At 71.6% G+C, this 56730-nt stretch carries 50 protein-coding genes (2 of these 50 running past the window's edge); 22 read left to right on the top strand and 28 right to left on the bottom strand.

Annotation, left to right across the window (positions count from 1 at the left end):
- The 3 genes from QT196_RS24420 to QT196_RS24410 form a co-directional block, all read left to right on the top strand.
- Positions 1-1676: the 3' portion of a hypothetical protein gene (locus QT196_RS24420; RefSeq protein ID WP_290355682.1), read on the top strand. 445 nt of this gene lie to the left of the window's left edge; 1676 of the gene's 2121 nt are visible here — the last part of the coding sequence; the start codon falls outside the window, past its left edge; its stop codon occupies positions 1674-1676.
- Positions 1666-2979 (top strand): hypothetical protein, encoded by a 1314-nt coding sequence (locus tag QT196_RS24415; protein ID WP_290355681.1) that lies wholly within the window; start codon positions 1666-1668, stop codon positions 2977-2979. Before QT196_RS24420 ends, QT196_RS24415 begins: the two co-directional genes overlap by 11 nt.
- Positions 2980-3494: 515 nt before the next feature.
- The gene (locus QT196_RS24410) at positions 3495-4106 is read left to right on the top strand and encodes a hypothetical protein (RefSeq protein ID WP_211117410.1); all 612 of its coding nucleotides are present in this window, start codon (positions 3495-3497) and stop codon (positions 4104-4106) included.
- A 72-nt stretch (positions 4107-4178) separates the two neighbouring features.
- On the opposite strand, the gene QT196_RS24405 is transcribed toward QT196_RS24410, so the two are convergent.
- Positions 4179-5054, bottom strand: a complete 876-nt coding sequence (locus QT196_RS24405; RefSeq protein WP_168480973.1) for an alpha/beta hydrolase — start codon at positions 5052-5054, stop codon at positions 4179-4181.
- Positions 5055-5549: 495 nt separating this feature from the next.
- Positions 5550-6242, bottom strand: a complete 693-nt coding sequence (locus QT196_RS24400; protein ID WP_042147339.1) for a metal-dependent transcriptional regulator — start codon at positions 6240-6242, stop codon at positions 5550-5552.
- A gap of 185 nt (positions 6243-6427) precedes the next feature.
- Here QT196_RS24400 and QT196_RS24395 point away from each other — a divergent pair, with 185 nt between their 5' ends.
- On the top strand, positions 6428-7195 hold the full coding sequence (locus tag QT196_RS24395; RefSeq protein WP_168480972.1) for an SIS domain-containing protein: 768 nt from the start codon (positions 6428-6430) through the stop codon (positions 7193-7195).
- A gap of 13 nt (positions 7196-7208) precedes the next feature.
- On the opposite strand, the gene QT196_RS24390 is transcribed toward QT196_RS24395, so the two are convergent.
- Together QT196_RS24390 and pdxH are read right to left on the bottom strand one after the other, a co-directional pair.
- Positions 7209-8672, bottom strand: coding sequence for a PAS domain-containing protein (locus tag QT196_RS24390; RefSeq protein WP_290356714.1), 1464 nt, complete (start codon positions 8670-8672; stop codon positions 7209-7211).
- 519 nt (positions 8673-9191) lie between these two features.
- A complete protein-coding gene (gene pdxH, locus QT196_RS24385; RefSeq protein WP_168483944.1) occupies positions 9192-9815 on the bottom strand; it encodes a pyridoxamine 5'-phosphate oxidase in 624 nt (207 codons plus the stop codon).
- Between the two features lie 469 nt (positions 9816-10284).
- Between pdxH and QT196_RS24380 the strand changes: the two genes are divergently transcribed.
- Positions 10285-11388: a citrate synthase 2 gene (locus QT196_RS24380; protein ID WP_168480971.1), complete on the top strand. Its 1104-nt coding sequence runs from the start codon at positions 10285-10287 to the stop codon at positions 11386-11388.
- A 494-nt stretch (positions 11389-11882) separates the two neighbouring features.
- Here the strand turns inward: QT196_RS24380 and QT196_RS24375 are convergent, their stop codons facing one another.
- The 6 genes from QT196_RS24375 to QT196_RS24350 form a co-directional block, all read right to left on the bottom strand.
- Positions 11883-12506 carry a TetR/AcrR family transcriptional regulator gene (locus tag QT196_RS24375; RefSeq protein ID WP_168480970.1) on the bottom strand — a complete coding sequence of 208 codons (624 nt, stop codon included), beginning with the start codon at positions 12504-12506 and terminating at the stop codon, positions 11883-11885.
- Positions 12494-13294 (bottom strand): enoyl-CoA hydratase family protein, encoded by an 801-nt coding sequence (locus QT196_RS24370; protein ID WP_266734060.1) that lies wholly within the window; start codon positions 13292-13294, stop codon positions 12494-12496. Before QT196_RS24370 ends, QT196_RS24375 begins: the two co-directional genes overlap by 13 nt.
- Positions 13295-13462: 168 nt before the next feature.
- Positions 13463-14671, bottom strand: coding sequence for a transposase (locus QT196_RS24365; RefSeq protein WP_290355680.1), 1209 nt, complete (start codon positions 14669-14671; stop codon positions 13463-13465).
- 105 nt (positions 14672-14776) lie between these two features.
- Positions 14777-15940: an acyl-CoA dehydrogenase family protein gene (locus QT196_RS24360; protein WP_290355679.1), complete on the bottom strand. Its 1164-nt coding sequence runs from the start codon at positions 15938-15940 to the stop codon at positions 14777-14779.
- Between the two features lie 168 nt (positions 15941-16108).
- The gene (locus tag QT196_RS24355; protein WP_290355678.1) at positions 16109-18028 is read right to left on the bottom strand and encodes a biotin carboxylase N-terminal domain-containing protein; all 1920 of its coding nucleotides are present in this window, start codon (positions 18026-18028) and stop codon (positions 16109-16111) included.
- Between the two features lie 7 nt (positions 18029-18035).
- Positions 18036-19634 (bottom strand): carboxyl transferase domain-containing protein, encoded by a 1599-nt coding sequence (locus QT196_RS24350; RefSeq protein WP_168480966.1) that lies wholly within the window; start codon positions 19632-19634, stop codon positions 18036-18038.
- A 144-nt stretch (positions 19635-19778) separates the two neighbouring features.
- On the opposite strand from QT196_RS24350, the gene QT196_RS24345 reads away from it, so the two are divergent.
- A complete protein-coding gene (locus QT196_RS24345) occupies positions 19779-20984 on the top strand; it encodes a transposase (RefSeq protein WP_266734068.1) in 1206 nt (401 codons plus the stop codon).
- 50 nt (positions 20985-21034) lie between these two features.
- Here the strand turns inward: QT196_RS24345 and QT196_RS24340 are convergent, their stop codons facing one another.
- The 3 genes from QT196_RS24340 to QT196_RS24330 all read right to left on the bottom strand — a co-directional run bounded on the left by QT196_RS24340 (position 21035) and on the right by QT196_RS24330 (position 24725).
- Positions 21035-22765: an acyclic terpene utilization AtuA family protein gene (locus QT196_RS24340; RefSeq protein WP_266734070.1), complete on the bottom strand. Its 1731-nt coding sequence runs from the start codon at positions 22763-22765 to the stop codon at positions 21035-21037.
- Positions 22762-23565 carry a TIGR03084 family metal-binding protein gene (locus QT196_RS24335; protein ID WP_168480963.1) on the bottom strand — a complete coding sequence of 268 codons (804 nt, stop codon included), beginning with the start codon at positions 23563-23565 and terminating at the stop codon, positions 22762-22764. The genes QT196_RS24340 and QT196_RS24335 overlap by 4 nt, the downstream gene beginning before the upstream one ends.
- Positions 23566-23837: 272 nt before the next feature.
- Positions 23838-24725, bottom strand: a complete 888-nt coding sequence (locus QT196_RS24330; RefSeq protein WP_248001645.1) for an EamA family transporter — start codon at positions 24723-24725, stop codon at positions 23838-23840.
- Positions 24726-24911: 186 nt separating this feature from the next.
- Between QT196_RS24330 and QT196_RS24325 the strand changes: the two genes are divergently transcribed.
- Positions 24912-25781 carry a LysR family transcriptional regulator gene (locus QT196_RS24325; protein WP_290355677.1) on the top strand — a complete coding sequence of 290 codons (870 nt, stop codon included), beginning with the start codon at positions 24912-24914 and terminating at the stop codon, positions 25779-25781.
- A gap of 82 nt (positions 25782-25863) precedes the next feature.
- On the opposite strand, the gene QT196_RS24320 is transcribed toward QT196_RS24325, so the two are convergent.
- Complete coding sequence (locus QT196_RS24320) at positions 25864-26499, bottom strand: MerR family transcriptional regulator (RefSeq protein ID WP_168480961.1); 636 nt, start codon at positions 26497-26499, stop codon at positions 25864-25866.
- Between the two features lie 224 nt (positions 26500-26723).
- Here QT196_RS24320 and QT196_RS24315 point away from each other — a divergent pair, with 224 nt between their 5' ends.
- Entirely contained in the window at positions 26724-27206 is a 483-nt protein-coding gene (locus tag QT196_RS24315) for a nuclear transport factor 2 family protein (protein ID WP_168480960.1), read from the top strand.
- A gap of 983 nt (positions 27207-28189) precedes the next feature.
- Here QT196_RS24315 and QT196_RS24310 read toward each other — a convergent pair.
- Together QT196_RS24310 and QT196_RS24305 are read right to left on the bottom strand one after the other, a co-directional pair.
- A complete protein-coding gene (locus QT196_RS24310) occupies positions 28190-31144 on the bottom strand; it encodes an FAD-binding and (Fe-S)-binding domain-containing protein (RefSeq protein WP_266734076.1) in 2955 nt (984 codons plus the stop codon).
- Positions 31145-31216: 72 nt separating this feature from the next.
- Positions 31217-32680 carry an FAD-binding oxidoreductase gene (locus tag QT196_RS24305; protein WP_290355676.1) on the bottom strand — a complete coding sequence of 488 codons (1464 nt, stop codon included), beginning with the start codon at positions 32678-32680 and terminating at the stop codon, positions 31217-31219.
- A 54-nt stretch (positions 32681-32734) separates the two neighbouring features.
- Between QT196_RS24305 and QT196_RS24300 the strand changes: the two genes are divergently transcribed.
- Positions 32735-33793: a YafY family protein gene (locus QT196_RS24300; RefSeq protein ID WP_290355675.1), complete on the top strand. Its 1059-nt coding sequence runs from the start codon at positions 32735-32737 to the stop codon at positions 33791-33793.
- A 106-nt stretch (positions 33794-33899) separates the two neighbouring features.
- Positions 33900-35018, top strand: coding sequence for a phosphoserine transaminase (serC, locus tag QT196_RS24295; RefSeq protein WP_168480956.1), 1119 nt, complete (start codon positions 33900-33902; stop codon positions 35016-35018).
- 106 nt (positions 35019-35124) lie between these two features.
- Here serC and QT196_RS24290 read toward each other — a convergent pair whose 3' ends face one another.
- Positions 35125-35997 (bottom strand): ABC transporter permease, encoded by an 873-nt coding sequence (locus QT196_RS24290; RefSeq protein ID WP_290355674.1) that lies wholly within the window; start codon positions 35995-35997, stop codon positions 35125-35127.
- Positions 35994-36971: an ATP-binding cassette domain-containing protein gene (locus tag QT196_RS24285; RefSeq protein WP_290355673.1), complete on the bottom strand. Its 978-nt coding sequence runs from the start codon at positions 36969-36971 to the stop codon at positions 35994-35996. The genes QT196_RS24290 and QT196_RS24285 overlap by 4 nt, the downstream gene beginning before the upstream one ends.
- Before the next feature lie 158 nt (positions 36972-37129).
- Here QT196_RS24285 and QT196_RS24280 point away from each other — a divergent pair, with 158 nt between their 5' ends.
- Positions 37130-37900 carry a TetR/AcrR family transcriptional regulator gene (locus QT196_RS24280; protein WP_168480954.1) on the top strand — a complete coding sequence of 257 codons (771 nt, stop codon included), beginning with the start codon at positions 37130-37132 and terminating at the stop codon, positions 37898-37900.
- A 37-nt stretch (positions 37901-37937) separates the two neighbouring features.
- Positions 37938-38357 (top strand): PPOX class F420-dependent oxidoreductase, encoded by a 420-nt coding sequence (locus QT196_RS24275; RefSeq protein WP_266734086.1) that lies wholly within the window; start codon positions 37938-37940, stop codon positions 38355-38357.
- Between the two features lie 50 nt (positions 38358-38407).
- On the opposite strand, the gene QT196_RS24270 is transcribed toward QT196_RS24275, so the two are convergent.
- Positions 38408-39403 (bottom strand): hypothetical protein, encoded by a 996-nt coding sequence (locus tag QT196_RS24270; protein ID WP_266734088.1) that lies wholly within the window; start codon positions 39401-39403, stop codon positions 38408-38410.
- A 143-nt stretch (positions 39404-39546) separates the two neighbouring features.
- Here QT196_RS24270 and QT196_RS24265 point away from each other — a divergent pair, with 143 nt between their 5' ends.
- Both QT196_RS24265 and QT196_RS24260 read left to right on the top strand, forming a co-directional pair.
- Positions 39547-40272 carry a GDSL-type esterase/lipase family protein gene (locus QT196_RS24265; protein WP_290356713.1) on the top strand — a complete coding sequence of 242 codons (726 nt, stop codon included), beginning with the start codon at positions 39547-39549 and terminating at the stop codon, positions 40270-40272.
- A 30-nt stretch (positions 40273-40302) separates the two neighbouring features.
- On the top strand, positions 40303-41301 hold the full coding sequence (locus QT196_RS24260; RefSeq protein WP_290355672.1) for an aldo/keto reductase: 999 nt from the start codon (positions 40303-40305) through the stop codon (positions 41299-41301).
- 221 nt (positions 41302-41522) lie between these two features.
- Here the strand turns inward: QT196_RS24260 and thpR are convergent, their stop codons facing one another.
- The 3 genes from thpR to QT196_RS24245 form a co-directional block, all read right to left on the bottom strand.
- Entirely contained in the window at positions 41523-42092 is a 570-nt protein-coding gene (gene thpR / locus QT196_RS24255) for an RNA 2',3'-cyclic phosphodiesterase (RefSeq protein WP_290355671.1), read from the bottom strand.
- Between the two features lie 91 nt (positions 42093-42183).
- On the bottom strand, positions 42184-43614 hold the full coding sequence (locus QT196_RS24250) for an MFS transporter (RefSeq protein WP_266734094.1): 1431 nt from the start codon (positions 43612-43614) through the stop codon (positions 42184-42186).
- A 28-nt stretch (positions 43615-43642) separates the two neighbouring features.
- Positions 43643-44107: a MarR family transcriptional regulator gene (locus tag QT196_RS24245; RefSeq protein WP_018089673.1), complete on the bottom strand. Its 465-nt coding sequence runs from the start codon at positions 44105-44107 to the stop codon at positions 43643-43645.
- A gap of 130 nt (positions 44108-44237) precedes the next feature.
- On the opposite strand from QT196_RS24245, the gene QT196_RS24240 reads away from it, so the two are divergent.
- Positions 44238-44429, top strand: coding sequence for a hypothetical protein (locus QT196_RS24240; RefSeq protein ID WP_168480947.1), 192 nt, complete (start codon positions 44238-44240; stop codon positions 44427-44429).
- A 7-nt stretch (positions 44430-44436) separates the two neighbouring features.
- On the opposite strand, the gene QT196_RS24235 is transcribed toward QT196_RS24240, so the two are convergent.
- Complete coding sequence (locus QT196_RS24235) at positions 44437-45909, bottom strand: NCS2 family permease (RefSeq protein ID WP_290355670.1); 1473 nt, start codon at positions 45907-45909, stop codon at positions 44437-44439.
- A 294-nt stretch (positions 45910-46203) separates the two neighbouring features.
- On the opposite strand from QT196_RS24235, the gene QT196_RS24230 reads away from it, so the two are divergent.
- From QT196_RS24230 to QT196_RS24220, 3 genes are all read left to right on the top strand, one after another.
- Positions 46204-46461 carry a DUF2530 domain-containing protein gene (locus QT196_RS24230; RefSeq protein WP_168480945.1) on the top strand — a complete coding sequence of 86 codons (258 nt, stop codon included), beginning with the start codon at positions 46204-46206 and terminating at the stop codon, positions 46459-46461.
- Between the two features lie 125 nt (positions 46462-46586).
- A complete protein-coding gene (locus QT196_RS24225) occupies positions 46587-49001 on the top strand; it encodes an HAD-IC family P-type ATPase (protein ID WP_290355669.1) in 2415 nt (804 codons plus the stop codon).
- Positions 49002-49094: 93 nt separating this feature from the next.
- Positions 49095-49265, top strand: a complete 171-nt coding sequence (locus QT196_RS24220; RefSeq protein ID WP_167536136.1) for a hypothetical protein — start codon at positions 49095-49097, stop codon at positions 49263-49265.
- A gap of 20 nt (positions 49266-49285) precedes the next feature.
- Here the strand turns inward: QT196_RS24220 and QT196_RS24215 are convergent, their stop codons facing one another.
- Positions 49286-50251, bottom strand: a complete 966-nt coding sequence (locus QT196_RS24215; RefSeq protein ID WP_168480943.1) for a YafY family protein — start codon at positions 50249-50251, stop codon at positions 49286-49288.
- 63 nt (positions 50252-50314) lie between these two features.
- Here QT196_RS24215 and QT196_RS24210 point away from each other — a divergent pair, with 63 nt between their 5' ends.
- Positions 50315-50701 (top strand): VOC family protein, encoded by a 387-nt coding sequence (locus QT196_RS24210; protein WP_030987530.1) that lies wholly within the window; start codon positions 50315-50317, stop codon positions 50699-50701.
- A 272-nt stretch (positions 50702-50973) separates the two neighbouring features.
- Positions 50974-51822 carry a signal peptidase I gene (gene lepB, locus QT196_RS24205; RefSeq protein ID WP_290356712.1) on the top strand — a complete coding sequence of 283 codons (849 nt, stop codon included), beginning with the start codon at positions 50974-50976 and terminating at the stop codon, positions 51820-51822.
- 8 nt (positions 51823-51830) lie between these two features.
- Here lepB and QT196_RS24200 read toward each other — a convergent pair whose 3' ends face one another.
- On the bottom strand, positions 51831-52169 hold the full coding sequence (locus QT196_RS24200) for a hypothetical protein (protein WP_290355668.1): 339 nt from the start codon (positions 52167-52169) through the stop codon (positions 51831-51833).
- Positions 52170-52657: 488 nt separating this feature from the next.
- Here QT196_RS24200 and QT196_RS24195 point away from each other — a divergent pair, with 488 nt between their 5' ends.
- Together QT196_RS24195 and QT196_RS24190 are read left to right on the top strand one after the other, a co-directional pair.
- Positions 52658-53830 carry a helix-turn-helix transcriptional regulator gene (locus QT196_RS24195; RefSeq protein ID WP_290355667.1) on the top strand — a complete coding sequence of 391 codons (1173 nt, stop codon included), beginning with the start codon at positions 52658-52660 and terminating at the stop codon, positions 53828-53830.
- Between the two features lie 37 nt (positions 53831-53867).
- Positions 53868-54083, top strand: a complete 216-nt coding sequence (locus tag QT196_RS24190; protein ID WP_290355666.1) for a DUF397 domain-containing protein — start codon at positions 53868-53870, stop codon at positions 54081-54083.
- A gap of 84 nt (positions 54084-54167) precedes the next feature.
- On the opposite strand, the gene QT196_RS24185 is transcribed toward QT196_RS24190, so the two are convergent.
- From QT196_RS24185 to QT196_RS24175, 3 genes are all read right to left on the bottom strand, one after another.
- On the bottom strand, positions 54168-55274 hold the full coding sequence (locus tag QT196_RS24185; RefSeq protein WP_290355665.1) for a methyltransferase domain-containing protein: 1107 nt from the start codon (positions 55272-55274) through the stop codon (positions 54168-54170).
- 234 nt (positions 55275-55508) lie between these two features.
- Complete coding sequence (locus QT196_RS24180) at positions 55509-56411, bottom strand: cupin domain-containing protein (protein WP_266734113.1); 903 nt, start codon at positions 56409-56411, stop codon at positions 55509-55511.
- Between the two features lie 12 nt (positions 56412-56423).
- Positions 56424-56730 carry the 3' portion of a hypothetical protein gene (locus tag QT196_RS24175; RefSeq protein ID WP_266734115.1) on the bottom strand. It continues 92 nt past the right edge of the window, so the window shows 307 of its 399 coding nt (coding positions 93-399); its start codon lies off the right edge, out of view; the stop codon is at positions 56424-56426.

Raw genomic sequence — 56730 nt, 5'->3', positions numbered from 1 at the left:
GCGAGGTGTTCCGGCACTTCGTCGAGGTGGTCACCTCCGGGCAGGCACATCAGCGCGCCGAGGAGGCCCGCGCCGCACACGAGGACGAGGGGCTGGACGACGGCCCCGGTCTGCACACCGACACCACCGAGCGCGAGAACCAGAGCTTTGTGACCGGCATCGCCGTTCTCGGCATTCCGCTGTCCGTGCTGCTGGTGACGGTCCATACCCTCCAGCGGCGCCGGGTGCGGCGGGCCGCGGCGGCGGGCGGAGGGGTGCGCGTACCGACGGCGCGCGGCGGTACCCAGGGCGGTGGCAAGAAGGCCGGTGGGGGCAAGAAGGCCGGCAAGGCGGCGGGGAGCGCCCGGCAGCGGCCGGTCGCCGGTCCCGGTCCGTTCCCCCGCGCGCGGCTGCTGCCCCTGATGGCGGGTGCCGCCGTGCTGGGCGGGCTGATCGCCTTCACCGCGTCCCAGGTCTTCGACGACACGACCAGCGGCGACGGCTCCCGTCCCACGGCCGCCGATACGCGGGCCCGGATCGACCGGGTGTCCGCCGGGCTGCGCCGCGACCCGCTCTACCTCGACCCGGAGAGCCGCTCCACGCTGGACGGCGCCGAGCGCGACCGGCTCCGCAAACGGCTGCGGGAGCTCGACGTTCCGGTGCTGATCGCCGCCCTGCCCACCCCGCCGGACGACGAGTCCGGGGGCAGCACGGAGCTGCTGGCCAAGCAGGTGCACGACCGGCTGCACCGCGATGCCCTGATGGTGTTCGCCGACCCGGCGACCGGCGGCATCGAACTCGTCAACTACAGCCCCCGCGTCGATGACAGCTACCTCGTCGACCGCCCGCGCGACCTCACCTACACCGGGCCCGCCGAGGAGCAGCTGGGCCGTCATCTGGACGAGCTGCTCACGTATGTCGGCAAGGCCCCGCGGGCCAAGACGGGCGGCAGTCCCTATGAGCCGCCGCCCGCCGACGACCCGGTCGAGGAGAAGGCGCTGCCCGGTCTGTTCACCGGGGACTTCGAACCCGGCATGGTGATCGGCATGTTCGCCGCGGGTCTGCTCTTCGGGCTGGTGGCGGCGGCCCGTGCCGTCGTCCGCCGGCTGGTCCGGCGCAGGAGACCGACGGCCCCGGGAGCGGGCGGTGCCGCGGCCCCCGCGGCGCCGGACCGGCCCACCCTGGCCTGGCTGCGTCGCACCGCCCGGCAGGATCTCGACGCCCTCACCGCCGTGTTGGAGGCTTCGGCCACGCCGCCCGAGGAGGCCCGGCGCCGGGCCTGGGAGTGCCTGGACGCCGCGGCGCTGCTGATCGACGGCGACAGCGACGGCCGGATCGACGCCGACGCCGGCCCCGTCGGCCTGGCCTGTGCCGTGGTGCTGGCCCGCGCCGGACGGAACGCGCTCGGGGAACCGGCCGCCGCGCGGCAGGTCTGCCACCGCAACCCGCTGCACGGCGCGGCCCGCCGACGCGCGACGGCCCGGCCCGCCGACGGCGGCGCGGCGCGGTCACTGCCGGTGTGCGAGGCATGCCGGGTGACGCCCGGCCCGGTGTTGCGGCTGCGCTCCCCGGGGAGCGGCGGACGCGGCGGATACGTCCCGTACGCCACCCTGCCCGGACCGCTGGCCGCGCTCGGCGACGGCGCCGGAATCGATCAACTCACCCGCGATGTACGGGAGTACTTCGGTGTGCACTGACCTCCTCCACCCTGCAGGCCCGCAGCGGGCCGCCGCCACCGCCCGGCGGCTGCGCAGGGCCCTCGCCGCCGGCGCCGCGTCCGTCGCGCTGCTGTGCTGCACCGCGGCGCCCGCCACGGCCGCCGAGAGCCCGGGGCAGAAGATCGCCGACGCGCTGCGCCGCTCCCCCGTCCATGTCGACCCGTCCCTCACCTCGGCCGTCGACGCGGAACAGCAGCGGGAGCTGGTCGCGCGGATCCGGCGGACCCATCTGCCGATCCGGGTCGCGCTGGTGCCGCTGGTCGAGGGCGACAGCTGGGGCGGCAAACCGGAGCAGCTCGCCGAGGTGGTCCATGACCGGATGGGCGGCGGCCCGGCCATCCTCATCACCCTCGGGGAACAGCCCGGGGACATCTCCGCCCGCGAATGGCCTTCGGACGCGCATCAGTCGTTCCACGCCGCCGCCGCGGTCTACTTCCAGAAGGACATGAAGGGCGCGGGCCCGGCGAAGCGGGTCGCCCGCGCGATCGACATCATCGAGGCCGGCAACGGCGATGCGGTGTACGAGCGGGCCACCGCCGATCTCGGCGCGCCGGCGCCGACGCGGACCACGGCGGACGGCGCGGGCGCGAAGGCCGCGTCCGGGCACGGCTCCTCTCTCGTACGGCTCCTGTCCCTCGCCGTCGGGCCGGTGCTGTTGCTGGCCGCGGTGGGGCTGTTGCTGCGGCGCCGGTCGCGGCTGCGGGACCTCTCGACGCCGTTCGCGCTGCCGCGCTCGGTCTTCGCCGCCGCCCGGCAGGCGGACGAGGCGGGACTGCGGGACCGGGCCGCCGAGGAGGTCGTCCGGCTGGGCGAGGAGGCGCGCACCGCACAGGGCGCCCCGGCAGCGGTCGAGCGGGCACTCGACGCGTATGCCGCGGCCGGGACGGTCCTGGACCGGGCGCGGGGAGTCCCGGATCTGGCAGGGGTGTTCGCGCTGGTCGCCGAGGGCCGGGCGGCCCTCTCCGGGGCCGCGGAGGCGCTCCCGCTGTGCTTCTTCCATCCCCTGCACGGCCCGGCCGTCCGCCGCATACCCTGGCGGCCGCTGGGCCGGCGCGAACAACTGCGGGTGGCCGCCTGCGAGACCTGTCTGCGCGCGATACGCACCCGGCGTGCCCCGGAGGTGCTGACCGACCGGCAAGACGGCCGCCCGGTGCCGTACTTCGAGGTCCCCGCCGAGGACAGCCTCTGGGCGGCCACCGGCTACGGCTCCCTGCTGAGCGGCGTCGACGACTCCCTCGCCGGGCGGGTCCAGCGCGGCGACTTCGCCCGCACCCGGGACTGACCGGGGCACGGCTCCGGGCCTCTCGGTCACCCACGCCGTCGACACGGCGCACAGACAACACCAACCGCCCCGTGCCAACCCGCGCTGACCGCAACCCACCGCCCGCCACCGCCCGTCGGCCCGTGCCCCCACGCCGCACACGGCCCGCAGCCCGCAGCCCGCCAACATCCCGCCGCCGAAAGCCGACAGCCGGAACCGGAATCCCCACCCCCGCACCCCCACACCCCCGCCCACACCCCCGCTTTCGAAGATTTCTCCGGCAATTGATGCCACATATCAATCGCGTTGAATTCGCCGCCAATTGGACAAACGCTCGGCAGAACACCCCAGCCTTTTCGGGAATTTCACGCGAATCACCGGTGACGGTCACGGGCCCCGCGCACGGCAATGCTTCGACAAATCCGAAAGCCCCCTCCTATGCTCCGCTGACACAGCCGTTCGCACACCCATGCGGCCGTTCACACGCCCATGGAACCGAGTGGTGCGACGGGGGAAATGTCTGTCAGGAGAATGCTGTGCTGCACAAGAAGACCGCTTTGCTGCGCGCCGCCGCGCCCGTCGCCGTACTGGCGCTGGCACTGACCGCCTGCGGCGGCAACAAGAAGAGCACCGCCACCGACGACGCACCCAAGACCAAGACGGAAAAGGGATCGTCGGCCCCGGCGGACAGCGGTGAACTGAAGGCCGGTCAGGGCGGTACGGGGAAGTTCAAGGAAGACAGCGGGACCATCACTTACGAGGTCGCCGCGCAGAAGGTGCATGTGAGCACCGAGGCCGAGACCAAGAAGCTGGTCTCGGACCCGAAGCGGGCCAAGGGCCTGGTGACGGCCACCGCGTGGGTGAAGTACACGAACAAGGGCGGCGGCGTCGTCAAGGAATCGCCCGATGTGGCCGACGAGTCCGAGATCTACGCGGACGGCCAGCGCGGCGGTCTGCTGATCGGTGCCGCCGAGGACGGTCCGGGCTGTGAGGACACCCTCGACATCGAGAACTGGAAGGCGGGGCAGAGCCACACCATCTGCCAGACCTACATGATCCCCAAGGGCGCGAAGTCCGTGGAGGTCCACTGGGCGGGTGAGGGCCAGAGCGGCTCGCCGCTGATCTGGAAGTTCGACAACGCCGGCTGAGCCGACGGAGCCGACCACAGGCCGGATGCCGTGCGCCACGCCCTCGGGGCCGTGGCGCACGGCAGAGGGCTGTTACGCCGGCATCGTGGCGGCGTGGAGAAACGGTTCGATGGCGGCGCACCAGGCGTCGGGCTGTTCCCACGGGAGCAGATGTCCGGCGTCGGGGATCTCGGCATAGGCGCCGCGGGGCAGCACCCGGACCATCTCCTGGGCCTCGGCGCGGCCGAGTTCGGCATCGAGGCCGCGGACCACGAGGGCCGGGCAAGGCACCTGGGCGAGCTCCTCCCAGTGGGCGTCATGCACCCAGGTCTCCCGGGCGCTGAGCATCTGCCGGCGGGAGAAGACGGGCCGCCAGCCGTCGGCGCGCTCGGCCATCACCTCGGCGAAGAACTCCCCACGGGCGGGTCTGGGCCGCTCCAGGGTCGGATCGTCCTCGCCGAACCACTTACGGACATCAGCAAGGGTGGCGAACGGCACCGGCCAGGACCGGAACCACTCGGTCCATTCGCGCTGCGAGGCCGCGCCGAGCGCCGATGCCCGCATATCGCAGATGACCAGCGCACTGACCAGATCCGGGCGCCGGGCCGCTAACTGCCAGGCCGTCAGGGCACCCATGGCATGCCCGACCAGGGCGACCGGGGCGAGGCCGAGCTGCTCGATGGCAGCGATGGCGTCATCGACATACGCCTCGCGGTCGAACGGCCCCTCGGCGGGCTTCTCGCTGCGGCCGTGGCCCCGCTGATCCAGCGCGACCGGGCGGTGACGGGCACTCAGGCGGCGTGCGGTGTCCGCCCAGTGCGAGGCGCGCCCCATCAGGCCATGAAGCAGCAGCACGCCCGGCCGCTGCTCGCCCTCCTCCAGCCCGCCGCCGATCTTGGGCGGGTCGGTGAACTCCCAGGCGGCGAGTCGCACGCCGCCGGCCCCTGCTACATCGATGCGCCGCACCATGTGCCCTGGCACCCCCAATCGTCCCTTGAGCAGCTTCACACTATCGAACCCCCATTCGAACGCACCGTTCCGACGCGGAACACCCCTCGTTCGAGTGACCTCGCTCAAGGATTGGCCGCGCCCGCCACGGGGAGACATCTGCCGGGAGGCGGGCCCTACCGGGAAGGGGGCCCGTGGGGACAGACCCTGGGAGCTCGGGGCTCCGGGTCTGGGGTGGGGGACATGGGGAGGCAGGGCCCCGGCTGCTCGCAGCGCCGGGGCCCTGACTGTCTCCCGCACAGGTGGATGCATCCGAGCCCCCTCCCTGGCCAGGACAGGCCGATGCATGGCCATGCGTCAGGGTGGCACGAGACCGGCGGTATCGCACGGATTCGCACAAGTCCGTTCAGCGGGCAGGAACGGGCCGAGCCCGCCGAACGGCGCGTCGGCGCAGCTCAGCGGGCTCGTGGGCGAGATATGGGCGGACGTGCGAAAAGGAAACCAGCCGAAACCGAGTCAGCGCTTGGCGACAAACACATGCGAGGCGATCTCGGAGTCCAGCTCGGCGGCCTCGCCGCTGCTGCCGACCAGCACCCCGGCCGGCGACTCCGTCACGCTCACCACGGCGCCCGGCTGCACACCGGCCCGCCGCAGCGTGTACATCAGCTGGGCGTCCGCCTGGATCGGCTCGCCGATCCGGCGCACCACTGCGGTCTTCCCGTCGGCCCCGGCGTCCAGGTCCATCAGGCTCACCATGCCGGCGTCCAGGAACGGGTCGCCCCCGGTCTTCTCGCCCAGCTCCTCCAGCCCCGGGATGGGGTTGCCGTACGGGGACTCCGTGGGATGGCGCAGGAGTTCCACGACGCGGCGCTCGACCGCCTCGCTCATCACATGCTCCCAGCGGCACGCCTCGGCGTGCACCTGCTCCCATTCGAGCCCGATGACGTCGACGAGCAGGCACTCGGCGAGGCGGTGCTTGCGCATCACCCGCGTCGCCAGCCGGCGGCCCTCCTCCGTCAGCTCCAGATGCCGGTCGCCCGCGACCTGAAGCAGGCCGTCTCGCTCCATGCGCGCCACCGTCTGGCTCACCGTCGGGCCGCTCTGTTCGAGCCGCTCCGCGATGCGGGCGCGCATGGGCACCACACCCTCCTCTTCCAGCTCGAGGATGGTGCGGAGATACATCTCCGTGGTGTCGATCAGTCCGGACATGCGTGCCCCTCGATGTGTGGTGCGGTGGCCCTGGACTCAATTCTGACGCATCCCACTGACAACGGTGCCGCCTCGTCCACGCACCGGGCCTTCACGGCCGTATTGACAGGGCACTGGTCCAGACCGCAACGTGATCCGCGCCACTGATCAAATACGCCGAGATCCGACGAGAGGGGCCCGCGGCAATGGCTGAGAGCGACCGGAGCGACCGGCTGGCCGGGAAGTACTTCGACGCCGCGATCGACCTGCTGCGGCGGGTCCGCGACGAGGAGGGCGACCGGATCACCGCCGCCGGAACGCTGATCGCGGACACCGTCGCGGCGGGCGGCCGGGTCTTCTCCTTCGGTGCCGGGCACTCCTCGCTCCCTGCCCAGGACACCGTCTACCGCGCGGGCGGCCTGGCGATCATGAATCTGCTGTCCGTCCCGGGCGTGGTCGGCGTGGACGTGCGGCCGGCGACCCTCGGCAGCGCGCTGGAACGGGTCGACGGGCTGGCCGGGGCCGTATTGGACACCAGCCCGCTGAAGCCGGGCGATGTGCTGGTGATCATCTCGCTCTCCGGACGCAACGCGCTGCCCGTCGAGATGGCGCGGTACGCCCGCGCCCTCGGCATCAAGGTCATCGGCGTGACGTCGATGGCGTACGCGGAGGCCACCACGTCCCGGCACGCCTCCGGGGACTTCCTCAAGGACCACTGCGATCTCGTACTGGACAGCCGGATCCCGGTCGGTGACGCGGAGCTGACCCTGACGGGCATCGACGCGCCGTTCGCCCCCGCCTCCACGGTCGTCACCAGCGCGATCATGCAGGCCGTGGTGGCGACGGCCGCGGGCACCCTCGCCGAACGGGGCATCGAGCCGCCGCTGCTGCGCTCCGGGAATGTCGACGGCGGGCACGACTGGAACGCCGGGGTGATGAGCGCCTACGCGGACCGGATCTTCTACCGGCAGTGAGCGGCCCGCGCGCTCAGCTGGAGGCCGCACCCGCGAGATCCAGGGCCGCCGCGATCCGGGCCGCGACCTCCTCGGCGTAGTCCGCGTCCGCGCGGTCGAACGGGCGGCGCGCGGGCGCCCGCAGAAAGGTCGCGACGCCGAGCCGGCGGCCGCGGCTGCACAGCACCACGCACAGCCCGTGCACGGTGCCGTCCGGCCAACGACGGGCCGCCGCCCAGCCCTCGGGCGCGGCGGGCCCGGCGCTGGTACGCACCGAACCGCGCCGCTCGTACGCCTGGAGCGCCGGATGGCCCGGCACATACGGCACCGGAAGGCCGGTCGCCGCCGGTGACCCCGACGGGCCGGGCGAACCGGCCGGGGACGCCAGCGCCCGCACCAGCCGGGGCGTGCCCACCGGCGTACGGGGCCCGGCCTCCGCGCCGGTGGCAGCGGTCTCCCCGGCCCCGGCCCCGGCTCCGGCCCTGGACTCCGGCTCGGCACCACCCGCCACACCGGCCACACCCGCCGCGCCCTCCGTCTCGTATGCATCGAGCGCATCGCCCTCGGCGACCGCCCCGAACGGTGCGGGCGCGGGTGTCGAAGCGAGATCGACCAGGCCGTGGTCGGCGAAGCCCGCCAGGGCGAAATCGAGGTGGACCGCGGCGGCGTCGGCCGGGTCCGGGCAGTCCGCGGCCGCCCGGCCGGCGCGGTGGAGCTGCTGGGCGCGGAAGCGCAGCAGGGAGTTCTCCTGCTCGGCGCGCTTGGTGGCCGTGACGTCCTGGAAGAGCCAGGCCACGCCCAGCGGTACCGGCTCCTCCGCCAGCGGGGAGGCCAGCCGGACGAAGCCGCTGCGCCAGCACCGGCGCGGCACCTCGGCCTCCTCGGTACGCAGCGTCACCCACAGCTCGCTGACGGCCGGCGGCGCGCCCTCGGCGAGGACGTGCTGAAGGGCGCACTCCAGCTCCTCGACGCCCTGCGCCAGCAGCTCGCCCAGGGGGCGGCCCAGCAGGGCCGTACGCCCCACGCCCAGGGCACGGGCGGCGTGCGCGTTGACGACCGCGGGCCGCAGATCGGCGTCTATCAGCACCACGCCCCACGACGCGTCCTCGAACAGCGCCTCGCTGAGCGCGATGGACCGCTCCAGATCCAGCTGGGTGTGCACCTCGCTGAAGGCGCAGTACACCCCCGCGACCCGGCCTCCGGGGGCACGGACCGCGGAGGACTGGGTGCGGACGAGCACGCGGTGGCCGTCCTTGGTGAGCAGGGCGAACTCATGGACCTGGCGGCCCGGGGAGCGCATCGCGGCCGCCAGTGCGGCCTCGATCCCGTCGGCGTCCTCCTTGCGGACCGCCCAGCCGGTCAGGCCCGTACGGCCGACGGCCTCGGCGGTGGTCCAGCCCAGAATGCGCTCGGCCTCGTGGTTCCAGTGGGTGACCGTGCCGTCCGCGGCGAACGAGACCAGGGCGGCGTCCATCCCGTCCAGCAGCGCGGCGAGCAGACCCGAGTCCTCGGTCTCGTCGGCGGCGCAGCGCGCCGAGGCCGACGCGGCGGAAGAAGCTGACGAAGCAGTCACTGGCACCCCTCACGAACGCGGCCACACATGCTCCACCTGGGAACATTCAACTGGAACGTGACACAGCACACACGGGATTCGCGGAAATCGTTGCCAAGGGGAAATTCCCTTGTGTGCGGCCGGACGGCTTCCTACTGTGTTGAGCACACGAGAAGGGAGGTGGTTCGGCAGATGATTTCGCACCGGACGCGTGAGGTGGCTGCGGGCTAGCGGCCCGTCGCTTCACCGCAGTGCAGCGCCGGACCAGCGCATCCTTGAGATGCGCAGCCGGCCAATCCCAAGCAGTCACCCGACCCGCGGGCTGCCGGTTCGTCCGACCGGCCCTTCGCGCCACCGAGCGCGGAGGAACGAGCCCGCGGGTCGTCTGCGTCTGTGTCCGTGTCTGTGCCCGCGCGACACGACAGGCGCACGCCCGGCGGGCATCCCGGCGGCGCCCGCCCACCCTCAGGGCGCCAGGCGCTCCACGCTCCAGCCGGCGCCCGCCCGCACGTACCGCAGCCGGTCGTGCAGCCGGTTGAGCCGGCCCTGCCAGAACTCGATCGTCTCGGCGGCGATCCGGTAGCCGCCCCAGTGCGGCGGCGCCGGCACCTGCTCGCCCTCCGGATAGCGGGCCGCCAATTCCTCGTAGGCGCGCTCCAGTTCGTCGCGCGAGGCGACCCGGGCGGACTGGTCACTGGCCCAGGCGCCCAGCTGGGAGCCGTGCGGGCGGGTGCGGAAGTAGGCGGCGGTCTCGTCCCGGCCGATGCGCTCCGCGGTGCCGGTCACCACGACCTGGCGGGCGAGCGGGTGCCAGGGGAAAAGCAGCGAGATGGCCGGATTTTCGGCCAGTTCCCGCCCCTTCCGGCTGTTGTAGTTCGTGAAGAACACGAAGCCGCGGTCGTCGAACGCCTTCAGCAGGACGGTCCGTGAACTCGGCCGGCCCGCCGGGTCCACGGTCGAGACGACCATCGCGTTCGGCTCGTGCAGACCGGCCACCGTCGCGTCCTTGAACCAGCGCGCGAACTGGTCGTACGGGCTGGCGGCGAGGTCGGACTCGACGAGTCCCTCGGCGCGGTAGTGGGCACGCATCGAGGAGGGGTCGGGGGTCTCGGCATGAGGCGCGTCGGCGGGGTGCACGGCCTCATCTTGCAACACCCGGTCCGACACGGTCAGCCGGGAGGGGCGGAAGTCTGCCCCTCGTCGACCGGCCGTAACCCTCCCGACAGCAGATCGACCGGTGCGCGGGTCGCACCCCTCCGCGCAGGTGAGGGACCCGCCACAATCAGGGGCAGGCCCCCTGTGGCCCCCGGGCGCGGAGAGCTATCGTGTCCGTCCGGCCTGACGGGGCGCACCACCGCACCTGCCCGCCCGCGGCCCGACCACTGCGGGCACGACCGTCGCGTGACCCACGCCCTGGCAGGGCATCACCGGGGTGACCGGTACGGACCGCGAGCTGCCGGCGCAGCCGCGGAACCGCACCGGCACCGCACACCAGAGACTCGACCGCACGGCAGCTGGTCACGGACCGTTTGCCGTCCCCATCTTGAGGAGCTGCCTGATGTCCGACTTCGTACCCGGGCTCGAAGGAATCATCGCGTTCGAGACGGAGATCGCCGAGCCGGATAAGGAAGGCGGTTCGCTCCGCTACCGCGGTGTGGACATCGAAGATCTCGTCGGCAAGGTGTCCTTCGGAAACGTCTGGGGGCTGCTGGTCGACGGGGCGTTCAACCCCGGACTGCCGCCCGCGGAGCCCTTCCCCATCCCGGTGCACTCCGGTGACATCCGGGTCGATGTGCAGTCGGCGCTCGCCATGCTCGCCCCCGTATGGGGCCTCAAACCGCTGCTGGACATCGACGAGCGGACGGCCCGGGACGACCTCGCCCGCGCCGCGGTGATGGCGCTGTCGTACGTGGCCCAGTCGGCACGCGGGCCGGGCCTGCCGATGGTGCCGCAGAAGGAGATCGACAAGGCGGAGACCATCGTGGAGCGCTTCATGCGGCGCTGGCGCGGTGAGCCGGACCCGCAGCACGTCAAGGCCGTCGACGCCTACTGGACCTCGGCCGCCGAGCACGGCATGAACCCCTCCACCTTCACCGCCCGCTCCATCGCCTCCACCGGCGCGGATGTCGCGGCCGCGCTGTCCGGTGCCGTCGGCGCGATGTCCGGCCCGCTGCACGGCGGTGCGCCCTCCCGTGTCCTCGGCATGATCGAGGACGTCGAGCGGACCGGCGACGCGTCGGCCTACGTCCGGCAGGCGCTGGACAAGGGCGGCCGGCTGATGGGCTTCGGCCACCGCGTCTACCGCGCCGAGGACCCCCGCGCGCGGGTGCTGCGGCGCACCGCGCAAGAGCTGGGCGCCCCCCGCTTCGAGGTCGCCGAGGCACTGGAGAAGGCCGCCCTCGCGGAGCTCCGCAGCCGCCGCCCCGACCGGGTGCTGGCCACCAACGTCGAGTTCTGGGCCGCCATCGTCCTCGACTTCGCCGAGGTCCCCGCGCACATGTTCACCTCCATGTTCACCTGCGCCCGCACGGCGGGGTGGAGCGCGCACATCCTGGAACAGAAGCGGACGGGCCGACTGGTGCGGCCGTCGGCCCGATACGTGGGGCCCAATGCGCGTAGCCCTCGCGAGATCTCGGGCTACGAGGACATTGCGCCTCGGTAGGTCTTTTGGCTGACCCGCCGCGGGTCGTCCCGCCGTTGCGCCTGCGGCGGGCGGGTGGTTGTCGGGTGCGGTGACGGGCCTCCGGGGCCGGTGTGTGGGACTGCTTCGCTTTACGTCCCACACACCGGCCCCTCCGGCCCGTCCCCTCCCGTTGAGGGAGTGAGTGACGGTGGGTGGGGGCGTGCCACTCGTAGCCAGTTCACTGCGACCGACAAGGCGCACCGGACCACCAACATGCGCCCCCACCGACCGTCTTCCCACCCCTCAACGGGAGGGGACGGGTCGGAGCGGGTGGGGGTTTCCGGACGTAAAGCGAAGCAGTCCGGAAACCCCCACCCGCGCAGACCCGTCACCGCACCCGACAGCCCCGCGCAGCGGACCCCGCCCGCCGCCAGGCGCAACGGCGAGGTCCCACACGGCGGGAAAGCCAAAAACGTCGACCGAGGCAAAGCGCAGCGGAACGGCGGGACAGCCGAAAACGTGGGGAGGCCCCCCTACCGCCCAAGGACATCGTCGATGATCTTCGCCCACTCCTCGACAACCTTGGCCCGACGTGCGGAGTCATCCGTCAGGAGATTGGCGAGGCCCAGGCCCCGGGCCATGTCGAGCAGGCCCTGGACGGTCTCCCGCACGCCGGGGGCCGATTCGTCGGCGTCCAGGAGCGCCACCGCCGTCCGGTGAGCCTCCCGGCCGACCCGAGCCTCCAATGCGGTGACGCGGTCACGCAAAGGCTCTTCGTCGGAGGCGGCCACCCACAGATGCAACGCCGCGCGGAACAGCGGCCCCGTGTAGAGGCCGACGAGCTCCTCGACGACGACCCAGGTACGGGCGACGGACCCCGCCGGAGGCAGCTTGTGCGCGACCGCCGCGACCGCGGACTGCCGCTTCTCGGCGACGTGTTCGACGGCCGCCGTGAAGAGGTCCTCGCGGGTGCGGAAATGGTGCTGGGCGGCGCCGCGGGAGACGCCGGCCCGCTCGGCGACCACCGCGACCGTGCTGCCGCTCCAGCCGCGTTCCGCCAGGCAGGAGACGGCGGCCTCCAGGAGTTTGAGGCGGGTGGCGCGGCTGCGTTCCTGCTGGGGCTGCTTGGGGCCGCGGGCGGGGGTCAGCGCGCCCATGCGGGGGCCCGCCGTTCCAGGAAGGCGGTCATGCCCTCGCGGGCCTCGGCGGAGCCGAAGAGCTGGGCGGACTGTTCGGCGAGCGCGTCGGTGTCGCGGTCGAAGGTTTCCAGCACCTGGGCGGTGACCAGCTTCTTCGATGCGGCCAGGCCCTGTGGGGAGCCCTTGCGCAGGCCGTCCAGCAGGGGGGCGAGGCCGGTGTCGACGTCGTCCGCAGCGAGGGTGACCAGGCCGATCCGGGCCGCCTCGGCCGCGTCGAACTTCTCGCCGGTCAGGTAGTAGCGGCCGGCCGCACGGGGGTCCAGCCGCGGCAGCAGCGGCAGCGAGATCACGGCGGGGGCGAGGCCGAGGCGGGCCTCGGTGAAGGCGAAGGTGGCGTCGGGTCCGGCCACGGAGATGTCGCAGGCGCCGAGCAGGCCGAGGCCGCCGGCCCGGACGTGTCCGGTGACCCGGGCGACGACCGGTTTGGGCAGCGCCACGATCGCGCGCAGCAGCCGGGCCAGGCCCAGCGGGCCGTCCTTCGCGGTGCCCGAGGTGGCCTCGGAGAGGTCCGCGCCGGCGCAGAACGTGCCGCCGGTGTGGGTGAGGACGACGGCGCGGGTGCCGTCGTCGGCCGCGGCGTCCGTGAGCGCCTGGTGCAGTTCGGCGACCAGGCGGGTGGAGAGAGCGTTGCGGTTGTGCGGGGAGTCCAGGGTGAGGGTGGTGATGCCGCGCTCGTGGGAGCGCGGGACCAGGGGTGCCGCGGGGGCGTCGGGCGTCGGGGCGTCCGTCTTCGGCGCGTCGGTCATCGGGGCGTCGGGCTCCTTTCCCTGGCGCGGAGTTCGCGCCGCAGGATCTTTCCGGTGGTGGCGCGCGGCACGCTGGCCAGGAATTCCACGCGGCGCACTTTTTTGTACGGGGCGACTCGTCCGGCAACTTGGCGTCCTCCTCGCCATGGGTGGCGGGGATTCCCCTTCTCAGGGGTTTCGGCCGGTCGCCCGGCTTACAGGTTCCTGCTTCGGGGACCGGCTGGTGCCGAGGTCTCCACAGGCTGGAAACGCGAGCCCCGCGTCCCTTTGATTCTTGGCCGCGTTCACATCAGCGTGGTCCCGGTGTCCGCAGGCGGTGCACTCGAAGGCCGCTTGGCTCTTGCGGCTCTTCGCATCCACATGCCCGCACCGGTTACACGTCTGCGAGGTGTAGGCGGCGTTGACGAGAAGAATCTGGCTGCCCGTGTGGCGAGCGGCGTTGCGTAAGGCTCGTTCGAACTTGTGCCAGCCCTTGTCGAGGATCGCTCGGTTGAGTCCGGCTTTCTGCCGGACGTTACGGCCCGGCTGGTCAAGTGATCCCGACGCGCTAGCGGTCATGTTCCGGGTACGCAGGTCTTCGAGGACCACAAGAGCCTTGCGGGCTGTGATGCGATTCGCGGTGTAGGCGCAAAAGTCAGTGCGCCGATCGGCAGCCCTGCCCGCGATCCGGCCCAACGCCGCAACAGTCTTGCGACGGTTCGTAGAACCCTTCTTCTGCCGCGCCAGCTTCTGCTGCAACCTGCGGTATCGCACCGTCTCGCCAGGAGCGATGAACTGCCGGTCGTGGAAGGTTCCATCGCTGGTGACGGCCGCCACCGTCACGCCCCGATCGATGCCGACAGCGGTGTCCGGCAGCGCATGCTTCTGCGGCGCCTCGCGCCCTTCGTCCACGAGAAAGGACACAAACCACTGTCCGCCCTTCCGGCTGACAGTCGCCGAACGGATCTCACCGCCAAGAGGACGAGACCAGCGGAACCGGACCCAGCCCAGCTTGAGAAGCTTGACACGCCCCCACTTGCGGCCCAGCCGTTCCACCGCAATGCTCTTCCCGGCCGGGAACCGGAAAGACGGAGACCACCGCATCTTCGAACGCCACCGGACACTGAACGTGCCGTGTTCACGGCACGCACGGTCCAAGTCCCGGAGAGTCTGCTGGAGCACTTGTGCAGGCGCGGTCTTCAACCACGGATGGTCGAGCTTGGCCTCAGCGAGTTCAGCAGTCTGCGGTACATAGTCCATCCACACGCCGCGCCGACGGTACTCCCTGCGCTGTTCGAGGCCGGTGTTCCACACGGCGCGACAGATGTCACCGAACTCTTGGCACTGCTTGGACTGTTCAGCCGTCAGTTCAAGCCGGTACCTGCGGCCCGACAGCATGGAAAGACCTCCTCCCACAATGATGCGACCACGCTAGCGCGAACCACTGACAACGCAGCAGGCTCCGCAAACGACTCCGCTTCCTTGACAAGCGCAGTCCCGCCCTCAGTACGACTTGGGCAGCCCCAGGGACTGGTGCGAGACAAAGTTGAGGATCATCTCGCGGCTGACCGGCGCGATCCGCGCCACCCGGGCGGCGGTGATCATCGAGCCGAGGCCGTACTCCTTGGTGAGGCCGTTGCCGCCGAGAGTGTGGACGGCCTGGTCGACGGCGTGCACCGCGGCCTCGGCCGCCGCGTACTTGGCCATGTTGGCGGCCTCGCCCGCGGCCAGATCGTCGCCCGCGTCATAGAGATGGGCCGCCTTCTGCATCATCAGCCGGGCCAGCTCCAGCTCGATATGGGCCTGCGCGAGCGGGTGGGCGACGGCCTGGTGGGCGCCGATGGGCTCCTTCCACACCTGGCGGGTACCGGCGTAGTCGACGGCCCGGCCCAGCGCGTAGCGGCCCATGCCGAGGGCGAAGGCGGCGGTCATGATCCGCTCCGGGTTGAGCCCGGCGAACAGCTGGAGCAGTCCGGCGTCCTCGTCGCCGACCAGCGCGTCCGCGGGCAGCCGCACCTCGTCCAGGGTCAGCTCGAACTGCTTCTCCGGGGCGGACAGTTCCATCGCGATCGGGCTGCGGCCGAAACCGGGGGTGTCGCGCGGCACGATGAACAGGCAGGGCTTGAGGCGGCCGGTCCGGGCGTCCTCGGTGCGGCCGACGATCAGGGTCGCGTCGGCGATGTCGACGCCCGAGATGAAGACCTTGCGGCCGTTGAGGACCCAGTCCTCGCCGTCCTTGCGGGCGGTGGTCGTGATGCGGTGCGAGTTGGAGCCGGCGTCGGGTTCGGTGATGCCGAAGGCCATCTTGCGGGAGCCGTCGGCGAGGCCCGGGAGCCAGGTCCGCTTCTGCTTCTCGGTGCCGAAGCGGGCGATGACCGTGCCGCAGATGGCGGGCGAGACGACCATCATGAGCAGGGGGCAGCCCGCGGCGCCCAACTCCTCCAGGACTATGGAGAGTTCGACGATGCCGCCGCCTCCGCCGCCGTGCTCCTCGGGGAGGTTGACGCCGAGGTAGCCGAGCCGTGCGGCCTCCGACCAGAGGTCGTCGGTGTGCGCGCCCTCCGCCACGACGCGGGCGAAGTACTCCCGGCCGTAGCGGCTGCCGAGGGCGGCGACCGCTTTGCGCAGGGTGCGGTGTTCCTCGGACTCGATCGTGGGGGTGCCCATGGGGTCTCCTCGTGTCGTCGGTTGCGGTGCGTTGTCTTGTGCGGCGCCGTTTCCCGCCTTCGGCGGTGGGGGGGCTTTGGGGTGGGGCCCGGGTGTGTGGGGGCGGGCGGTGTCGTGGCGGGCTCCACCTCGGTGGGGGGAGGGGTGACAAAACCGGGTCCGTTGTGGTCAGTCCGTGACGACGGCCAGGAGGGTGCCCAGCTCTACCTGTTGGCCTGGGGTGATGGGGAGGGTGGTGAGGGTGCCGGGGGCGGGGGCGGTGATTTTGTGTTCCATCTTCATGGCCTCCAGCCACAGCAGGGGCTGGCCGGCCTGCACCCGGTCGCCCTCGGTGAGGCCCTCGGCGATCCGTACGACGGTGCCGGGCATGGGGGCCAGGAGGGAGCCGGGTTCGGTGCGGGCGGTGGGGTCGGGGAAGCGGGGCAGGGCGGTGAAGGTGTGGGAGGTGGGGGCGGTGGGTGCGCCCGGGGCGGGTGGGGCGTCGACATGGATGCGGTCGCCGTAGCGGGAGACCGTGAACTGGCGGCGTAGACCGTCGACTTCGAGGACCACCTCGTCGGGGCCGAGGGTGAGCAGCCGTACGCCGGGGAAGTCCTCGGCCCGCAGGCCGTCGCGGCCGAGGCGGTAGCGGATGGTGTGCTCGGTGCCCGCGCCGGTGTAGGTCTTGGTCTGGGGGCCGGAGGGGACGTTGCGGAAGCCGCCGAAGCGGGAGCGGCCGTGGGAGTCGGCGAGGGCCGCGGCGAGGGCGAAGACCGGGGCGCCGTCGGCGTCGTGCGTGGTGAGTTCGGTGAGGTGGCGGTCGTAGAAGCCGGTGTCCAGGGTGCCGGGGTCGGTGAACTCCGGGTGGCGCAGGGAGCGTACGAGCAGGTCGCGGTTGGTGACGGGGCCGTGGATGCGGGCCCGTTCCAGGGCGCCCGCCAGCTTGCGTACGGCCTCGTCGCGGCTCGGTGCCCAGGCGATGGCCTTGGCCAGCATCGGGTCGTAGTGGACGCCGATGGTGTCGCCGTCGGTCACGCCGGAGTCCAGCCGGACGCCGTCGGGCAGCGCCAGCCGGTGCAGGGTGCCGGTCTGCGGCTGCCAGCCGGCCGACGGGTCCTCCGCGTAGAGCCGCGCTTCCACGGCGTGCCCGTGTGGGTGGGGCGGGGCGGCTTCGAGGGGGCGGCCCTCGGCGATGCTCAGCTGGAGGGCGACCAGGTCGAGGCGGTAGACGGCCTCGGTGACGGGGTGTTCGACCTGGAGGCGGGTGTTCATCTCCAGGAAGTACGCCCGGCCGGTGCGGTCCACCAGGAACTCGACGGTGCCCGCGCCCCGGTACCCGATGGCGCGGGCGGCGCGCTCGGCGGCGTCGTGCAGGGTTGTCCGCAGCTCCTCGGACAGGCCGGGGGCCGGGGCCTCTTCGATGACCTTCTGGTGGCGGCGCTGGAGGGAGCAGTCGCGGGTGCCGAGGGTCCAGACCGTGCCGTGGCCGTCGGCGAGGATCTGCACCTCGACGTGGCGGCCGCCGACGACATAGGGCTCGACGAAGACCTCGCCGTCCCCGAAGGCGGCTGCCGCCTCGGCCGCGGCAGCCTTCAACTCGCCTTCCAGGGCGTCCAGTTCGGTGACGACGCGCATTCCGCGGCCGCCGCCGCCCGCCGCCGCCTTCACCAGCAGCGGCAGCTCGGCCGCGGTGACCTGGCCGGGGTCGACGGGGGCCAGCAGCGGCACCCCGGCGTCGGCCATCAGTTCCTTGGCCCGGGTCTTGGAGGCCATGGCCTCGATGGCGGCGGGGGGCGGCCCGATCCAGGCCAGGCCCGCGTCGGTCACCGCGGTGGCGAAGCCGGCGTTCTCGGAGAGGAAGCCGTAGCCGGGGTGGATGGCGTCGGCGCCCGCGGCCTGTGCGGCCCGCACCAGCAGGTCGGCGCGCAGGTAGGTGTCGGCCGGGGCGTCACCGGGGAGCCGTACGGCGGTGTCCGCCTCCCGGACGTGCGGGGCGCCGGCGTCCGCGTCGGAGTGCACGGCGATGGTGGAGATGCCCAGCTCACGGCAGGTGCGGAAGACCCGCCGGGCTATTTCGCCGCGGTTGGCGACGAGTACGGAACGGATCACTTCTGCCTCACATCCGGAAGACGCCGAAGCCGCCCCGTGCGCCCTCGACCGGGGCGGTGTGGAGGGCGGACAGGCACAGGCCGAGGACGGTTCGGGTGTCGCGTGGGTCGATGACGCCGTCGTCGTAGAGCCGCCCGGACAGGAACATCGGCAGCGACTCCGACTCGATCTGCTGCTCGACCATCGCGCGCAGCCCGGCGTCCGCCTCGTCGTCGTACGGCTGCCCCTTGGCGGCGGCCGACGCGCGGGCGACGATCGAGAGCACCCCGGCGAGCTGCTGCGGTCCCATGACGGCGGACTTGGCGCTCGGCCAGGCGAAGAGGAAGCGGGGGTCGTAGGCGCGGCCGCACATGCCGTAGTGGCCGGCGCCGTAGGAGGCGCCCATCAGGACGGAGAGATGTGGGACCTTCGAGTTCGATACCGCGTTGATCATCATCGCGCCGTGTTTGATGATGCCGCCCTGCTCGTACTCCTTGCCGACCATGTAGCCGGTGGTGTTGTGGAGGAAGAGGAGGGGGATGTCGCGCTGGTTCGCCAACTGGATGAACTGGGCGGCCTTCTGGGACTCCTCGCTGAAGAGCACGCCCTGGGCGTTGGCGAGGATGCCGACGGGGTAGCCGTGCAGCGCGGCCCAGCCGGTGGTCAGGCTCGGCCCGTAGAGCGGCTTGAACTCGTCGAAGTCCGAGCCGTCCACGATCCGCGCGATGACCTCGCGGGGGTCGAACGGGGCCTTGAGGTCGCCGGGCACGATGCCGAGCAGCTCGTCCTCGTCGTACTTGGGCGGGGCGGCCGGGCCCGGGTCGGGGTGCGCCTTGCGGTGGTTGAGGCGGGCGACCACCCGCCGGGCCTGGCGCAGCGCGTCCGGCTCGTCGACCGCGAAGTGGTCCGCGAGCCCGGAGGTGCGGGCGTGCATCTCGGCGCCGCCCAGCGACTCGTCGTCGCTCTCCTCGCCGGTCGCCATCTTCACCAGCGGCGGGCCGCCCAGGAACACCTTGGCGCGCTCCTTGACCATGATCACGTGGTCGGACATGCCGGGGACGTACGCACCGCCCGCGGTCGAGTTGCCGAACACCACGGCGACGGTCGGGATGCCGGCCGCGGACAGCCGGGTGAGGTCCTTGAACAGCGCCCCGCCCGGGATGAAGATCTCCTTCTGGCTGGGCAGATCGGCGCCGCCGGACTCCACCAGCGAGATCACCGGGAGGCGGTTGGCGAAGGCGATCTCGTGAGCCCGCAGAGACTTCTTCAGCGTCCAGGGGTTGCTGGCGCCGCCGCGCACCGTCGGGTCGTTGGCGGTGATCAGGCACTCCACGCCCTCGACGGTCCCGATACCGGTGACCAGCGAGGCGCCGACCTGGTAGTCGCTGCCCCAGGCCGCGAGCGGCGACAGCTCCAGGAACGGGGTGTCGGGGTCGAGGAGCAGCTCGATCCGCTCCCGGGCGAGCAGTTTGCCGCGCTTGCGGTGCCGGGCGACGTACTTCTCCCCGCCGCCCTCGGTCGCCTTGGCGTGCGCCTCCTCGATCTCCGCCAGCTTCGCGAGCATCGCCGTACGACGCTCCGCGTACTCGGCGCCCGACGGGTCGAGCCCGGTTCCGAGCACGGTCACCTGATTTCTCCCAGGGGGCTCGGTGCTTCAGGGCGGGGAAGGGCGGGGCCTTGCGCCGGGGCCGGGCAGCGGCGGAGTTCTCTGCACATGTGTTCTGACCTGCACTTCCTTTGATTGTCAGTGGGCGGGGTTAAGGTCTCGATCATGGCGACGGCACAGGGATGGGCTGAGGGGTCCGGGCACGCCCGGTACACCTTCCGCTTGCGTGTGTCGTCCACGGCCCGTACCGGTCTCGAAGCGGAGTGGGCGCGGTGCCGATGGGTGTGGAACGAGTGCGTGGCGATGTCCCGCAAGGTCCATGCCCGCAACAAGGCCACGGGCGAGAAGGCGGGGTGCGGCCCGGCGCAGCTCGACAAGATGCTGACGGAGGCCCGGCAGTCGATGGCGTGGCTGCGTGAAGGCGCTTCGGTTTCTCAGCAACAGGTCATACGGGACTTCGCGAAGTCCCGTGCCAAGGCGCTGAAGGACATCAAGGCCCGGTTGCCCATCCGGCAGCGGGCCGGGATGCCCCGCATCAAGCGGAAGCGGGACGCGCTGGCGACGCTGAACTACACGCGGCGCGGGTTCCGCCTCAAGGACGGTCGCCTGCACCTGGCCAGCGGCATTGTGCTGACCGTGGTGTGGTCCCGCGATCTGCCGTCCGACCCCACCTCGGTCCGCGTGTACCGCGACAGCCTGGGCCACTGGCACGCCTCCTTCGTGGCGACCGTGCCCGCCGAGCTGCTGCCCCAGGCCGGTGCGGTGATCGGCGTGGACTGGGGCGTGAGGGAAACCGCCACCACCACCAGTGACCACCACGACCTCCCGCACGCCCAGCACGGGAAGACGGCTGCCGCGAAGCTGGCCCGCTACCAGCGGATGATGGCCCGCAGGAGTACCCCGAAGAACCAGCCCGACACCGCCGGGTATCGCAAGGCTCGCAAGGCGGCGGCGAAGGTGTCCAAGAAGATCGCCCGGCAGCGGCAGGACACGGGACGCAAGTGGGCCAAGACGATCGTCCGCGACTTCGACCACATCGCGGTGGAGGACTTCCGCCCGAAGTTCCTCGCCAAGACCACGATGGCCCGTAAGGCAGCTGACGCCGCGATCGGCGCGACGAAGGCGGCGCTGATCGAGATGGGCCGCAAGCACGGCCGTGCCGTGCACCTGGTCCACCCCGCGCACACCACCATGGACTGCGCACGGTGCGGAGCGAGAGCCAAGCACGCACTCCCCCTCTCCGAGAGAACGTATACGTGCACCGCGTGCGGAGCGGTGTCCCCCAGGGACAAGAACTCCGCCTGCGTGATGCTCGTCCGGGCTGGCCTCAACCCGGCTAGTGCCGATCTTGTAAGCCCTGCCACCTGCTAGGTATCAGGCGAAGTGAGCTAGGAATCCCCCTCGTTTACTAGGGGGAGGAGTCAACACAACACCTCCGGTATCTCCATGTGCCGCGAACGCAGCCACTCCCCCACGGCCTTGGCCTGGGGATCGAACCGGGACTGCGCGGCGACGCCCTCGCCGAGCAGCCCGTCGACGACGAAGTTGAGCGCGCGCAGATTCGGCAGTACGTGCCGGTCGACCGGCAGGTCGGCGGTCTCGGGGAGCAGCTCCCGGAACCGCTCGACGGTCAGCTCGTGTGCCAGCCAGCGCCAGGCCCGGTCGGTGCGGGCCCACACCCCGACGTTCGCCGAGCCGCCCTTGTCACCACTACGGGCTCCGGCTACCAGGCCGAGCGGCCCGCGCCGGGTGGCCCCGGCGGGCAGCGGCTCGGGGAGCGGCGGGTCGGGCAGCCGCACCAACTCCTGTGTGACGGGCGCCGGTTGGGCGCTGATGCGGGTGCCGTCCGGCAGCACGGCGCGATGCGGCACCTCGGCCGCGTCCACCGCCACCGCCTCGAAGACCCCGTACGGGGTGCCCTTACCGGGTGGCGCGGTGACATGGAAGCCGGGGTAGCTGGCCAGCGCCAGCTCGACCGCGGCGCCGCTGACCGCCCGCCCGACGGCGTCCTGGTCGGGGTCCCGCACCACCAGGCGCAGCAGTGCGCTCGCCTCCTCCTGGACCGCCGCGTCGTCCCGGTCGGTGCGGGCCAGCGTCCAGCGCACCTCGGCCGGGCGGTGCTCCGCCGCGTCGAGGGCCGCCTCCATCTGCCGGCGGACCAGCGCGGCCTTCATCGGAACGTCCAGCCCGGTCAGGACGAAGGTGACCTCGTTGCGCCAGCCGCCGAGGCGGGTCAGCCCGGTCTTGAGGGTCGGCGGCGGCGCCTCGCCCCGCACCCCGTCGATCCGGACCCGGTCCGGCGCCTCCTCCGTCAGCCGTACGGTGTCCAGCCGGGCCGTCACGTCCGGCCCGGCGTAGCGGGCCCCGGCCGTCTCGTACAGCAGCTGGGCGGTGACGGTGCCGGGGGTGACCGCGCCGCCGGTGCCGGGGTGTTTGGTGATCACCGCGCTGCCGTCGGCGGCGATCTCGGCGAGCGGGAAGCCGGGCCGCAGCAGGTCATGGGCGTCGAAGAAGGAGTAGTTGCCGCCAGTGGCCTGGGTGCCGCATTCCAGGACGTGTCCGGCGGCCACCGCCCCGGCCAGCTGGTCCAGATCCTGCGGCCGCCAGCCGAAGTGCGCCTGGGCCGCGCCGCTGACCAGCGCGGCGTCGGTGACCCGCCCGGTCACCACCACGTCGGCACCGGCCCGCAGACAGGCGGCGATCCCCCCGCCGCCCAGGTAGGCGTTGGCGGTCAGCACCCCCTCGCCCCACCCCCCGCGCGCCAGCAGATCATCGCCTTCCACATGCGCCACCCGTACGGGCACCCCCACCTTGTCCGCCAGCTCCCGTACGGCGTCGGCGAGTCCGGCCGGGTTCAGCCCGCCCGCGTTGGCGACGATCCGCACCCCGCGCTCGACGGCCAGCCCGAGCCCGTCCTCCAGCTGCCGCAGAAAGGTCCTGGCATAGCCGCGGGTGGGGTCCTTCAGCCGGTCCCGGCCGAGGATCAGCATGGTCAGCTCGGCGAGATAGTCGCCGGTCAGTACGTCCAGCGGGCCGCCGGTGAGCATCTCGCGCAGTGCGTCGAAGCGGTCGCCGTAGAAGCCGGATGCGTTGCCGACGCGGAGGACGGCGGGGTCGGCGCCTATGGGGCGTATCGCGCCGCCGTCGCTCATGAGGTGGCGGCTTTCCCGGAGGGCTCCCGCCCCTTGCCCGGCGGGCCCGCGAAGGCCTGCGCGATCTCCAGCCAGCGCGCCGCGTCCGCCCCCTCGGCCCGTACGGACGGCAGATCGGCGCGGTGCGCCCGCTGGGTCACCAGCAGGCAGAATTCCAGCGCCGTACCGGTCACCCGCTGGGCGGCCTCCGGCGGTCCGTACTCCCACACCGTGCCGTCGGGTGCCCGCAGCTCGACGCGGAACTCCTCCTCGGGTGGGGTGAGTTGATGCGTCGCATAGGCGAAGTTGCGGGTCCGTACCCCGATCCGGGCGATATGCCGCAGCCGGGCGGTGGGCGGCCGGACGGCACCCAGCGCGTCGGCGATGTCCTGTCCGTGCGCCCAGGTTTCCATCAGCCGCGCGGTGGCCATCGAGGCCATGCTCATCGGCGGGCCGTACCAGGGCAGTTTCTCCCCGGCCGGCCGCTCCCTGAGCGCCCGCAGCAGCTCCTCACGGCCGGTCCGCCAGTCCGCGAGCAGCTCCGCCGGAGGCGTCCGCGCCCCGGCCTCGGCGGCCTCGTCGACGAAGGTCAGCGGCGAGGCGAGGGCTTCCTGCGCGGCGCGCACGAACCCCTCCGGGTCGGTGGCCGAGAGCAGCGCCTGCCGGTCGGTCCAGGCCAGGTGAGCGATCTGGTGGGCGACCGTCCAGCCCTCGGCGGGCGTCGGGGCCGCCCAGGCGTCGGCCGACAGTCCCGCGACCAGCGCGTCCAGCTCCTCACTCTCCGCCCTGAGATCGGCCAGTACGGCGCCGGGATCGGACACGCGGCACTCCCCTCATCGGCCCCATGTGGCCTACGGCCAGGGCGGGTTGACAGGCGTTGGTGCGGTACGGGTCCGAGCGTGGCAGCGCCGACAGAAACAATCAAGCACGCCTGCATGATTTTTTCCTGCGAGGGCGCGAACTGCGCGAGGGTGGCCGGCTGCCATCGGCTGAAGGGTCCTGACGGTGCACATGACCCCGAAGCGGCGCGCGGGAGGCGTGCGGCAGGGGGCGGGGCGGCGGCCCAAGGGGCCGCCGCGGGCCGCCCCCTGGTTCAGCTGTGAGCCCCCGCGTTCCGAACGGCCCCCACGCTCGCCAGCACGACCAGCCCGATCGCCAGCACCTCGGCCCAGCCCAGGGCCTGGTGCAGGACGAGGAATCCGGCGGTGGCCGCGGCGGCCGGCTCCAGGCTCATCATCACCGCGAAACCGGCGGCCGGCAGCTTGCGCAGGGCGAGCAGTTCCAGGGTGTAGGGCAGGACGGACGACATCAGGGCGACCGCGGCACCCAGCCCCAGGGTGACCGGGTCGATCAGGGCGGAGCCCGCGCTGACGATGCCGAACGGCAGGCTGAGCAGCGCCGCGACCGTCATCGCCAGGGCCAGGCCGTCGGCCTGCGGGAAGCGCTGTCCCGTACGGGCGGAGAGCAGGATGTAGGCGGCCCACAGCCCGCCGGCCGCCAGCGCGAACGCCGCCCCGGTGAGGTTGAGCCCGTCGAGCCCCTCGCGTCCCAGCAGCACCACGCCGCCCAGGGCTAGCGCCGCCCACACCAGGCTCAGCAGCCTGCGGGAGGTCGCCACCGACAGGATCAGCGGTCCGAGGAACTCCAGGGTGACCGCAGCGCCCAGCGGAATGCGGTCGATGGCCTGGTAGAAGAGCGAGTTCATCCCGGCCAGTGCGACGCCGAAGGCCAGCACCGTGGCCCAGTCGCCCCGCGCATGACCGCGCAGTTTGGGACGGCAGACGATCAGCAGCACCAGTGCGGCGACCACCAGCCGCAGGGTGACCACGCCCAGCGCACCGGCCCGCGGGAAGAGCAGCACCGCCACCGACGAGCCGAACTGAAGCGAGACGATCCCGCCGATGACCAGCGCCACCGACCCGATCCGCCCGCGCGCCCCGGCCCCGCCGGCTCTCCCGGCCTGCGCCTCCGCCGTCAGCACCTCGGGCGAGGGCGGTATCGGGTACGCAAGCCCCCCGTCACGGGCGGGGGCGGTGTCGACGGGAGGGGCGGGGGTGGCGGGCGTACCGCCATCGGGGGTCTCGGGCGAAGCATTCACGCCACCACGCTACGGCCCGCCGTTCCGGTCCGTGAAATGCCTTTTCCCCTGTTGTTATGCTCCGCGCGCATGAGCATCGAGCTGCGTCATTTCCGCTGCTTTCTCGCCATCGCCGACACCCTGAGCATCACCCGCGCCGCCGAGCGGCTGCATCTGACCCAGCCCGTCGTCTCCCGCACCCTGCGCCAGCTGGAACAGGCCCTCGGCGTCCATCTCGTCGACCGCTCCACCCATCACCTCGCGCTCACCCCCGACGGGCTGTCCTTCCGCGACCGGGCCGCGGTCGCGGTGGCCGCCTTCGACCGGGCGCTCGGCTACGCCCACCACACCGCCTGGCCGCTGCGGCTGGGCCACGCCTGGTCGGCCGCCGGTACGGACACCACCGCGCTGCTGCGCCGCTGGCACGAGGAGCACCCGGCGACCCCGCTCGAACTCCTCCGGATCGACGACCGCACGGCCGGTCTCGCCCGTGGCGAGGTGGACGCGGCCCTGCTGCGCGGCGAGGTCCGCGCGCCGGGCCTGGTCACCGAGCGGCTGACCACCGAGCCGAGAGTGGCCGGTCTGCCCGCCGACGACCCGCTGGCCGGCCGCACCGCCCTCTCCCTCGCGGATCTGGCCGACCGCACCATCGCCGTCAACACCGTCTCCGGTGTCACCTCTCTCGACCTGTGGCCCCCGTCGGCCCGCCCCGCCGCCACGATCACCATCGGCAACACCGACGACTGGCTGGCCGCCATCACCGGCGGCCGCGCCGTCGGCGTCACCACCTCCGCCACCGCCGAGATGTACCCCCACCCCGCCATGGCCTACGTCCCCCTCACCGACGCCCCGCCCGTCCCCGTCGTCATCGCCTGGCGCGACGGACCGGGGCATCCGCGGATCCCGGACCTGATCCGGCTGGCGCATGAGGTGATGGGGCGGCACGGCGGGGTGCTGTGAGGGGCCGCGTTGCGGGCGGGGCGGAGGCGGCGCCTCGGAACCGCCGCGCCTCGGAACCGCGGTGCCTCAGAACCGCGGCGCCTCAGAACCTCCGGGCCGACTCCTCCGCGTGGGCCATCCGCCGCAGGCTCAGCAGCACCGGCTCGTACAGCACCGTCAGCGCGACGGCCGCCTCGATCTGGCCGGTCGGGGTCGGCTGCTCCTCGACCATGTCCAGGTCGGTGACGGCCAGTTGCGCCGCCAGCCGCGCGTACGGCAGCAACTGCTCGGCGTCGCAGGGGTAGCCGAGCCGGACCAGCGCGGCGACCGAGTCGATGAGCCGCCGGTGGGCGGGGTTGCGCAGGTCCGGGCCGCGGCCGGCGGACCAGCCCAGCCGCTCCAGCAGCGCCGCCACCGACCGGCGGGCGGTCTCCACCGCCGGGTCGTCCTCGGCGGGCCGCTCGAGGCAGGGCAGCGCCCGGGTCGCCGCGCCCAGCCGCAGGTGGTGGTCCAGCGACTCGTCCTCCGCGGCAGCGATCACGTCGCGCGCGGCGGCCACCGGAACCCCGCCGATCTGGATCAGCGCCCGCACCAGACGCAGCCGCCGCAGGTGGTCCTCCCCGTACTCGGCCTGGGTGGCGGAGACCCGGCGCCCGGGCTGGAGCAGCCCTTCGCGCAGGTAGTACTTGATCGTGGCGGTGGACACACCGCTGCGCTCACTCAGCTCCGCCAGCCGCATGCTCTTGCACCCTTCATTGGATAGTAGCCCTATCCAAGCATGGAGGGCGTCGCCGTCCAAGAGGGGACGGGGCATCTCATGGGCAGGGCACCGATGCACCGGGCGGTGTGGGGCGCCGACCCCCGCCCCGTGCCTGGGTGTGCGGCACCCGGCCTCGGCCCGCCCTGGAGAAGTGGCCGCCGGCGGCCCAGAGTTGCCGCATCCCCCACCTCCGAGGAGCCCCCATGGCCACCACCCCCGCCCACGACGACACCCTCGCCCGGCGCCTGCAGCGCCTGGAGGACAAGGAATCCCTGCGTGCGCTGATGATCCACGGCTGGCGGGCGCTGGACCGCAAGGACTGGCGCACCTGGATCGAGTGCTGGGCCGAGGACGCGGTGCTGGAGTTCGGCCCGTGGGACCACATTCACGGCCGCGAGGCGATCCTGGCCAAGGTCATCGAGGCCGAGGCGCCGTACGCCACCATGCAGCACCACATCCTCAACATGGACTTCGAGGTGCGAGGCGACCGGGCGACCGGCGTCGGCTACATGTGGTTCGTAGCCGTCACCGGTCCCGGAACGGCCGCCTCGCCCTACGCCATGGGCGGCCCCTACGCCTGGGAGTACGCCCGCCACACCGACGGCTGGCGCCTGACCCGCCAGCGGCTCGGCGTCTGGTGGACCACCGGCGAGGACACCCTCCATGCCTTCACCACGGCCGACTAACTGCACTGTTCACGGTCGTCCCCCTCCGACACCCCGGCCGGGGACCGCCCGTCAGCCGGAACGGGCGCCTGAGCGCCGACCGCGCCGGACGTGGGCTTCTCCCGGCGCTTACGCGCCAGCTCCTCGGCCCGCCGATCCGAATCCAGCCGCATTTCCGCCTCAGCCTTGAGATCAAAACTCCGCACCACAGCCCCCATAACCTCACGACGCCCCGGCTCCACCACGACGCCCGGACGCCTTGCCCTCGCCCTCCCGCACCGCCCGCCCAGGCCCGCCGATTGACTTCTCCCCCGCACTGTCAGTGTTCCCGCCCCACCTGCCCCCACCCCGTCGACGGCGCCCCGGCATCCACCGCCGGATGCACATCACCCTGCCGCTAACGAGCCCACACACACCGGTGCACACACCCCGGCGCGCACCGCTCCTGCCACAACCGGCCCTCCGGCTTGTGCCCAGCGCAGTGCGGCTCAGCTCGGAACCGGGCTACCGCAGCGGACACGCGAGATCCCGTCGCGCCCGGTGCGGGCTACAGGCGATCAGGTTCAGCGAGAGGAACCGCCCGCCGCTCACCCACCAGCCCCCGACCCGGATCGCCTGGACTCCTGGACAGCGGTCGTCACGTATAGCCCTGTACGCGCGGTCCGGCTCATGGGCGCGGATGCACGGACAATGGCTTCCGGTCTTCCCTCGGGTGAGCGACAGCGCGTGCTGGCTGAGCTGGGCAGTCAGGGGCAGGTAGGGGCCATGGCAGCGCTTCAGCGAGGCGAGCCGTGTGGTCTGGCCCTCAAGTGCGGTGGGGCGTGGGTGGAATGGGCGGCCAAGCCGGTGTGGCTGCTGCCCCTCATCGGTGGACCGCAGGGGGCTCCTGGACCGTGCAGGGGCGAGCGTTCGGCCGGGTTCGGGACGCCGCCATGACGCCGACGGGCTGTCCCCCGTAGACGAACCGGGGGGGGCGGCAGGCGTGCCCGCCCCACGCCCAGCCCCTACTCCCGCCGCACGTGCGGCCCCTCCGGCCCTGCCCCCTCCCCCAGCGCCTCCGCCAGCACCTCCGCCAGATGCCGCCCCCGCCGGTCGCCGAGCTGGTCCAGTTGGGTGCGGCAGGAGAAGCCGTCGGCCAGGATCTCGGTGTTGGCGGTGGATTGCCGGACGGCGGGGAGAAGTTGGTCCTCAGCACACGCCACCGACACGTCGAAGTGGCCGCGTTCGAAGCCGAAGTTGCCGGCCAGGCCGCAGCAGCCGCCGGTCAGTTGGCCGGTGAGGCCGGCACGGGCGCGGAGGCGGCGGTCGGCGGCGTCGCCCAGGACTGCGTGCTGGTGGCAGTGGGTCTGGCCGGCGATGGGGCGGTCGATGCGTGGGGGTTGCCAGTCGGGGGCCAGTTCCTCCAAGGCTTGGGCGAAGGTCCGTACGGAGCGGGCCAGGCGGGCCGCCCGGGGGTCGTCGGGGAGGAGCTCGGGCAGGTCCGTGCGGAGGGCGGCGGCGCAGCTCGGTTCGAGGACGACCAGCGGGCGGCCGTCCCGGAGCAGGGGGCTCAGGACCTCGACCGTGCGGCGCATGACGGTGCGGGCGCGGTCGAGTTGGCCGGTGGAGACGTAGGTCAGGCCGCAGCACAGGGGTGGGCGGTGGAGGCGGGGCAGGCTGGGCTGGGGGAAGGCTCCGCCGGGCTGGCGCAGGGGGGCGGTCGGGGGCAGGAGCGGGCGCAGTCCGGCCGCTTCCAGGACGCGGACGGCGGCGCGGCCGACCTCCGGGGAGAGGTGGTTGGTGAAGGTGTCGGGCCAGAGGATGACCGTTCGGGCGTCCGTCGGGGTCGGTGTGGCGGACGTCCTCCTCCTCCGCCACCACCAGCGGGTGAAGGTTTCGGTGGCCAGTGAGGGAATCGGCCGCTCAGGAGCGATGCCGCCCAGGCGTTTGGCGACGGCGGCCAGCGGGGTACGGGCCAGCGCGTTGAGGGCGGGGGCCAGGGGGGCGGCGGTGTGCAGCCATTGGGGGAGGCGGCCCATGGAGTAGTGGGCGGCGGGGCGTAGGCGGCCTTCGTAGTGGTGGTGGAGGAATTCCGCCTTGTAGGTGGCCATGTCGACGCCGACCGGGCAGTCGCTGCGGCAGCCCTTGCAGGAGAGGCAGAGGTCGAGGGCGTCGCGCACCTCGGGCGACTGCCAGCCGTCCGTGATGACCTCGCCGGCCAGCATCTCGTGCAGCAGGCGGGCCCGGCCGCGGGTGGAGTGCTGCTCCTCGCCGGTCGCGCGGAAGGACGGGCACATGACGTCCGCCGAGCCCGGCCCCGTAGTGGTGTTGCGGCATTTGGCGACGCCGACGCAGCGCCGTACGGCCGCGGAGAAGTCGCCGTGGTCGTGCGGATAGCCGAACTCGACCGGGACCGGGCCCTTGGGCAGCGGCGCGAAGCGGAGGTTCTCGTCGAGGCGGGCGGGGTGGATCAGCATGCCGGGGTTGAGGCCGGTGGCCGGGTCCCAGAGGGCTTTGAACTGCTCGAAAACGCCGACGAGTTCGGGGCCGTACATCTTCGGGAGCAGTTCGGCGCGGGCCTGGCCGTCGCCGTGTTCGCCGGAGAGCGAGCCGCCGTGGGCGACGACCAGGTCGCCCAGGTCGTGGGAGAAGTCCCGGAAGCGGCGGATGCCGGGCGGGGTCAGCAGGTCGAAGTCGATACGGATGTGGATGCAGCCGTCGCCGAAGTGGCCGTAGGGGGTGCCGCGCAGGCCGTGCTGGGCGAGCAGGGCGCGGAAGTCGCGGAGGTACGGGCCGAGTTGGGCGGGCGGGACGGCACAGTCCTCCCAGCCGGGCCAGGCCTCCGAGCCGTCGGGCATCCGGGTGGCGGTGCCGGAGGCGTCCTCGCGGATGCGCCAGAGGGCGCGCTGGCCGGCCGGGTCGGTGACGACGGTGTGGTCGGTGCTGCCGTCGGCGGCGGCCGCCCGGCAGAGCGCCTCGGCGCGGGCCGCCGCCTCGCCGGGGCTCGCGCCGCCCATCTCGACGAACAGCCAGGCGCCGCCCTTGGGCAGCCCGGCCGCGTCGCCCACCAAATCGGCGGCCATCCCCTCGACGGTCATCGGCCGGTGCGGGAGGAGGGTGTGCGCGGCCTCGGCGGCGGCGCTCTCGTCCGGGTAGGCGAGGACGGCGAGGACCCGGGCGGCCGGGGTCTCCACGAGGCGTACGGTCGCCTCGGTCAGCACCCCAAGGGTGCCCTCGCTGCCGGTGAGGGCGCGGGCCAGGTCGGTGCCGTTCTCCGGGAGCAGCGCGTCCAGGGCGTAGCCGGAGATCCGGCGGGGGAGGTCGGGGTAGCCGGTGCGCAGGAGCGCCAACTCTGCGTCGACCAGGGCTTTCACACCGTCCCTGAGGCGCGGGGGCAGTCCGGAGGGGGCGCCGGTGGGGCCGGTGCCGCGGCCGGCCCGTACCCGCTCGCCGCCGTACGTCAGCAGCTCCAGCTCGTGGACGCTGTCGGCGGTGGTGCCCCAGACCACCGAGTGCGAGCCGCAGGAGTTGTTGCCGATCATGCCGCCGAGGGTGCAGCGGCTGTGGGTGGAGGGGTCGGGGCCGAAGGTCAGACCGTGCTTTCCGGCCGCCGCCCGCAGGTCGTCCAGGATGACGCCGGGCTGGACGACGGCGGTGCGGGCGGCGGGGTCGAGAGAGACGATGCGCCGCATGTGGCGGGTGAAGTCCAGCACCACGCCGACGCCGGTCGCCTGCCCGGCGATGCTGGTCCCGGCGCCGCGCGGCACCACCGGCACCCCGTGCTCCCGGCACACCCGCAGCGCCGCGGCGACATCCTCGGCGTCCAGGGGCGCGACCACCGCTCTGGGCACCCGCCGGTAATTGGACGCGTCCATCGTCATCAGTGCCCGGTCGGCCGCGGCGAACGAGACCTCCCCCCGTACCGCGGCCGCCAACTCCTTCGCCAGATTCCGCTTCTCCGTCTCCGTACGATCAGCCATGTCTCCAGCCTGCCCACTGGGGCGGGTTCATGGGGGTCGGCAGGCCCGATCGCCGGGAGAGTTTCCATGCCGTCAGACGGGAACGGCGGCCGGGGCCGGTGCGGCGGCGGGGTGGAAGCGGAAGAGGTTCGCCGGGTCGTGGCAGGCCTTGAGGCCGGTCAGGCGGTGGTGCGCGTCGGTGTCATGGACGCTGCGCGCCACGTCGGCGGCGTCCGGGCGGTCCCCGTGGGGGCCGAAGAGGAAGTTCACGCTCCGGCCGAGCCGCCAGGGCGCGACGGCCGCCAGCGCCTCGGCGTGCAGTGCCCGGACGGGCGCCAGGGCGGTGTCGTCGCTGCCGGAGCCGTCCTCCGTGGTGGCGAGCGGCGACAGCACGCGCAGTGCGTATCGGGCGTCCCGGTGGCCTACGGTGCCGGCCGTGGCGCCGCCGGTGGCCAGCGCGCCGCCGAGATGGTTGAGCTGGACCACGCACATGGTGGGGGCTGCCGGTCCGGTCAGCGCCGCCACCCGGCGCAGCGCGGCCGCGTCCAGCCCGCTGAGCAGCGCGTTGTCACCGTCGTAGGCGTGCGGATCGCTCGGGTCGCGGTGAATGGTGTGCGACTCGGCGTACGGCATCTCGCGCAGGTCGTCGCTCACCCGCGGCCCCACCGCCCGCAGCGGCGCCACCAGGCGCTCGCCCTCCTCGGCGCTCCCGGTATAGGCGATCCGGATCTGCGCCAGGTAGCGGCCGCGCAGCGGCTCGGGCAGCTGGGGGAGGTCCGGGTAGGCGATCAGGGCGAGCGAGGAGGTCAGCTCGTCGGGCACGGTTTCGGTCCAGCGCAGGTACGCGGCCACCGCCTCGTCGAGCTGCTCGCCGCCGAAGACCAGCTGTCCGCCGTAGAGCCGGGCCACCGGCACCAGCCCGAACTCCATCGCGGTCACCACGCCCAGGCCGTGGCCGCCGCCGAGCAGCGCCCGGAACAGCTCGGGGTCGGCGTCCGCGGTGACCTGCCGCAGCCGGGCGTCGGCGGTGACCAGGTCGACGGACCGCACCAGGTCGGCGGCGAAGCCATACGTCCGGGCCAGCACCCCGACGCCGCCGCCGAGGGTGTACGAGATGACGCCGACGCCCGGGGAGGAGCCGTTGAGCGGGGCGAGTCCGTGCGGGGCCGCCGCCTCGACGACCTGGCCCCAGACCACGCCCGCCTCGACCCGCGCGGTACCGGCCGCCGCGTCCACCCGGACCCCGGCCATCCGCCGCGTACTGATCAGCAGCCCGCCCTCGGTGGCCGCGGACAGCCCGTGCCCGGTGGCCTGCACCGCGACCGGCAGGCCCTGGTCCCGGGCGAAGCGCACCGCGGCGACCACGTCCTCGGCGCACCGGGCACCGACGATCACGGCAGGCCGGTGCCGACGGGCCAGCTGGAAGCCGGACCGCTCGGCGTCGTAGCCGTCGTCACCGGGGAGCAGGACCGGGCCCCGGACATGGGCCATGAGCGCGGCGAGGGCGGCGGGGTCGAGTGCGGGGGCGGACGGCTGGGCGAGGTCGTTGATCTCCATGTCCGGCACTCTGCCGCGATAACTTGACACCGGCCGTCATATATAAATCCAGGTGTGAAGTCGGCCCGTCTGCTCTCGATCGTCCTGCTCCTCCAGACCCGCGGCCGGGTGCCGGCCGCGGAACTCGCCGAGCGGCTGGAGGTCTCGGCCCGGACCGTCTACCGCGATGTCGAGGCGCTGTCGGCGGCCGGGGTGCCGGTCTACGCCGAGCGCGGGCGGCACGGCGGGATCGCGCTGCTGCCCGGCTTCCGTACGGATGTCACGGGGATGACCACCGACGAGGCGCGCGCCCTGTTCATCCTGGCCGCGCAGGGCGCCCACTCCGCGCTCGGTCTGGACGACGCGCTGCGCTCGGCGCTGCGCAAGGTGATGGCGGCGCTGCCCGCACCGCACCGCCCGGCCGCGGAGCTGACCGGCCGCCGCATCCTGGTCGACCCGGACAAGTGGACGCCCCGCCCGTCCTCCGCCACCGCCGCCCCGGACGGCGCGCCTTCCGGCCGCGGCCCCGCGGAGGACCTCGATGTGCTGCACTCGGCCGTCTTCACCGATCTGCGGCTGCGGATCCGCTACCGCCACAGCGGCGAGACCCGGCCGCGGACCTACAAGGTCGACCCGTACGGGCTGGTCGCCAAGGCCGGCACCTGGTACCTCGTCGCGGACCGGCGCGGCAGGCCGCAGCTCTTCCGGGCCGACCGGGTGGTGTCCGCGACCCTCACCGAGGTCCCCGTACGGCGCCGTGCGGGCGTCGAGCTGGCCGCGGTCTGGCAGCAGTTGCGGCGCCAGGTGGAGGACCGGCCCGCGGAGGTACGGGTGACCGCCCGGATCCGCCGCGAGCGGCTGGATCTGGCGGTGCGGATCCTGGGTGGGGCCCTGACCGGGCCGCCCCGTACGGGTAATGGCGAGGGGGCGGGGGACGGAGACGGGACCAGCGACGGGTCAGGAGACGGCGGCTGGGCCACCCTCGACCTCGCCTTCCCCGTCCTCCCCGCGGTCCGTCAGCTGCTCCAGTTCGGCGATTCCCTCGAAGTGCTCGCGCCGCCGGCGGCCCGCCGGGTGATGGCCGAGGCCGCGGCCGCACTCACCGCCGTCTACGCCGCGGACACCCCGCCCTAGCCCGTCCGGAGGGCCCGCCGCCCGGCCGTCCACCGTATGGGCGGGCCGCATCTCACCCGCTGGACGCGCCGCCGAAGCCCGCAGCGCGACGGATTAGGCTTCGGGCGTGGCTGATATCCAGATTCCCGCTGACATCAAGCCCGCCGACGGACGCTTCGGCGCGGGCCCCTCCAAGGTGCGTACGGAGGCGCTCGGCGCCCTCGCCGCCACCGGTAGCTCCCTTCTCGGCACGTCCCACCGCCAGGCCCCGGTCAAGAACCTGGTCGGCAAGGTGCGCGACGGCGTACGTGACCTCTTCCAGCTCCCCGAGGGCTACGAGGTCGTCCTCGGCAACGGCGGCTCCACCGCCTTCTGGGACATCGCGACGCACGGTCTGATCGAGCGCAAGTCCCAGCACCTCAGCTTCGGTGAGTTCTCCTCGAAGTTCGCCAAGGCCGCCAAGCTGGCGCCGTGGCTGGAGGAGCCCACCGTCGTCTCCGCCGACCCGGGCGACCACCCGGACCCGGTCGCCGAGCAGGGCGTGGACGTCTACGGCTTCACCCACAACGAGACCTCGACCGGTGTCGCCGCGCCCATCAAGCGCGTCGCGGGCGCGGACGAGGGCGCGCTGGTCCTGGTCGACGCGACCTCCGGCGCCGGCGGCCTGCCCGTGGACATCAGCGAGACCGATGTCTACTACTTCGCCCCGCAGAAGTCGTTCGCCTCGGACGGCGGTCTGTGGCTGGCGGCCTTCTCCCCCGCCGCCCTGGAGCGCGCCCGCGCCATCCACGCCTCCGGCCGGCACATCCCGGAGTTCTTCTCGCTGCCCACGGCGATCGACAACTCCCTGAAGAACCAGACGTACAACACCCCGGCGCTGTCCACCCTCTTCCTGCTCAACGAGCAGCTGGAGTGGATGAACGGCCAGGGCGGCCTGGACTGGGCGGTCGGCCGCACCGCCGCCTCCTCGCGCACCCTCTACGGCTGGGCCGAGGACGCCAAGTACGCCACCCCGTTCGTCACCGACCCGGCCAAGCGCTCGCAGGTCATCGGCACCATCGACTTCGATGACGACATCGACGCCGCGGCCGTCGCCAAGGCCCTGCGCGCCAACGGCATCGTCGACACCGAGCCCTACCGCAAGCTCGGCCGCAACCAGCTGCGGATCGCGATGTTCCCGGCGATCGACCCGGCGGACGTCGAGGCCCTGACGGCCTGCATCGACCACGTCATCGGCAAGCTGTAACCAGCGCCTTCGCGCAGCACGGGCCCCGGCGGACGACCGCCGGGGCCCGTGCGCTGTGGCGGGTACGGTCCGGCTCAGCGACTCCGTGCCTCAGCGGCTCTGTGCCTCAGCGGCTCAGCCGCTGGAAGCGCCGTACCGCCAGCGGCAGGAAGACCGCGGTGAGGGCGACCGGCCAGAGCACCGCCATCAGCACCGCATGCTGTTCCACCCAACTGCCGCCCGTGGTGGCCGGGTTGCCGAAGAGTTCCCGGATGGCGCCGGCCGTCGAGGAGACCGGGTTCCACAGGGCGATGGCGCCCAGCCAGTCCGGCATCATCGACGGCGGGGTGAAGACGCTGGAGATCATGCCGAACGGCATGGCGACGGCGTAGAGGCCGCCGGCCGTTTCCTGACCGGGCACCAGCAGGCCGAGATAGACACCGATCCAGATGAGGGCGAAGCGCAGAAGCAGCAGCAGTCCGAAGGCGGCGAGGGTGGCGGCCGGGCTGCCGTGGGAGCGCCAGCCGACGATCACGGCGATCACGGCCAGCGCCACGAGATCGACGCTCGCGCCGATGAGATCGGAGACCCCGCGCCCGCTGACCACGGCCGACGGTGCCATCGGCAGGGAACGGAAGCGGTCGGTGACACCGCGGTCCCGGTCGACGACGACGGCCATCGCGGTGTTCATGAAGCCGAAGGAGATCGTCATCGCGAAGATGCCGGGCATCGCGAACGTCGGGTAGTCCACCCCGCCGCCGACGTTCATCGCACTGCCGAAGACATAGACGAAGAGCACCACGGAGACGATCGGGAAGCCCAGCTGCCAGGCGATGATGACGGGCTGCCGGACGAGATGGGTCAGATCCCGGCGGACGATGGTCAGGCAGTCCGCGACGGCCCAGTAGAGGCGGCGCGCGGGGCCGTCGTCCGGGCCGGCCGGGCCGTCCGCGCCGGGGCGGCCGTCGTGCGGGATGTGCAGCACGGTTCCCGCGCTCATGCGGCCGCCTCCTCGCCGGTGCCGGCCGCCGGGCGGCCGGTGAGCCGCAGAAAGACCTCGTCGAGCGTCGGGCGGCGCAGCCCGAGGTCCTCGACGCCGACGCCCGCGTCCTGGAGGGTGCGCGCGACCTCGGTCAGCGCCGCCACGCCCGTCGTCACCGGGGCACCGACCCGCCGCTCCGCCTCGTCCGCCGTGGGCCGTACGCCGTCCGCGGCGACCCGCGCCACGGCCCGTACCGCGTGCGGGAGGTCGGACGGGTCGTGCAGCACCACATGCAGGCTCTCCCCGCCGACCTGCCGTTTCAGTGCGGCGGGTGTGCCGTCGGCGATCGTCCGGCCGTGCTCGATGACGGAGATCCGGTCGGCCAGCCGGTCCGCCTCGTCGAGGTATTGGGTGGTCAGCAGCACGGTGGTGCCGGCCGCGGCGAGCCGGCGGACCGCCTCCCAGACCTCGTTGCGGCTGCGGGGGTCGAGGCCGGTGGTCGGCTCGTCCAGGAACAGCACCTCGGGGGCGAGGATCAGGCTCGCGGCGAGGTCGAGGCGGCGGCGCATCCCGCCGCTGTAGCCCTTGACGGATTTCCCGGCCGCGTCGCCCAGACCGAACTGTTCCAGCAGCTCGGTGGCCCGGGACCGGGACCGGCGTGCCCCGAGGTGGAAGAGCCTGCCGAACATCTCCAGGTTCTGCCGTCCGGTCAAGATCCCGTCCACGGCGGCGTATTGGCCCGCCAGACCGATCCTGGCGCGTACCCGGTCCGGCTCCCGCGTCACCTCGTGCCCGGCGACCGCCGCCCGGCCACCGTCCGGGCGCAGCAGGGTGGCCAGGATGCGGACGACCGTGGTCTTGCCCGCACCGTTCGGTCCGAGCAGGCCGTGCACCGTGCCGCGGCGGACGGTGAGGTCGAGGCCGTCCAGCGCCCGCTTGTCGCCGTACCGCTTCTCCAGCCCCTCCGCGAGCACCGCCACATCGGGCGGCATCCGCCCGGCCGGCCCTGTCTCTCTCCGTGTCCCGCGCTCTGTTCCGCTCATGCTGACGGCCATCGCCGCTCCCCTCCGGATCGGAAACTGAGTACACCGTACCCGATTGCGCGTACGCCGTACTCAGTTTTTGCCCGGCGGCATAGGATGACCGCACGATGACGACGACAGAACACAGCGGCAGCGGCGATGTCTCGCGCAGCCTGGAGCTGCTCTGGGGCCTCGGTGACCGGCCCAGCCGCGGACCCAAGCCGGGCCTCACCCTCGACCGCATCGTCACCACGGCGGTGGCGGTCGCCGACGCCGACGGGCTCGGTGCGCTGTCCATGCGGCGGGTCGCCACCGACCTCGGCGTCGGCACCATGTCCCTCTACCGCTACGTCCCGGGCAAGGCCGAACTCCTCGACCTGATGCTCGACAAGGTCGCGGAGTTCGACGCCGACGCCCATCCCGACCCGGCCGCCGGCTGGCGCCCCGCGATGGAGGCCCTGGCCCACGCCAGCCGGCGCCAGTACCACCGGCACCCCTGGCTGCTCCAGGTCGACCAGGCCCGCCCACTGCTCGGCCCGAACGCCCTGGACTCCCTGGAGCACTCGGTGCGCGCCCTGGCCGGTACCGGTCTGACCGACCGCGAGAAGATCCACGTCCTGGTGTCCTTCGGCGGCTTCCTCGCCGGCATCGCCCGCACCGAGCTGCACTCCGCGCTCGCCGAGAAGCGCACCGGCATCAGCGATGCGGACTTCTGGCAGTCACAGGAACCGGTGCTGTCCAAGGCGATGCTGAGCGGCCGCTACCCCGCCCTCGCCGCCCTGGACGAGAACACCTTCGCCGGTGACGACTCCCCCGTCTTCGAGCTGGGGCTGTCCGCGCTCCTGGACGGATTCGCGGCCCTCATCGCCGCCCGTACCGCCCGAACGGACGCACCATGAGGTGACGAAACCGGACGGATGTGCCTGTATGGGAGCCATGACGAATCCCCCGAGCCCCGGCCTCGCCCCCTTCGAGCGGCAGGGGGCGATTCTGCTGACCTCGTACAAGCGGGACGGCACCGGCGTCGGCACCCCGATGAATATCGCCGTCGACGGCGACCACGCCTACTTCCGCACGTACGGCGACGCCTGGAAGACCAAGCGGATGCGCAACTTCCCGGAGGTGGAGATCTGCCCGTCCACCTGGCGGGGGCGGCCCACCGGACCCGCCGTCAAGGCGCGGGTGCGGCTGCTGGACCCGCAGACCCGGGAGTACCGGCGGGCCGAACGCTCACTGACCCGGAAATATCCGCTGCTCCACGGGCTGGTGGTGCCGCTGGTACACCGGCTGAAGAAGCAGCGGACGCTCCATTACGAGCTGCGGCTGACGGAGGCGAACGGCCCGACGGGAGCCTGACGGGGGCCCAGGGGCGCCCCGGTGGACCGGCCCACGCCGCCGGACGGGGCCTACCGCCGCCGCAACAGCCTGCGGAGCGCGACGACCAGCCCCGTGGCCAGGGCGAGGACCATGGCCCCCTTGATGAAACCGGGGTCCAGCTCCGTCGCCGAACTCCCCTTCCCGCCCTTCCCGTTGGCGCCGTCCCCGTTCGCCGGATCGTCCTTGGCCGTGTCCGGCAGCTGCTCATCGCTCAGCCCGACCGGCTCGACCGCACTGTCGGCGCCCTCGGAGCCGTACATCAGGGTGCGGCCGTCCGCGGTGAAGGTGACCGCCTCGCCCTGCTGCTGCACCGGTACGCCCACGCTGCCGAGGTCCTTCGGGCGGCCGTCCTGCCAGCGGTAGATCCGGGCGCCGAAGTAGCTGCGCAGCACCAGCCGGGTGCCGTCGGGGGAGAACGCGCCGTCGGTCACCCACAGATCGACCGGGTCGACCTTGCGGAAGGTGTTGACGCCGGAGGTGGTGAGCCGCCGCGGGCCCGCGTAGAGCGCGCCACCGCCGCCCTGCTTCTTGCTGGCGATATAGACCCGGCCGGTCTTGGGATGCACCATCAGCGCCTCGGCGTCCCGCGGCCCGTCGGCGTACTTCACATCGAACTGGGTGGCGGTGACGGTGGCATCGCGCAGCCGCTTCGGCTCGGGGAAGCGGTAGATCCACACGTGGTTCCAGCTGCCGCCGAGGTTGTCGCCGATGTCGCCGACGTAGAGGTCACCGTCCGGGCCGACCGAGATCGCCTCGACATCGCGCGGCGTGCCGATGCCGCGCAGCGTGATCCGGGCGACCGTACGGCCGGACTTGCCGTCGACGGCGTAGATGTACGGGCCGTCGTCGCTGTCGTTGTGGGTCCAGTAGATCCCGGGGTGCGTACGGCTGGCGGCCAGGCCGCTGGCCTCGGTGATCCGCGGATCGCCGATGGTGAAGCCGTCGGGCTCGTCGGCGGCCGCGGGCACGACGGCCGCCGACCACAGGATTCCCGCGGCACCGGCCGCGCACAGAAGCGAACGCATGGGCACAGACTGCCATCCCGGGCCGCGGCGCGGGGGCGCGGCGGCCGCCCGGTCCCCGGCGCTCCGTGGTGGGCGCGCGCGGCGTGTCCAGCGTCACGTACCGGCGGGTAAGGGTTCTCGGCCATCATGTCCGGATGAGGATCATGTTCGTCGGCGACTCCATGACGATCGGCGCCACCGGCGACTTCACCTGGCGTTACCGCATGTGGCAGCACCTGAACGCGACCTGCGCCGGGCCGTACCGCATCGTCGGACCGCGCCACACGCTCCATGACCCCACCGAGGGCACCGCCGCCTCCACCGCCTACGCCGACCCCGGCTTCCCCGACGAGGCCCGCCGTCATCTCGCGGGCTGGGGCGAGGGCTGGCTGCACATGGCCCCGCTGATCGGCGACGCGGTACGCGGCCACCGGGCCGACACTCTGCTCGTCTCACTCGGCCTGATAGACCTCGGTTTCTACACGAACGCCGAGCAGACCGCGGAGAACGTACGGCACTTCGTGGCACAGGCACGCCAGGCGGCGCCGCACATACGGGCGGTGCTGATGCCGGTGATCCCCAACGTCCGGGCGTCGGCGGACCCCGCCTTCGGCGCCGAATGCACCCGCTTCAACGAACTCCTGGCCAAGACCGTCGCCGATCTCTCCACCCCCGCCTCCCCGTTGCTGCTGACCTCCGAACCGGACAGCTGGGAAACCAGCCGCGCCACCTACGACGGAACCCACCCCTCGGAACACGGCGAACACTTGCTGGCGGGCGCGTTCGCCCAGGCGATGCATCAGGCGTGGGGCGTCGGCGGGCCGTACCGCGCCGAGGTGGCGTCGGGGGCCGCCGGACGCACCCTGACGGCCGAACGGTCCCTTGCTTAGAGCACGCTTCAAGGCGTTGGCTGGACCACCATGAAGTACACGCAGCTCGGACGCACCGGACTCAAGGTCAGCCGACTCGTCCTCGGGACGATGAACTTCGGGCCTCAGACGGACGAGGCCGACAGTCACACCATCATGGACGCGGCGCAGCAGGCCGGCATCAACTTCTTCGACACCGCCAATGTCTATGGCTGGGGTGCCAACAAGGGCCGTACGGAAGAGATCGTCGGCTCGTGGTTCGCCAAGGGCGGCGGCCGGCGGGACAAGACCGTGCTGGCCACCAAGTTGTACGCCAACATGGCGACGGACGACGGCAAGGTCTGGCCCAACCACGACAAGCTCTCCGCGCTCAACATCCGGCGGTCGGTGGACGCCAGCCTCAAGCGGCTGGGCACCGACCACATCGACCTCTACCAGTTCCACCACGTCGACCGGGACACGCCCTGGGACGAGATCTGGCAGGCCATGGACGTGCTCGTCCAGCAGGGCAAGATCCTCTACGTCGGCTCGTCCAATCACGCCGGGTGGCATATCGCCCACGCCAACGAGACCGCCGCCCGCCGCGGCTCGTACGGCCTGGTCAGCGAGCAGTGCCTCTACAACCTCGCCGAGCGGCGCGCCGAGATGGAGGTCATCCCGGCCGCCGAGGGCTACGGCCTGGGCGTCATCCCGTGGTCCCCGCTGCACGGCGGGCTGCTGGGCGGTGCCCTGCGCAAGGAGCGCGAGGGCGGAGCGGCCCGCTCGGGCGCCGGCCGCTCGGCCGACGCGCTCGCCAACTCCACGATCCGCGCCCAGATCCAGTCGTACGAGGATCTGCTCGACAAGCACGGTCTGGAGCCCGGCGAGGTGGCCCTGGCCTGGCTGCTCACCCGGCCCGGGGTCACCGGCCCGATCGTCGGCCCGCGCACCGCGGACCAGCTCGCCTCCGCACTGCGGGCCGTCGAACTGACCCTCCCGGACGAGCTGCTCACCGCACTCGACGAGATCTTCCCCGGCCCCGGGCCGACCCCGGAGGCCTTCGCCTGGTGAACGCACCGGGCGCCCGGCGACCGGTTCCGACCGAGCCGCCGGGCGCCCCCACGGGGCCCGTGGCAGCCATCAGCGCAGCGCCGCCGCCACGATCACAACGACAAGCAGCACGGCAAGCAGACCGGACATGATCCGGTTACGGGTTTTGGGATCCACCCTCTGAGCGTAACCGGGGCGGCCCGGAACACTTCAGGGGGCCGGGAACGGGCGGCCACGGGCCCTCAGTGCCCCAGCGCCCACGACCCCACCGTTTCGTACCGCGGCTGTTTGCCCGCCACGCCCGCGACGGGGGGATGGCTGCACACCAGGGCGAGGGACTCGACCGTCCAGGCGGTGCCGGTGAAGTCCTTGAGGGCGGTCGCGTACGGGCGGAGGTCGAGGCCGGGGACGCGGTTGCGGGCGAGGGTGAGGTGGGGGGTGTAGGGGCGGTGCTCGTCGTCCATGGCGAGGCCGGCCCGGCGGCCCGCCGCGGAGGACGCGTCGGCCAGATGGCGCATGGCGGGGCGGTCGCCGTCGGCCCCGGCCCACACCACCCGGTCCGTGAAGCGGCCGCCGCCGGCGATCCGCAGCTCGTAGGGGTCGCGGCGGTGGGCGGCCCGGGCCAGCCGCTCGGCCAGGTCGGGGACGGTCTCCTCGGGTACCTCCCCGTAGAAGGCGAGGGTGAAGTGCCAGCTCTCCCGGCCGGCCCAGCGCAGCCGGTCGGCGGCCGGGAGCTTCTTCAACTGCGCCACCTCGGCGGCCAGTTCCTCGATCGCGGGAGCGGGGGGCAGGACGGCGGTGAAGAGTCTCATGCGGCCAGTGTGGCCCAGCACACCGGCCGCCCGGCGGGAGCCGACATGCCACGGCCCGGCCCCGCGGCGGGGCCGGGCCGTGGTGCGTGCGCTACGCCGCCGGTGTCAGATTCCGCTCCGCGGAGTGAGCGTCCGGGGCCGCCCGGGGCACGAAGGCGAGATGCCGATGGCCGCGGCGCAGGTCGACCTTGAGGCGCAGACCGCCCACCCTGGCGAGGATCAGGCCGATGAGGAGGGCGGCCGCCAGCGAGACCACGCCGCCCGCCATGAAGCCGATCCGCGGGCCGAAGCTGTCGGTGATCCAGCCGACCAGTGGTGCGCCGAGCGGGGTGCCGCCCACGAAGACCATCATGAACAGGCTCATCACCCGGCCGCGCATGGCTGGATCGGTGGCCATCTGGATGCTCGAATTGGCCGTGACATTGATCGTCAGGCCGACCGTGCCGATCAGGACCAGCAGCGCCGCGAAGATCCAGAACGACGGGGCGAGCGCGGCCGCGATCTCCAGGGCGCCGAAGAGCATCGCCGCTCCCACCACCAGCCGCAGCCGGGAGCTCGCGCGGCGGGCCGCGAGCAGCGCGCCGATCAGCGAACCGGCCGCCATCAGCCCGTTGAACAGGGAGTACGTCCCCGCACCCTGGTGGTAGACGTGGTGCACGAACGCGGTCAGCCAGATCGGGAAGTTGAAGCCGAAGGTCCCGATGAAGCCGACCAGGACGATGGGCCAGATCAGGTCGGGGCGGCCGGACACATACCGCAGGCCCTCCCGTAGCTGGCCCTTGCTGCGCGGGACGCGGACGGCCTTGTGGAGTTCGGCGGTGCGCATCATCAGCAGGCCCGTGAGCGGGGCGATGAACGAGAGACCGTTGAGCAGAAAGGCCCAGCCGCTGCCGAAGGCGGTGATCAGGACACCGGCGACGGCGGGTCCGATCAGCCGCGCGGACTGGAAGTTGGCGGAGTTGAGGCTGACGGCGTTGCGCAGCTCGTCCTGGCCGACCATTTCGGAGACGAAGGCCTGCCGGGCGGGGTTGTCGAGGACGGTGACCAGGCCGAGCACGAAGGCGGTCAGGTAGACGTGCCAGACCTGCACCTGCCCGCTCAGCGTGAGCGCGGCGAGGGCCAGGCCGGTGACTCCCATGGCGGTCTGGGTGAAGAGCAGCAGCTTCCGCTTGGCGAAGCGGTCGGCGATGACGCCGCCGTAGAGGCCGAAGAGCAGCATCGGCAGGAATTGCAGCGCGGTGGTGATACCGACCGCGGTGGACGAGCCGGTGAGGCTCAGCACCAGCCAGTCCTGGGCGATGCGCTGCATCCAGGTGCCCGTGTTGGACACCATCTGGCCGGTGGCGAAGAGGCGGTAGTTGCGTATGCGTAGGGAGCTGAACGTGCCCGTGCGCGGTGTGGCGGCGGGGCCGGCGGCGACAGCCGGGGCGGTGCCCGGCACGGTCGCGGTCGCGTCGTCGGAAACCGTGTCGTCGTGGGAGTTCGGTGCGGGGGCGGAGTCTGCTCCGGATCCCGTACTCAAAGTCGGTTCGCCTCCTCGGCCTCGGGTTCTACAGCTGTGCGAGCTTCTCCAGCACGGGCGCGGCGGCCCGCACCTTCGCCCACTCGTCCTCGTCCAGCCCGGAGGCCAGCTCGGCGAGCCAGGCGTTGCGCTTACGGCGGCTCTCTTCGAGCATCGCCTCGGCCTGCTCGGTCTGCGTGACAACCTTCTGGCGGCGATCGTCGGGGTGCGGTTCGAGCCGGACCAGTCCCTTGGCCTCCAGCATGGCCACGATGCGGGTCATCGACGGCGGCTGCACATGCTCCTTGCGGGCCAGCTCGCCGGGGGTGGCATGGCCGCACCGGGCGAGAGTGCCGAGCACCGACATCTCGGTGGGGCTCAGCGATTCGTCGACCCGCTGGTGCTTGAGTCGGCGCGACAGGCGCATCACGGCGGACCGCAGGGCGTTCACCGCGGCCGCGTCGTCAGGGGGCACCTCCGGCCCGTCGGGCTGAAGGGAGGACAGTTCCGGCATGGTCTTTAGCATAACTCATTACCCTTTCTAAGGAAAGCCAAGGGAGGTCGTCCGCCAGGAGTCACCCATATGAGTGAGGACGCCGCCGAAAGTGACCCGCCTGACCGTGTACGGACGGGACCGTGTCCGGATGGGATCGAAGGTGCTCAGCCTGCGTGTGGACGGGGAACTGCTGGACCGCATTCGGCAGCACGCCGCAAAACGCGGAATGAGCGTCCAGGACTATGTGGTCCGGACGCTCATCCGCGAAGACTTCGACGAGCGGTTCCAGTCCTCCGTCGACGAGACGGAAAAGCTGGGAGTCCGCTGGCCTGCTACGTGACCCCCGGCTACTTGACCCCGAGGGCCTGCTCGATCGGGTCGAGCAGGAAGTAGACCAGGAAGCAGAGGCCGACCGCGTTCAGCAGCCAGGGGATCTCCTTGACCCGGCCGGTCGCCGCGCGCAGCAGGATGAAGGCCAGCACGCCGATGCCGATGCCGTTGGTGATGCTGTAGGTGAACGGCATCGAGACGAGCGTCAGGAACGCCGGGATGCCGATGGTGAAGTCGCCCCAGTCGATGTCCCGGACGTTCGAGGCCATGATCAGGAAGCCGACGACCACCAGCGCGGGCGTCGCGGCCTGTGCGGGGACGACGGTCGCCAGCGGCGTGAAGATCAGTGCGAGCAGGAAGAGGCCGCCGGTCATCAGGTTCGCAAGACCGGTGCGGGCGCCCTCGCCGACCCCGGCGGTGGACTCCACGAAGCAGGTGTTGGCGGAGGCGGAGCCGAAGCCGCCGCCCGCGACCGCGATGCCGTCGACCATCAGGATCCGGCCCATGTTCGGCAGGTTGCCGGTCTCGTTGTCCAGCAGCCCGGCCTCCTCGCCGACGCCGATGATGGTGCCCATCGCGTCGAAGAAGCCGGAGAGCAGCACGGTGAAGACGAACAGGCAGCCGGTCAGGATGCCGACTTCCTTGAAGCCGCCGAAGAGGCTGATCTGACCGATCAGACCGAAGTCCGGGGTGTCGACGATCTTTTCCGGCACGTTGGGGACCGCCAGGCCCCAGGCCGCGTCCGGGATCTTGACCAGGGCGTTGATGCCGATCGCGAGCAGGGCCATCGAGACCATGCCGATCAGGATCGCGCCCCGGACCTTGCGCACGATCAGCACGAACATCAGCGCCAGCCCGATGACGAAGACCAGCACCGGCCAGCCCTTGAGCTGTCCGCCCTGGCCCAGGCCCATCGGGACGGTGGTGTGCGCGGCGTCCGGGTTACGGGTCACGAAGCCCGCGTCGACCAGGCCGATCAGCGAGATGAACAGGCCAATGCCGATGGCGATGGCCCGCCGCAGCCCGTTGGGGATCGCGTCCATCACGCGCTGCCGCAGTCCCGAGGCGACCAGCAGCATCAGCACCAGACCGGCGAGCACGACCATGCCCATCGCGTCCGGCCAGCTCATCTTGGGGGCGAGCTGGAGCGCCACCACGGCGTTGATGCCGAGGCCGGCGGCGATGGCGATCGGGACATTGCCGATGACGCCCATCAGGACCGTGCTCAGTCCGGCCATCAGCGCGGTGGCGGTGACCAGCTGGGCGTTGTCGAGATGGTGGCCGAACTTATCGACTCCGGAACCGAGAATGATCGGGTTCAGCACGATGATGTAGGCCATCGCGAAGAACGTCGCCAGCCCGCCGCGCAGTTCGCGGCCGACCGTCGACCCCCGCTCGGAGATCTTGAAGAAGGCGTCGAAGCCGTTCTTGGGAGGCTTCGGAGCCGGGTTCTTGAGGGTGTCGACCGGCGGGGTGGCCGAGGGGGGCATGCGGGACCTCAGTCGTACGGGCCTGGGGCAGGCGTGGGGGCCCGAGGGCCCGGAACACGAACAGAATCGGAATCAACTGGCTCGCATTGGAGGAACAGACGAACGAAACCAGCCGTATCCAGAAAGGTTCAGTATGAATAAACAATGCGTTGATCGCTATCTCCGCGCGTAGACCCTTGCGGCACATGGCCCTGGCCCCGCACCCCTCGCCATCGGCACCATCGCGCACGGCCACCGGCCCCCTGCCCACCGCCGCCCGCGGAGCCGTCACGCGCTCCCCGTAAGCTGAGCACCATGTGGAAGAAGTCCGAACTGCGCGAGGCCCCTGCGCCTCTCGAAGGTCCCGTCGTCGGCACGGTCATCGGCGGCACCGTCATCTGGTTCGTCCTCTTCCTCGGCCAGCTCCCTTTCTACGGCTGGTTCGCCGACAACGGCCACGCCTGGTGGGTGTGGACCTGTCTGGCCGGCGGCGGCCTGGGCCTGATCGGCATCTGGTACGTCCGCGGACGGGATGCCGCGCTCAAGCGCGCCGCGGCGGCCGACCACTCCTGACCCGCGGCGCCCTTCCCGGCAGCCGACGGCTCCTGAACACCGCGGCGCCCTCCCGGCAGCCGCCCCCTCGTCACCTCCGCCCGGTCAGCGGGTGAAGTGCGCATTCCGCCCGTAACGTCGAGGGCATGACGGAGCGGGCGAGGACCGACGTCGAGCAGTCCGGGCCGGGTGGCGAGCCCGCCCGACGGACCGCGGGGGAACCGGTCAACCCCGGACTGACCGCCGCCGAGGTCGCGGAGCGGGTCGCCCGGGGCGAGGTCAACGACGTCCCCGTACGGTCCTCCCGCTCGGTCGCCGAGATCGTCCGGGCCAATGTCTTCACCCGCTTCAACGCCATCATCGGCGTGCTCTTCGTGATCATCCTGATCGTCGGCCCGATCCAGGACGGCCTGTTCGGCTTCGTGATCGTCGCCAACACCGGCATCGGCATCGTCCAGGAGCTGCGCGCCAAGAAGACCCTGGACAAGCTCGCGGTCATCGGCGAGGCCCGGCCGGCCGTCCGGCGCGACGGGGTCACCGAGGAGATCCCCACCTCCGCTGTGGTGCTCGACGACGTCCTCGAACTCGGGCCCGGCGACAAGGTCATCGTCGACGGCGAGGTGCTGGAGAGCGACAGCCTGGAGATCGATGAGTCGCTGCTGACCGGCGAGGCCGACCCGGTCGTCAAGAAGCCCGGCGAGCAGGTGATGTCCGGCAGCTTCGTGGTCGCGGGCGGCGGCGCCTTCACCGCGACCAAGGTCGGCCGGCAGGCGTACGCGGCCCAGCTCGCCGAGGAGGCCAGCCGCTTCACCCTGGTCCACTCCGAACTGCGGACCGGCATCAGCCAGATCCTCAAGTACGTGACCTGGATGATGATCCCGACCGCGATCGGCCTGATCCTCAGCCATCTGCTCACCCTCGGGCTGCCGGGCGACGAGGCGATCCGCCGGATGGTCGCCGGGATCGTGCCGATGATCCCGGAGGGCCTGGTACTGCTCACCTCCGTCGCCTTCGCGATCGGCGTCATCCGGCTCGGCCACAAGAAGTGCCTGGTCCAGGAGCTGCCCGCGATCGAGGGCCTGGCCCGGGTCGATGTGGTCTGCCTGGACAAGACCGGCACGCTCACCGAGGGCGGCATGGACGTCCAGGGGCTGCGGACGCTGGACGGCGACGAGGACTACCTCCGGCAGGTGCTGGGCGCGCTCGGCGAGTCCGACCCCCGGCCCAACACCTCCCTCCAGGCGGTCATCGAGGCGTATCCGGCGGAGGGCGGCTGGCGCTGCGTCCAGTCACTGCCGTTCTCCTCCGCCCGCAAATACAGCGGCGCGTCCTTCAACGGCCCGGACGGCGAGAGCAGCACCTGGCTGCTGGGCGCCCCGGACGTGCTGCTGCCGGCCGGTGACCAGCGGCTCGCCGAGACCGACGCGCTCAACGCGCAGGGCCTCCGCGTCCTGCTGCTGGCCCGCGCCGCACGGGAGCTGGACGACCCCGACGTCACCCGGGACGTACGGCCCGCCGCGCTGGTCGTCCTGGAGCAGCGGCTGCGCCCGGACGCCCCCGACACCCTGCGCTACTTCGAGGACCAGGGCGTCCGGGCCAAGGTGCTCTCCGGTGACAACGCGGTGTCGGTGGGCGCGGTGGCCGGCAAGCTGGGGCTGCCGGGCGCGGACGCCCCGGTGGACGCGCGGGCACTGCCCGGCGAACGGGACGCGATGGCGGCCGAGATCGAGGCGGGCGCGGTGTTCGGCCGGGTCACCCCGCAGCAGAAGCGGGACATGGTCGGCGCGCTCCAGGCACGCCATCACACCGTCGCGATGACCGGCGACGGCGTCAATGACGTGCTGGCCCTCAAGGACGCCGACATCGGCGTCGCGATGGGCTCCGGCTCCGAGGCGACCCGCGCCGTCGCCCAGATCGTCCTGCTCAACAACAGCTTCGCGGCCCTGCCGTCGGTCGTCGCCGAGGGCCGCCGGGTCATCGGCAACATCACCCGCGTCGCCACCCTCTTCCTCACCAAGACCGTCTACTCCGTCCTCCTCGCGATCCTGGTCGCCTGCTGGCAGATCCCCTATCCCTATCTGCCCCGCCATCTGACCCTGCTCTCCACCCTCACCATCGGCATCCCCGCGTTCTTCCTCGCCCTGGCCCCCAACAAGGAACGCGCCCGCCCGCACTTCGTCCGCCGGGTGATGCGCTACGCGATCCCGTCCGGCCTCATCGCCGGCGCCGCCGCCTTCGCCACCTACCTGCTCGCCCGCGGCTACTACACCGGCCCCGACGCCCTGCCCGCCGAGACCAGCGCCGCGACCCTGACCCTCTTCCTCACCGCGATCTGGGTTCTGGCGATCATCGCCCGCCCCTACTCCTGGTGGCGGATCGCCCTGGTCCTGGCCATGGGCCTGGCCTTCCTCATCGTGCTGGCCACCCCCCGGCTCCAGACCTTCTTCGCACTGCGCCTGGTCGGCACGACGATGCCCTGGGTGGCCGTCGCCATCGCCGTACTGGCGGCCGTCCTGCTGGAGCTCACCTGGCGCTGGGTGGGCCGGCGCTTCCCCGCCTGAACGGGTGACCACCGCCCCGGCGTCGTATCGTCCCGGTCACAGAACCCGTGCCGGGATGGCCACACCCCTCGCCCGCCGCCTACCCTCCGCCCCATGACCTTCCACCCGGCCGACCTCACCTACGAGGTCCTGGCCCGCACCCATCACTCCCACCACTACCACTCCGGCGGCGACGGCGTCATCGACTGGTGGGAGTGGCTGATCCTGGTCGTCGGCGCGGTCGCGGTGATCTGGTCCCTGGTGAAGAAGTTCAGCTCGGACTGAGGGGCGGCGACGGGTGGTCGCTACTGGGGCAGAACATTCGCGTTGTCCTCGAAGAGTTCCTGGGTACGGCGCAGCAGGGCTTGCCGTACCGCCTCCGGTGACAGGACTCGCAGAGGGGTGGCCAGGCTGAGGAGGTACCTGGCGAGCCCGTCTGCGTCGGGACCGCCGATGTCGACGATCGTGGCGTCGGGGCCTTCGGGACGGTGGGTGCCGACTGTCGACGGGATCAGCCGCAGTGCTTGGTCCATGGACACCGGCAGGCGGATGGTCACAGAGAGCGAGTAGGGGCCGGTCGCGACGGAGCGGGAGACGAGCAGCGCCGGGTCGGGCGGGTCGATGAGTTCCACCGGGTGCCCGGTTGGCTGTAGTCGGTCGACCCTGTCGGCCCGAAAGGTCCGCCATTGACCCTGCGCCACATCTCGGGCGACGAAGTACCACCGGCGTCCGGTGTGGACGAGGCGGTACGGGTCAACGTCCCGGACCGTGGCCCTTCCTTCCCAGTCGCGGTACGACAGGCGGGTGCGCTCACCCTGGCGGCATGCGGCGGCCAGTTCCAGCAGCATGCCGGGCGTGATCTGCGGCTCGTCGGGTCTGGGGGTGTGCACGAAGGTGGCGTCCATCTCGCCCAGCCGGTCCGAGATCCGCTGCGGCAGAACCTGCCGTAGTTTCAGCAGCGCCGACAGTGCGGCTTGGTCGCCGCCGAGAGCGCCGCTCAGCGCCGCCTCGCGCAGCCCGACAGCCACGGCGAGCGCTTCTTCGTCATCGAGGATCAGCGGCGGCACCCGGGAACCGGCACGGAGGCGATAACCGCCCCATGGCCCAGGCTCGGACTCGACGGCGTAGCCGAGTTCCCGGAGTTTGGCGATGTCCCGCCGCACCGTGCGCTCGGTGACCGCCATCCGGTCGGCCAGCTCACCGCAGGTCCACAACGGCCGGGCGACCAGCAAGGAGACCAATCGCAGCAGGCGGGCGGATGCGCTGATCACATGTTGAAGTGTTCCACATGACCAGGACCGAATCTGTCCTGGTCCCGCCGTAGCGTCTTCTCCATGAACACGGCAAACACCTCCGCACCCACGTTCCGCTACTCGGCCGTCACCTTCGATTGCCCGGACCCCGCCGAACTGGCCCGCTTCTACGGCGAGGCCCTCGGCCTGCCCACCGTCTTCTCCACTGACCACTTTGTCCTGCTCGGCCAGGAGGGCGCGGCTGGACTGGGATTCAACCGGCTGTCCGACTACCGCCGTCCCACCTGGCCGGACCCTTCCCAGGAAAAGCAGGCCCACATCGAACTGGGCGTCGATGACTTGGATGCCGCCCAAGCCCGGCTGCTCGCCCTGGGGGCCGTCAAGCCCGCATTCCAGCCGGACCCCGACCGGTGGCGGGTCCTGCTGGACCCCGCAGGCCACCCGTTCTGCATCTCCACCCTGGTCTGAGCACGAGCCGCAAACCAATGACGACGATCGCGCACCCAGGCGGGCGCAGCGACCGCGCCCACGCTGGCGGGAGTGCGGCGGGGCCGCCCCAGGCCCAACCGAGGGAGTAGCTGGTTGATGAGGCCGGTGGCGATGGCTGTCACGGTCCCGGGAAAAGATCGAGATGTGCCTGATACCTGACCTCAGGACGATCGAAACACGTGCCGCTTAGCGTGCGGGATGCGTACGTCTTCGGCACCGGAAACGGCTCCGCTCAGCCAGATGTCACGCGCATTCGGGGGCCATGGGGCGAGGAAGCGAGCGGCAGCGTGAAGAAGGCCAAGAGGCAGCGTGGCTTCTGGAAAGAGCTGCCGATTCTCGTCGGTATCGCTCTTCTCCTCGCCCTGCTGATCAAGACCTTCCTGGTGCAGGCGTTCTTGATCCCGTCCGACTCGATGCAGGACACCCTCCAGCGCGGGGACCGGGTCCTGGTGGACAAACTGACGCCATGGTTCGGCTCCGAGCCGGAGCGCGGCGAGGTCGTGGTCTTCCACGACCCGGGCGGCTGGCTCGACGAGACGCCGTCCCCTGAGCCCAACGCGGTCCAGCGGTTCCTCAGCTTCATCGGCCTGATGCCGTCAGCGGAGGAGAAGGACCTGATCAAGCGGGTGATCGCGGTCGGCGGCGACACGGTCGAGTGCCACGGCACCGGCCCGGTCAAGGTCAACGGCAAGGCGCTGAAGGAGGATTCGTACCTCTTCCCCGGCAACACCCCCTGCGGTGACAAGGCATTCGGGCCGGTCAAGGTTCCCAAGGGAAGCATCTGGGTCATGGGTGACCACCGCCAGAAGTCCCAGGACTCCCGCTACCACACGAACCTCAAGGGCAACGGCACCGTCGAGACCAAGCAGGTCGTGGGACGTGCCTTCACGATCGCATGGCCGATCAACCGCTGGTCGTGGCTGCCCGTGCCGGACACCTTCGACCAGCCCGCGCTCAACAAGGCCGTCGCGGCAACTCCGGCGGCGCTGGGCCTCGCGGGCGCGCTGCCGATCACCCTCTGGCGCCGCCGCAGGCGAACCGCGCGAGCGGCGGAGCCCAAGAACCCTGCTTCGAACCGAGCGGACGGCCGGACCGCGTAGTTGGTGCCCTACGCCTCCTTCCCACCCTCATTCCCGCCCTCGTCGGCCGGCGAGCGGTCAACGGAACGCAGCCGTGCACCCTGGCTCTCCGCGACGCGCCGTACATCCCGCAGACAGTCGGTCAGCCCCCGGGCCAGAAACCGCAGCTCGCGGTTGGTGACCTGACGACCGGTCAGCATGTCCTCCGCGTGACCGAGAATGTCGTCGGCCATGCCGAGTTGTACGCACTCGATGTCGTCAGCAACCTGGGAGACGTACCCGGTGCCCTCACCCACGAGGTAGCACGGCTTACCGTCGGGACTCGACCAGGGCAGGAGCCGCAGGGGGGCGGGGTGTTCCTCCGTCACGCCGCGGCCTCCAGCCCGTGGGCGCGCTCGTACGCGACGAGGTAGGGGCGGACGAGGCGAGTGTCCTCACCCCGGACCATGCGTACGGACACGGCGCGCGCGGGCCGCACAACACGGGTGGCTCCTGGACGCTCCACGGCGACGACAGCACGAGCAGTGGCCCTACGGCACCCCGAAGGCGGTAACAGAATGCGCATCAGGCGCTCGACAATGCGGACGGTACGTGGGAACACGTCATCAACCTCCGTGGGGTTGGCAGCCGTCCCCGGGTCCGTGGCAGCGGTCGCGGGGGCAGGCTTTCGTTGGTCAGTTACCGCTTGAAGACCGGCCGTCGCCTTCACGAGCGATGCAGCGCGATCTGTAATAGTCAACGACGGAAAGCGACGGTGAATGTGCACAGGAAGTGCACAACGGCGGCGCGTGGGTATGGGCCCCTGTGAACATGTAGTCCAAACGAACCAGACGAACTCGACTGGGAAGAACGGCGCATGAGTGCAGAGGCCATCACTCCTGGACCGGGCGCGAACGTCAAGGTACTGCGCCTGGAGCGAGGCTGGCTGCAAGACCATCTGGCAGGCCGGGCCGGAATGTCGACGTCGATGCTCGGCAAGATCGAGCGGGGCGAACGGCCACTCACTCAGAGTATGGGCGCAGTCCTCGCCAGCGCCTTCGGCGTCACCCTGGACGAATTGCTGGGGCAGGCTCCCGTGAAAGCCGGGGACGGTGACCGGCTGACGGAGTTGCGGGCCGCGATGCGGCGCTTTGACCTGCCGAACGGCGAGCCGGCTCGGGAAGACCGGCTCGCGTACGAGCTCGCCGAGCTGTTTCGGCTGCGCGGCGACGCCGACCTCTCGTCCGTCACCCACCAACTCCCAGGGCTGCTACGGCGAGTACAGAGCCATGCGCACGCCACCGGTCTGCCCGAGGACTGGTCGAAGGTCGCTGACGTTTACAGCGCGGTCTACTGGCTGGCAGCCCGCCACCGCTGGATGACGCTGGCAGAGCTTGCCGTCATCAAGCAGAGGCAGGCGGCAGAGCGTTCGAACCCCTTGGCGCTCGCTGTGGCTGCCCGGGACGAGGCCGGGACGTTCCTCAACGGAGGTGACTTCGCCGGGGGGTTGGCCGTGGTGGATCGGGCCGTCGTTCAGGCCGAATCGGATATGCAGGGGAGGACTCGCCACCTCGCTTTGGGCCTGCTCCACCTCCGAGGAATGACGCTGGCGGGTCGACTGCGGGACAAGAAGACCGTCGAGCGGCATATCAAGGGCGCTCGGAAATCTGCTGCGGTCATCGACTCCGACATCAACGTGCACGGAGTGCATTTCGGCCCGGAGAACACCATCACCCACATCCTCGCGACCCAGGTTGATCTCAAGAAAAACGCCGAGGCACTTGAGGTGGGCGAGAGGTATCTGCGGGACGGACATACCCTACCGGCCACTCGCATCGGGCCCCTGCACATGAATATCGCCAGGGCCAAACTGGCCTTGAAGGACCGGGACGGGGCGGTGGATTCACTGACCGAGGCATGGGACATCGCACCACAGATGGCGAAGGTCCACCCCACAAGCCTGGAGTTGAGCCGAGTCCTCGTTTCCCTGCACAAGCGGAGCAATCCAAGGGTGACTGCTCTCGCCAAGAGGGCGGGGATCAAGCTCTGAGCAGCAGTGATCCACAGATATCTGAGGGAGTACGAGAATGAAGGCGATTCCTGGCACCTCCGCACTGTTCGGCTGGCGCAAGTCCAGCTACAGCAACGGCCAGGGAGCCGAGTGCATCGAGGTCGCCGACGGGCTTCCTGGCGCCGTCCCCGTCCGTGACTCCAAGAATCCGCACGGCCCCGCGCTGGTCTTCCCGGCTGACGGCTGGTCGTCGTTCCTCGCCGCCGTCAAGGGCGGCGAGTTCGGCAACTGAACCACCGCGCAGAACACCACGAGAGGTCGGCCCCCGCCGGGTCATGGCGAAGTGAAGGCGGGGGCTTCCTTCGTTCGTTCGGGTCTACCGCTTACCGATGACGTTACGCGGGTCATCCAGCCACACCCGCTGTCCGTCGCGGTCAACGGTCACGCCGAACCGGGACCGTTCCGGCTTCCCCATGTCATGCCAGCAAAGGAAGGCTTCCCGCACCTCATCCCACAGCGCACGTGGCCCGTACTGTTCCACCTCGTACGCCTCCGCGTCCGGGACGTATTCCACGGTCGCCCACGACTTCCGATCGTCGGCGAAGAACCACAGGGTGGCTTCCCCGCTGCCGTCGTCCGCGTCGCACCATCGGTAACACGCGTCGGTGACACGCAGTCCGGTGAAGAATGCGGGGGCGGCCTGGATGACGTTCTGCGGGGGGATGTCGGTGGTGCTCGTCTCTCCCTTCTCCTCGTGGTACATGTCCGCGATGCGCCCGGCCCCGGCTCGGTGGGTGCGGTCCCACATGAAGTCCGGGTAGCCGGAGAACGTCCCTTGAGCCCTCCCGTCCAACACGTCCAGCGTGGCGTACGACCCGTTGAAGAAGCTGCTGCCCCATGGGGTGACGATGCGCCCGCCGGGGCACTGCTCCAGCCACGCCTGCGGCACATCGCGCATGGTGCAGGTGCAGATCACGCGGTCGTACGGTGCGCCCCGGGGGTGCCCTTCACGCCCGTTCCCGAGAATCGTCGTCGGGTGGAATCCCGCCCGTTTCAGGTTCTCCACCGCCGTGGACAACACCGCCTCGTCGACCTCCACCGTGGTCACGTTGTTCGCGCCAAGCCGGTGGGACAGCCACGCTGCGTGGTAACCGGTGCCGGTACCGATCTCCAGCACCCGTTGGCCTTCATGCACATCGAGAAGGTCCAGCATTTCGAGCATGATCGACGGCATGGACGAGGACGACGTGGAGAGCCTGAACTCACCATCGGACATCGGTTTTCCATCGTTGACCTGTGTCACGACAGGCGCGTCCGTGTAGACGGCCCTCCGCCAGCCCTCGGGATCCGCAGCGAAGTCATGCCCCTCGAACACCTCGGGGACGAACAGCGCACGATCCACAAAAGCCACGGTGTCCTGCCACGCCGGCGGCAACGCACCCGTGCTGCTCAGCGCCTCGACGAGCTGCTGTTGTGTCGTCATCCGGCCTCACTTCTTCGGCGGCTCGTACGGCTTGGTCGGGCCCGGCGGCCTGTCGCGGTGACCGTCGCTGCCTGACGTATCGGGCTTGCCGGAGTGGTCTCCGCCCTTCTTGCCCATGGTCCCCTCGCTTCCTGCTGTGTGGGAGATGAGGTAACGGATCTGCTGCCGCCCAGCGACATGGCCGAGACGGCCCCCTCTGGGTCCGGAGGGGGCCTCCGTCAAGCATTCATCCACTCAGGTCGTGTACTCCAGCTCCGTCAAGGCGTCCTTGATGACGGTCGGAGCGACCTCAGACAGGTCAAGACCTTCCACATGCTTGACCAGCGCGTCACGCGCCTCGCTGAGCTGTTCCATCAGGCCCTCCCCGCCCAACTGGCGGGGGAGGACAATGCGACGGAACTCCTCCTGTGCGATGGCACCGGCGAGCAGCCTTTCGGCGAGCCACAGTTGCGTGCGTTCCCGGATCGCGAAGGTCAGGTGGATACTGTGCTCGTCGGAATCGACCACGTGAGGGTTGTGGACCCACCCTCGCGGGAGCAAGAGTGACTGGCCTGCCTTGAGGTCGACCTCTACGTCCGGCCCGGCCGCCTCCCACATGGGAATGAAGTGGTCCTGCCATACGCGGAAGCTCTCGTTGTACTCGCGCATAGGCGCTGCGACCGGTGGCCGCCAGAGCTGCCACCGCTTCGTACCCGCAATCTGGACGATCACAGCCATCTGCTGATCCCAGTGGTGCCGGAGCCCTTGATTGTCGGGTGGGGTCAGGAAGGCATGGATGTAATTCGAGTAGCCGGTTTCCGTCTGGATCGCTTCAGAGATCTGCGACAGGGCCGGGACGACACGCTGAAGGTTGCCGAGGCGGATGGTGTAGCCACGCTCGTACAGCCGGGCGAGCTTCGCACGGTCTGTCCTGCCGTTCGTCATGTACGCGTTCTGACTCAACGACGGGTTGGGGGCCCTGATGGCCGCGATCTCGTTGGCCGGAACGCACCCCGTGTAGAAGTAGCCACGGATGGACTCCGCGGTGACTGACTCGTCGAGGGCCGGCTTGCCACGCTCGTAGACGCGAGGCTCATCCGGCCACGAGACCAGCAGTTCGGTTACGCCTTCCTCAGGCAGTAAGAGGCGCAGCGACATGGCATCGACTCCTTACGACGACTGGAGCGGGCAGGGGATCTGCGGGTGGAACCGGTTCGGGCAGCACACGACGGAGAACGAGATCAGGCTCTTCGACGGCGTGTAGTACACCCAGCTCACGTCGACACCGCGGGGCAGCACGTCGGTGGCGTACTCCAGCTTGGTGTCGAGACCGCTGTACGCCTGGAGGTCGTCCGAACGTTCGAACGGCGTGTTCACCTCGTACTGCTTCATCAGCCAGGCCAACGCGACAGTCAAATCAGCCCAGGTGCGGTCGGCCGAAACCTGACTCTTCTTCATCAGCCAGTAGCCGGTCATC

It is taken from the genome of Streptomyces sp. P9-2B-2, assembly GCF_030406865.1.
GTDB lineage: Bacteria > Actinomycetota > Actinomycetes > Streptomycetales > Streptomycetaceae > Streptomyces > Streptomyces platensis.
This window is presented reverse-complemented; position numbering and strand designations above follow the sequence as displayed.

Excerpts from the sequence above, each read along its gene's own strand:
- QT196_RS24405 (WP_168480973.1), bottom strand. The coding sequence starts at position 5,054 with ATGGTGCGGCGCATCGATGTAGCAGGGGCCGGCGGCGTGCGACTCGCC.
- QT196_RS24400 (WP_042147339.1), bottom strand. The coding sequence starts at position 6,242 with ATGTCCGGACTGATCGACACCACGGAGATGTATCTCCGCACCATCCTC.
- QT196_RS24395 (WP_168480972.1), top strand. The coding sequence starts at position 6,428 with ATGGCTGAGAGCGACCGGAGCGACCGGCTGGCCGGGAAGTACTTCGAC.
- pdxH (WP_168483944.1), bottom strand. The coding sequence starts at position 9,815 with ATGCGTGCCCACTACCGCGCCGAGGGACTCGTCGAGTCCGACCTCGCC.
- QT196_RS24380 (WP_168480971.1), top strand. The coding sequence starts at position 10,285 with ATGTCCGACTTCGTACCCGGGCTCGAAGGAATCATCGCGTTCGAGACG.
- QT196_RS24375 (WP_168480970.1), bottom strand. The coding sequence starts at position 12,506 with ATGGGCGCGCTGACCCCCGCCCGCGGCCCCAAGCAGCCCCAGCAGGAA.
- QT196_RS24370 (WP_266734060.1), bottom strand. The coding sequence starts at position 13,294 with ATGACCGACGCGCCGAAGACGGACGCCCCGACGCCCGACGCCCCCGCG.
- QT196_RS24365 (WP_290355680.1), bottom strand. The coding sequence starts at position 14,671 with ATGCTGTCGGGCCGCAGGTACCGGCTTGAACTGACGGCTGAACAGTCC.
- QT196_RS24360 (WP_290355679.1), bottom strand. The coding sequence starts at position 15,940 with ATGGGCACCCCCACGATCGAGTCCGAGGAACACCGCACCCTGCGCAAA.
- QT196_RS24345 (WP_266734068.1), top strand. The coding sequence starts at position 19,779 with ATGGCGACGGCACAGGGATGGGCTGAGGGGTCCGGGCACGCCCGGTAC.
- QT196_RS24340 (WP_266734070.1), bottom strand. The coding sequence starts at position 22,765 with ATGAGCGACGGCGGCGCGATACGCCCCATAGGCGCCGACCCCGCCGTC.
- QT196_RS24325 (WP_290355677.1), top strand. The coding sequence starts at position 24,912 with ATGAGCATCGAGCTGCGTCATTTCCGCTGCTTTCTCGCCATCGCCGAC.
- QT196_RS24320 (WP_168480961.1), bottom strand. The coding sequence starts at position 26,499 with ATGCGGCTGGCGGAGCTGAGTGAGCGCAGCGGTGTGTCCACCGCCACG.
- QT196_RS24315 (WP_168480960.1), top strand. The coding sequence starts at position 26,724 with ATGGCCACCACCCCCGCCCACGACGACACCCTCGCCCGGCGCCTGCAG.
- QT196_RS24310 (WP_266734076.1), bottom strand. The coding sequence starts at position 31,144 with ATGGCTGATCGTACGGAGACGGAGAAGCGGAATCTGGCGAAGGAGTTG.
- QT196_RS24305 (WP_290355676.1), bottom strand. The coding sequence starts at position 32,680 with ATGGAGATCAACGACCTCGCCCAGCCGTCCGCCCCCGCACTCGACCCC.
- QT196_RS24290 (WP_290355674.1), bottom strand. The coding sequence starts at position 35,997 with ATGAGCGCGGGAACCGTGCTGCACATCCCGCACGACGGCCGCCCCGGC.
- QT196_RS24285 (WP_290355673.1), bottom strand. The coding sequence starts at position 36,971 with ATGCCGCCCGATGTGGCGGTGCTCGCGGAGGGGCTGGAGAAGCGGTAC.
- QT196_RS24280 (WP_168480954.1), top strand. The coding sequence starts at position 37,130 with ATGACGACGACAGAACACAGCGGCAGCGGCGATGTCTCGCGCAGCCTG.
- QT196_RS24275 (WP_266734086.1), top strand. The coding sequence starts at position 37,938 with ATGACGAATCCCCCGAGCCCCGGCCTCGCCCCCTTCGAGCGGCAGGGG.
- QT196_RS24270 (WP_266734088.1), bottom strand. The coding sequence starts at position 39,403 with ATGCGTTCGCTTCTGTGCGCGGCCGGTGCCGCGGGAATCCTGTGGTCG.
- QT196_RS24265 (WP_290356713.1), top strand. The coding sequence starts at position 39,547 with ATGTTCGTCGGCGACTCCATGACGATCGGCGCCACCGGCGACTTCACC.
- QT196_RS24260 (WP_290355672.1), top strand. The coding sequence starts at position 40,303 with ATGAAGTACACGCAGCTCGGACGCACCGGACTCAAGGTCAGCCGACTC.
- thpR (WP_290355671.1), bottom strand. The coding sequence starts at position 42,092 with ATGAGACTCTTCACCGCCGTCCTGCCCCCCGCTCCCGCGATCGAGGAA.
- QT196_RS24245 (WP_018089673.1), bottom strand. The coding sequence starts at position 44,107 with ATGCCGGAACTGTCCTCCCTTCAGCCCGACGGGCCGGAGGTGCCCCCT.
- QT196_RS24240 (WP_168480947.1), top strand. The coding sequence starts at position 44,238 with ATGGGATCGAAGGTGCTCAGCCTGCGTGTGGACGGGGAACTGCTGGAC.
- QT196_RS24235 (WP_290355670.1), bottom strand. The coding sequence starts at position 45,909 with ATGCCCCCCTCGGCCACCCCGCCGGTCGACACCCTCAAGAACCCGGCT.
- QT196_RS24230 (WP_168480945.1), top strand. The coding sequence starts at position 46,204 with ATGTGGAAGAAGTCCGAACTGCGCGAGGCCCCTGCGCCTCTCGAAGGT.
- QT196_RS24225 (WP_290355669.1), top strand. The coding sequence starts at position 46,587 with ATGACGGAGCGGGCGAGGACCGACGTCGAGCAGTCCGGGCCGGGTGGC.
- QT196_RS24220 (WP_167536136.1), top strand. The coding sequence starts at position 49,095 with ATGACCTTCCACCCGGCCGACCTCACCTACGAGGTCCTGGCCCGCACC.
- QT196_RS24210 (WP_030987530.1), top strand. The coding sequence starts at position 50,315 with ATGAACACGGCAAACACCTCCGCACCCACGTTCCGCTACTCGGCCGTC.
- QT196_RS24195 (WP_290355667.1), top strand. The coding sequence starts at position 52,658 with ATGAGTGCAGAGGCCATCACTCCTGGACCGGGCGCGAACGTCAAGGTA.
- QT196_RS24190 (WP_290355666.1), top strand. The coding sequence starts at position 53,868 with ATGAAGGCGATTCCTGGCACCTCCGCACTGTTCGGCTGGCGCAAGTCC.
- QT196_RS24185 (WP_290355665.1), bottom strand. The coding sequence starts at position 55,274 with ATGACGACACAACAGCAGCTCGTCGAGGCGCTGAGCAGCACGGGTGCG.
- QT196_RS24180 (WP_266734113.1), bottom strand. The coding sequence starts at position 56,411 with ATGTCGCTGCGCCTCTTACTGCCTGAGGAAGGCGTAACCGAACTGCTG.